Here is a 57,671-nt window from a genome sequence, read left to right as displayed (position 1 = left end):
GATAAACGTTACAATCACAATTTAAGTAAGCTTGTAAAGAGTCCGTGAGGGAAGTTTGGTGTTTCTTATCGTACAATCGTAATCTTTCAATGTACTTATTCTGCCTATGACTTGCTTTTCGAATCTCAAAAAGTTCCTCTATAAATTGGTAAACTCCGAGGTCCTCAAATAAAAAGGTGTCTTCTAGATTCTCAGGGTATTTTTCTTTTAGATTTAATACGTTTAATGCTTGTTTATAGCTTTCATTTATTTGCTTTGCTGAATCATAGAAAGAGCCGGCTGATCCACTTACGTTTTTTAGTGCAAGCTGGTTACTGATTTTTTCTATAATTTGCTTGATAAATTCAGCTAATAAATATGCTGGATCATCCTTTTTATGATGACGAATAAGCATAATGAATTCCTTACCATCAAATAGACGAAGAAGTGATTTCACCTGTAGTTGTGTTTCTGCTAAATAGTACGCATGCTTTTCTATTTGCTCGGTTATTTCGTCTGCAAACCGTATAACAACGATAGCAAGGTCGCCTTCAAGTTGAATATTAAGCTGTTTAGCCTGTTTGGTTAATTTATCTGTGTCTTTAATGTCTCCAGTGAGCAGTTGCCAGAAAAAGTCGTTATAACTTTCTTCCGATTTACGATTCCGTTTCGGGTGCTTCAAGAAGAATTTGCGAACTTGTTTAGCGACTTCTTGAAGTAGCTCGAGTTCATCCTCACTCAGTTTTTTATCGCCAGTATGTGCCCATATAAAACCTAGAATTTCATTTTTTTCGCGAATCGAAATGGCTACACGATTTCCAAGTCCAATTTCTTCAATTTGTGGAATAACGACAGGTTCATCACGATCGATAAGTTTAGGCATAACCCCTTTTTTCCAGAGACCATTAATAACTTTATCTGGAACTTTGCGATTCATAATCGTTCCTATACGCGCTTCATCAATATTTTCTTTGTGTTTACTGTAGGATACAACGTGGTGGTTAGAATCTTCTATTGTAATAGGACACTCAAAAATATCACCGATCCAATCAGCTAATTGATCCGGTGATTGGAATACTTCATTCAATCTGTTTTTTAAAAACTCTAGGTGGTTAGGTTTATTGCGCATGAAATACCTTCCTCATTTTAAATTTGGATTGTCTTGGTTTTTATGGAAAAAAATACTGGGAAAATAAACAAGATTTGAGTAGATACACGAACTAGCTACTTTACATTTTAGTATATACACAAATAGATTTCATCTATTAGCTGTTATAATTTATGAGGGACAACCAAAGGGGGAGACACGATGAAAAATACGTTAAAAATTGGAAGCGCTTTTATCGGTGTGATTGTTGGAGCAGGATTTGCATCTGGACAAGAAGTGCTACAGTACTTTACAAGCTTTGGGGTAATGGGTATTGTTGGTGCAATTATTGCAAGCGCTTTATTTGCTTATGTCGGGATGGTGCTTGTTTGGTTGGGCAGCCGGAAGCAAACAACATCTCATAAAGAGGTTATTTATGAAATAAGTGGACGATATCTTGGAAAAGTAATTGACTATATTCTTATTTTTACTTTGTTTGGGGTAGGGGTAGTGATGATAGCGGGAGCGGGATCGAACTTGAACCAGCAATTTGGCATGCCGTATGTTTTTGGAACAACCTTGATGTTGTTGCTTGTAATCTTAACAGGCATGTTAAAAGTTGATCGGATTGTTTCCATTATCGGGAGTATTACACCTTTTCTAGTACTGTTTGTCTTAATCATTTCAGTTTATAGTTTTCTAACATTAGATGGCTCGTTTGCAGCTCTCGATAGTCTTGCGAGGGAACAGCCAACTTCATTACCGAACTGGTTTATCTCGGGAATTAATTATGTTTCCTTTAATACGGCAGTGGGAGCATCAATGGCAATTGTTATGGGTGGTGCTGAAGCAAATAGAAAAACAGCTGCGATTGGTGGACTAGTTGGTGGGCTTGGTCTAGGAGTTTTAATTTTACTTAGCCACTTTGCTATTTTCGCTAAGATAGAAGAGGTTGGTAGCTTAGATATGCCAATGCTTGGTATCGTAAATGGTTTATCACCATTACTTGGTGTAATGATGTCAATTGTCATATTTGGAATGATTTATAATACAGCGGTAAGCATGTTCTTCTCATTTGTAGTACGATTTGCAGAGGTTGGAACAAAACGTTATAAGCCATTCCTAATAGGAACGATGATTGTTGCATATATTGCAAGCTTTGCAGGATTTACAGACTTAGTTAGTTATTTTTATCCGCTAATCGGCTATCTCGGCCTTGTGCTTATTGCAGTACTAATCATTGCGCCATTTAAAATGAAAAAAATTGATGAAGAAAGCCATCTAAAAATGAAACAGGAGCAACAGAGGGAGTTAGGATAACACAGTATTACGTGTATAAATTCAAGAAGTTGTTGTAAATTGTAAAATATGAGCATTTGTGCAATCGCAAAATAACAAAACCCTACAGGACAAAATTCCTGTAGGGTTTTGTTAACTTAGTTTTCTTCGATTTCTTTACGGTTTTTCTTAAATAGCTTAGATAGTAATTCATAAACAAGCGGTACAACAAGCAATGTTAATAATGTTGAGCTTGCTAGACCTCCGATTACTGTAATACCAAGACCCTTCGAGATTAAACCGCCACCGCCATTACCAAATGCTAATGGAAGTAATGCGCCCATTGTTGCAAGAGCTGTCATTAAGATTGGGCGAAGACGTGTTGCTCCAGCTTCGAGAATAGCTTCTCGTAATCCCATTCCATCTCGCTCCATGTGGATGATTCGATCGACAAGGACGATTGCATTTGTTACAACAATACCGATTAACATGAGGAGACCCATCATAACGGAAACCGAAATGGTTTCTCCAGCAATAAGTAATCCGACAAATGAACCGATGATCGCGAACGGAAGGGAGAAGAGAATTGCAAATGGTGCAAGTCCTTCACCAAACGTGACAACTAAAATAAAGTAAACGATCGCGATTGCAGCAAGCATTGCAATACCCAGTTGGGTAAATGTTTCTTCCATATCTGCTGCAACACCAGCGACACCCATTGTTACGCCTTTTGGTAAGTCAAGCTCTTCAATTGCTGCATCGACGTCAGCTGTTGCTTTTGAAATATCATCTTCTGTAATCGTTCCGGTAACAGTAGCGTAGTACTCATTGTTACTGCGTGATAGTGTATTCATCGTTGTTCCTTCTTCAACCGTTACAAGCTCGGAAAGTTGGATCGTTGTTCCAGGCTCCATTTGTAATGGTACTGGAATATCCAGCATTTCCTCCATTGACTGCGGATCGAAAGTCTGCTCTTGTTGTACGATAACATCAAGTGTTTCACCATCTTTTTCAACTGTTGTGATAACATCTTTTGTTGACGATGTATTTAGCATCATAACGATTTGACCAGTCGTTAAACCGTATTGCAGTAGGTCTTGCTGATCTACTTTTAATACATGTTCAACATATGCATCCTCTGCACTTGAAGAAACATCATCAATTCCATCGATTTTACCTACTTCTTCTTCGACCATGTGAACAGCTTCGTTTAGATTATCTAAATCCTCACTATAGAAAGTATAGCTTACTTCATTCGTTGTCATTCCCATAGAAGAGAAGTCTTGGCTCTTCCACTCACCTGATTGATCAATGTTTGTGACATATTCTAAGATTTCGTCACGTGCCTGTGGAAAATCTTCCATGTCTGGGTCGAAGATCAAGTACATTAATGCACCGCCAGCTCCGCCACCCATCATAGCTGCATTTGGATCTGCAGTTTCTGAATCATTTACAGAAAGTTGAACAATATCAATGTCTTCATGTGTTAATAATTCGTCTTCAACCGCTGCGATGTTTTCTAATGTTTCATCCATTAATTCGCCAGCTTCAGGAGTATATGTTAGGTACATCACTTTCTCTTCTTCACTGCCTAAGAAGCTGAAGCCAATTAAAGGTGTTAGCATCAAGCTACCAACTAACAATAGAATGGATACAATTGATGTAATTATTTTATGATTTAGCGTCCAATCAAGAACTTTTCTATATCCTTTTGCAAGCTTTCCTTGTTCTTTATGCTGGCTTTCAGCTTTCTCGCCATATAATTTTTTCTTAAATAAGAAATGCGAAAGCGCAGGTACGATTGTAATCGCAACGATTAGGGAAGCAAGGAGTGCGAATGTCATCGTTAATGCAAATGGCATAAATAATTCGCCAACCATGCCACCAACAAAAATAAGTGGTGCGAATACAGCAACTGTTACGATGGTTGAGGATAGAATTGGTTTAAACATTTCTATCGTTGCCGCGCGTACGAGTGCTCTTCCGGAAAGTTTTTCTTCTTTCAAATGGATTCGACGATAAATGTTTTCTACTACAACGATGGAGTCATCAATTACCCGGCCAATTGCCACGGTAATTGCACCGAGCGTCATAATATTGAGTGTGATATCCATCCAGTTTAGCAGGAGTAATGCCATAAAGACGGAAACTGGAATCGAGATAATAGAAATAATTGTTGATTTAAAATCACGTAAGAAAAGTAAGATAATCAAGACAGCGATTAATCCACCGAACAATGCTTTTTCAATCATCGTATTGACGGAATCTTGAATTGGCTGACCTTGGTCGAGGGATACATCAATGATTAATCCATCAATAGAGGCTACTTCTTCTTCAACTAAGTCCTTCACTTCATTTACAACGTCGACTGTATTATCCTGTTGTCCTTTGACGATTTGAATTGCGATCGCATCTTCGCCGTTTGTACGGGAAACAGATTGTACTTTACCTACAGTTTCGATTGTTGCAATATCCCCGAGTTCCACAAATGGAGCAGGGTTTGATTCTGTTGGTGTAACAGGTATGAGCATTCCGCTAAGTTCGTCTTCTGTCATGAACTTTCCATCTACCGCTACGGCCTGTTCACCTTCTTCAAATTCATAAAGCCCTAAAGAGACGGCCATATCACTTGCTTGAATCATTTCTTTAACCGTATCTTCTGTGATATCAAGCTCTGCCATCAATTCCTGATCATATGATAGCTCTACTTCCTCAATGTGTTGCCCTGTGATGGTCGCAGATGCAACTCCATCGAGCTTTTCGATTTTTGGTAGTAAGATGTCGTTAACAGTTGATGTTAACTCCACAATATCTTCTGTTGAACTACTAACACTTAATGCTACGACTGGCATCATGTTCATGCTAATCGATGTGATGATTGGTTCCTGTGCATCATCTGGTAATGTAACATTCTCTAGTGCTGATTGCAGCTCACGTTTTTTCTCATCCATATCAATTCCATAATCATATTCAACTTGGATATTTGCGATATTAGATGATGAATTGGAATAAACGGCCTTAATGTCCTCAAGTCCGTTAATTGCTTTTTCAATTGGTATGGAAACGTCCTCCATAACCTGTTCTGGAGTTGCACCTGGATACACATCCATTACCATGAGATAAGGAATATTAATATCCGGAATCATCTCCGTTTTCATACGTGTCCCTGAGTAAATACCTGAAGCAGTAATAATGATAGTCAATAACCATACTGCCAGTTTATTTTTCAGGACAAAATTTACAATACCTTTCACCTTTACACCTGCCCTTATTTGACTTTTAATACTACGTTACTTATAATAATGACTACTCGGTCAATTGTCAATGTTAGTTGCGGGAAAGGGAGTGCGAAATGTGACAAAAAAACAACTAATTATGGATAAGGCACTAGAGCTTTTTGCAAAGCAAGGATTTAGTGCAACTTCGATTCAGCAAATAACAGATCATTGCGGTATTTCTAAAGGAGCTTTTTACTTATCGTTTAAGTCAAAGGATGCACTGATTCTAGCTCTAATTGACCACTTTATGATGAAGTATGTATCAAGCATTGACTACTTGGTCAGAAGTGAAGATGATAAGGATAGACTCCTATATGAATTTTACCATTTATGTTTTGATTCGTACTATGAACATTCTGAGTTCGCGAAAATTTTTATTCAAGAGCAAGCCCATACATTGAATGATGAATTGATTGTAAAAATGCGTTATTATAGTCAGCTGATTGAGGAGTCCGTTTTATATATGGTAGAGAAAATCTACGGTTATGAAGTGGAGCAGATGAAATATGATCTCGTATACTGTATTCAAGGATTCATGAAAACGTATTCGGAACTCTTTTTCTTCCTTAATTTACAAGTTGATTTAGATACACTTTGCAAATCGCTTGTTGAAAAAACGAACTTATTAGCAACTTATACAACAATTCCATTCTTGACTTCAGACTTCGTTCAATTGATGAAGAAGCCATTACATGAAGAAATAACAATAGAAGAAATAATCATGCTGATGGATCATGCGTTAGGAGAGATTGAAGGGGAGATTGAAAAAGAATCACTCATTTTATTGAAAGAAGAGATTCAAAAACCGAAATTAAGTAGAGTGCTGGTAAGTGGGTTATTGGAAAATATTCGACATCACGCTGAATGTAAAGCGATTTATTTTAAACTGCGAAAGCACTTTAATTTCGAATAATGGTAGATAGTGAAACTACTTACGTGGATGCGATAAGTAGTTTTTTCTATGCTGGTAGAAAAATAAAAACAGATAACCTCCGTTCTATGGTAAAATAATAGTTTGACTTGAATTTTTACAGCTAGGAGACAACACAAATGAAGATGGACAATTATTACTATCAATTTTTGGAACAGATGAATAAAGAGCTGGCATATGTTGCTAGGGAACTTGAAAATAGTATTTTTACGAGCCCAAGGACAATGTTGACACATGCAAGAGTTTTTGTGGAAACAATCTTACAGTTGGTAATGAAAGAGGAAGAGCTGCCCTCTAGAACATCGATGAAGCTAATGGAACGAATCGATATCCTAAATGATAATGGATACATAACGATAGAGCTGCGTGATGCTTTGCATACCGTACGAATGTTGGGGAATCAGGCTGCACATGATACAAGGAAATTCCGGTATTCAGAGGCATTACAGTCATGGGAAGCTGTCTATGTGATTGTTCGATGGTATGTGGAGACATATGGTCCACTTGAATTTGAATTTCCAGAATATCAGGATCCAACAACGCAGGGAAAAGAAGACTATGATATCTCCGAGATAGAAATTCGCTTAGGGGCTTTAGAGCAATTGTTACATGCTTCGGTTAAAGAGAGAGAGGATAAGCTTGAAAGTGAGGATGGAGGGGAGTTTGTCGCAGAAAAACCTTCACAACCACTACCTCCAGGATTTACTACGATTCGAAAACTTGTATATAAAGATAGAGAATTGGAAATCCCTTATTTCTTAAGGGATGCATTTCTATTACCGCAGCGTTTTGAACGTTCGGAGATGTTCTTAATTCGACTGGGAGCAGAGCAGCAGGCGCGAATCATGAGTGAACTTCCAAATAATTTAGAAGGGTTATCAACAAATGTAAAACGCTACAAAGCTAAAAATGAAGAAATACTTTTTGAAGAATTGGAAGTTTTTATCGAAGAAGAGAAACAACGAAGAAAAATTATGTTAGATCGTCCTGGAGAATTATTTTTCTTTTTTAAAGCAGAGTATCTCATTGTAACAGAGGAGTTGGCTATGGTGCCACTACATGAGGACATGTTTTCGGGATTCCCAAGTTTATTGAAGCAGCTACGTGAGGATCAAATGGAAACAGTTGAGCAGCTACCGAAAGAACTCGTTATTCTAGCTAAGTATGACAACGTGGGTATTGGTACGATTAAAAGCTTATTTGAACAAATGAAACAAATCCAAACAGACAGCACTACCGTTAGTATTAATTGAAGCAGGGGAGTAACAGTCATAATAACCGGGAGGTAATGCTCTCGGTTTATTTTTTTGAATACATTCATATGCTAAAAATAGGCGCCTGCGGAACTTTGTCAATACCTAATTTTAAAGTTCACAAATTAGAAATAAATGTTTGACAAAAGTGTGAACGTGGTAAATAATAGTAAGTAAGGGAGGTCGTTTCAAATGAAAGCACATGCAACTATATTAAACGCAGTAAAATATATTTGTGGTACGTTGGTTTTCCTTGGAATTGCCATTTTTTCTTGTGGAGTTTATGTAAGCGATTACCAAGGGCTAGTTGGTATTGGTGTAGGTGCGGTTATGAGTGCTGCATTTATTTGGATAATGGGTGTGTTTCTTGTTGCAACAGAAGAAATGATCAACAAGGAACATGAGGCGAAGAGAAGTACATTATAATTATTTAAATTACGAAAAAAAGCGAGCGTCACATGCTGGACGCTCGCTTTGTTGTTGATTTTTTTACATATCCCATACCATTGCAAGTAATGAACCAAATATAGTTACTAAAGCAATTAAGGCACTGTAGTATAAGGTTGTGTAGATTGTTCGTTTATCATCGGTCTCACCGGCATGCATAAACAAGACAAACTGTACAATTGCTTGAATAAAAGCTGTCACAAGCAAAATAGTCATACCTAAGCTAAATGACATATCCATGAAGTAAACGCTCAGCGCAACAACAGTAAGGAGCAATGAGAAAACAAAGCCATTGACTTGCTTTAATGGAAATAATTCCTTCATGTTACATCATTCCTTTCAAGTAGATGAAGCTGAAAATGAAAATCCACATTACATCTAGAAAATGCCAATATAATGAGTAATTAAATGATTTATTAGCTGTTTCTGGTGTTAAGCCATGTTTTTTAATTTGCAAGAAGATAGCTATTCCCCAGAACAAACCAAATGTTACGTGAGCTCCATGTGTTCCGAGTGTTGTTAATAAAATACCAGTAAATGCACTCGTTTGTAATGTTGCTCCAACATGGTAGTAGTGAACAAATTCATAAATTTCAACGCTAAGGAACGTTGCGCCAAGGATTAGTGTTATACCTAAGAACCATAGCATTGCTTTTGGTCGGTTCAAACGCATGGCGTTAATTGCAAGTCCGATTGTAAAACTACTTGTTAAAAGTACAACCGTCTCGATTAAAACAGGTGTTATTTCAAAGATTTCTGCACCACTAGGTCCATTTCCAACCCGGTTTTCATAGATGAAATAGGATGTGAATAGTGTTGCAAAAAGCATAATTTCAGCGCCTAGGAAAATCCAGAAGCCTAATATATTCATCTCGTTCTTATGCGTGCTGTATTCAAGAGGTTGCGAGTGATCTATCTTCATTTCTTAGCACCTCCAAATTTCTCTTCTGTTTCTTTCACTTCTTCAGCAGAAATATAGCGACCATGATCGTTCTCAAACGAGCTATATAACATACAGGAGAAGAATGCAATGGCAGCAATGATTACAGCTGGCCAAATACTAAAGACGAACGAGAATCCAAATACAAATAAAATACCAGCCATGATAATAGGAATTCCGCTATTATTAGGCATATGGATTTTATCGATTTTACCTTTGAATAATGTATGGGATTTTTTCTTGTGATCCCATAGTGCTTGGCTAGAATTTACTTCAGGCGTAATCGCAAAGTTGTATTCTGGTACTGGATTATGCGTTGCCCATTCTAATGAACGCGCATTCCATGGATCGTCTCCAACATTTCTAGGTGAGTTTTTAATACTATAGAAAATATTGTAGGCGATTAGGATAAATGCTATTGCCATTAAACCTGCTCCAGCAAACGAAAGCATATTCAATGGACCAAACCCAGTTGATTCTGAGTAAGTGTACATACGACGAGCTTGCCCATCTAATCCAGTGATGTACATCGGGAAGAAAGCCAAGACAAAGCCGACAACATTAAACCAGAAAGCCCATTTTCCAATTCGTTCGTTCAGGATAAAGCCGAACATTTTTGGCCACCAATACGTAAGACCAGCAAGCATTGCGTATACAACACCAGGAATAATCGTATTGTGGAAGTGAGCGACTAGGAACATCGTATTGTGATATTGATAGTCAGCGCTTGCCATTGCAAGCATTACTCCAGTTACTCCACCGACTGTGAAAAGTGGGATGAAGGCTACGGAGTAAAGCATCGGAACGGTAAACCTGATCTTACCTTTCCACATCGTTAAGAGCCAGTTAAATATCTTAATCCCGGTTGGTATGGCGATTGCCATCGTTGTAATCGAGAAGATACTATTTGTTAATGCACCCTGTCCCATTGTAAAGAAATGGTGAACCCATACAAAGAATGAGAGTAGGGAAATTAGTACCATGGATGCAACCATTGATTTATAACCATATAAATTACGTTCTGAGAAGGTCGAAATAATCTCACTGTAAATACCGAATGCTGGAAGGATCAGAATGTAAACCTCTGGATGTCCCCAAACCCAGAATAGGTTTGCCCAGTACATATCCATTCCACCATTACCTGTTGCAAAGAACGATGTTCCAAATTGACGGTCGAATGTTCCCATTAAAAGGGCAACCGTTAATACAGGGAATGCAAATACAATAATGACATTCGTGATTAGAGCTGACCATGTAAATAGTGGCATTTTCATTAATTTCATGCCAGGAGCTCTCATTCTGAAAATCGTCACGATAAAGTTAATACCTGTCATCAATGTTCCAATCCCAGAAATCTGAAGTGCCCACATGTAATAGTTTACACCGACAGATTGGCTAAACTCATTACTTGCTAGTGGAAAGTAATTGGTCCAACCAGCGTCAGGGGAGCCACCGATAACAAACGAAATGTTAAAGAGCATTGCTCCGGCAAAGAATAACCAGAAGCTAAGTGCGTTCAGTCGCGGGAAAGCAACGTCGCGTGCACCGATTTGCAATGGCACAATATAGTTCATTAATCCGATAACGAACGGCATCGCCATAAAGAAGATCATGACAACTCCGTGCGTTGTGAAAACCTCGTTATAATGTTGTGCGTTTAAAAATTCCATTTCAGGGCTGGAAAGCTGTACGCGCATCATGACAGCATCTGCGCCACCACGGAATAGCATTATTAAAGCAGAAATTAAATACATAATTCCGATTCGTTTATGGTCAGTCGTTGTTAACCATTCGTCCCATAAATAGCCCCATTTTTTAAAGTAAGTTAATCCAGCAACGATTGCAATGGAAACAAGTACGATTGCTACCATGGATGCATAAATCATTGGATCTGGATGGGGGATAGCGAACCTTTCAAAAAATTCCATGTTTGTTACTCCTTTCAAGAAGTTCAACTACATTTAGATTAGTAATCTAGCTGTTGTGTTCGTAGTCTTCTAATTAATGATGATCGTGTTCTGACTCATCGTGGTCATCATCCTCGGAGTTTTCCGTATCATCTGATGATCCATGATTATGTCCACCATGCTCACCCTCAGGTGCTGGTGAAAATTCTAAATGTGTTCCAGTGAAAGCGAGTTGCCCTAGATGACCAGGCTCTAATAATTCATCGAAAACATCTTCTGTTAATGGGTCGGCAGTAGCGTGAATATCTTCTACCCAACTATCGAACTCATCTTGTGGCATTGCGATAACGTTAAATGTGTTTTCAGCAAAACCTTCACCACTAAAGTTTGCATTTCTACCCATAAATTCTCCAGCGGATTCAGCCGCTAAGTTAATCGTCGTTACCATGTCAGCCATCGCATATTTTTGTCCGGCTAGCTGTGGTATCCAAAAACTTGTAATTGGACCATGTGAGTACAGTTTGAACTCGACGGCACGATCTGTTGGGATAAATACATAATTGACTGTTTCAATATCTTCTTCTGGGTAACTGAAATGCCATTTCCAGTTAGATGAAGAAGCATAAATTACCAACGGTTCCTGATCCTCATATCCTTCTGGTACTGTTTCAACTTGATATGTTGATACAACAGACACGATAGATAAGAAGATAACAATTAAAATTGGTATACCAACAATAATTCCTTCGACAATAGGATTTCCCTCAATATGTGGTGGTTCATAATCATCATCTTGTTTAGATGCGCGATATTTTACAAGGATAATGATAAGTAATACGAGTACGGTAATAACAATGAACGCCATGGTGTAGATGGATATCCAAATAACATCAGCAGTCGTTTGGGCCTGTGGTCCCTTTGGATCTAACACAAGTAAAGGTTCACAACCTGTTAACACTGTGGCTATAGTGAAAATGAATGTTAGTAAGGTCCATTTAAGTTTCATGTATATACCCCTTTCTGTTAAATTATCTGTTTTTTTGCGCCAATATTAAGGTAAACACGAATATCGTTCTATATAATAGTACGCAAAAAGAAAAAATACAAGAGTATGAGAAATGCTTCACAAAATGTTCATGAAGATTTGTAGATTTAGTGGAGATAGACAAATTTTGGACACAAAGGTAAAAGAATTAGTTGCTTTTTTAAGAAATATGTGTGTGCTATTTTATCGATACGTTAAAAAGCTTTGACCATATAATTAGGATACGATTTTCTTAAATTGCTATTTATTTATGCTAGACTTGTAGTCTATTAAAAATATTATGCATTTCTAGATGGTTCCCAAAGCATGATAAAGACAATGAAAATTTTATTTGTATTATCTGGACTAAAGGTATATGATAGGATTTATGTCAGTAGAAATTTTCGAATGATAAATGATTAGTTTAGTGTAAGGGAGAAAAGATTTAATGGAACCATCTGTCAATCAAAATGTCCGGCCAAAGTATGGTATTTTAGCGATACTTATGGTCGGTGCATTTATTTCATTTTTAAATAATACGCTGTTAAATATTGCGTTGCCATCTATCATGGATGACCTTGATGTGAGTACATCTGTCGTCCAATGGTTAACAACAGGATATATGCTAATTAATGGCATATTGATTCCAACAACAGCATTTTTAATTCAAAAATATTCTGTGCGGCGCTTGTTTTTAGTAGCGATGGGTTTATTTTTATGTGGAACTTTTATCGCTGGTATCGCTCATGCATTTCCGGTCTTGCTAACTGCACGAATGGTGCAGGCATCTGGGTCCGCAATTATGATGCCACTATTAATGAATGTTATGTTAATAAGCTTTCCAATTGCTAAACGAGGAACAGCGATGGGAATCTTTGGTCTAATTTTAATGTTTGCTCCAGCAATTGGGCCAACGCTTTCTGGGTGGATTGTTGAGCATTATGATTGGAGAATGCTATTTCATTTTATTACACCAATTGCAGCAGTTGTATTTTTGCTTGGCTTTTTCCTATTAAAAGATAAGAAAGAAAAAGTGACGATTAAGTTAGATATACTTTCTCTAATTTTGTCCAGTATCGGATTTGGTGGATTGCTTTATGGATTTAGTTCAGCGGGATCGAAGGGCTGGGATAGTTTACAAGTATATGGAACTATTACGATTGGGGTTTTAGCACTTATATGGTTTATCCTTCGTCAATCGAAGCTAGAGGAGCCAATGCTAAACTTTAATGTGTTTAAATATCCAATGTTCTCGTTGGCATCCGTCATTTCGGTGGTTGTTAATATTGCAATGTTCTCTGGTTTTCTATTGTTGCCGATCTATGCACAAACGATACGCGGGATTTCGCCAATGGATACAGGGTTAATGCTATTACCAGGAGCTCTTCTAAATGCATTTATGTCGCCAATTACGGGGAGACTGTTTGATAGATATGGCGGACGAGTGCTAGCGATTGTTGGCTTATCGATTATGACAATAACAACGTACTGCTTTAGTAACTTAACGTTTGAGACAGGTTACTTTACGTTAATGGTACTCCATGGAATGCGTATGTTAGGTCTATCCATGGTTATGATGCCAGTATCGACCAACGGCTTAAATCAGTTGCCTGCTGAATATTACCCACATGGAACAGCGATGAATAATACGTTGAATCAGGTCTCTGGAGCGATTGGAACTGCATTGTTAATAACGATTATGTCGATTCGCGAGAGTGTGTATGCAAACCGTTTAACGGAGGCTGTTGCAGGTGGTCCGACAGCGGAGCTGCAGCAGCAAATAGCTTTGGAAGCAATGCTTGGTGGAATTAATGATGCATTTTTCATCTCAACTTTTATTATTGCAATAGCTGTTATCCTTGCGTTCTTTATCAAACGAGCGAAGCAAGGAGATATAAAATTGATGTAAATAGATAATAACCCTGATACGATTCATATCAGGGTTATTTATATTTGTAAGGGAATGAAGCGCAATTTTTTAATAACATGTACAAATCTAGAAACTAAATCAGTGAAAAATAAATCTTTAATAAAATTAATTATCGCAGCTATTTTCTTTTCCCAATTTAAAAAACAAGAGAGTGATAGATTCGAAATTCAAAAATCAAAGAATACAACTGGTAGAAATATGTATAATGACGAGGTTTCATAACATTGATACAATGAAAGAAGCACAGTATACTACTCATAATAGATTTAGAAGTTCTTACTTCATCCATTTTACCAATTCAACTATAAATCTCACTATTAGCTGTATACGAAAGGAGAGGCACGATGAAGATATTTCATACTGCAGATTGGCACTTAGGAAAACTTGTACAGGGAATCTATATGACGGAAGATCAACGTCATGTATTAGAGCAGTTTATACGAGCGGTTGAAGAAGAAAAACCAGATGTGGTCATCATTGCGGGTGATTTATATGATCGAGCTGTTCCACCGATTGAAGCAGTTCATTTATTGGATAATGTGTTAGAAACGATTGTTCAAAAATTAAAAACGCCTGTAATTGCTATCGCGGGAAACCATGACAGCCCGAGCAGATTAAACTTTGGAAGCAGCTTGATGAAGCATCATGGTTTTCACATTGTCGGTAATCTATCGAAAGAAATGAAGCCGGTTATTTTAGAAGATGAGTTCGGGGAGGTTCATTTTCATCTCATTCCGTACTGTGATCCAAGTGTTGTAAGGAATGTTTTGGAAGATGAAGAAATCCGTTCACATGATGACGCAACGAAAAAGATAATTGAACAAATATCACGACAGCTCGATGGAAACGCTCGACATGTCGCTGTTGGTCATGCATTTGTGACCCCTCATGCGAAAGAAGAAGAAAATACAAGTGATTCGGAGCGCCCGCTTTCCATAGGTGGTGCAGAATATGTTGCTGGTGAACACTATATGCCATTTCATTATACAGCATTAGGGCATTTGCATCAGGCGCACTATGTATTGGATGAAAAAATTCGTTATGCTGGATCGATTTTAAAATACTCTTTATCCGAGGAACATCATAAAAAAGGGTTCCATATTGTGGAGATGGATGCTCTAGGGAATATTACGGTTGAAAAGCGCCTGCTAATACCGCGGAGAGACATACGCACCGTTGAAGCTTACGTAGAGGATTTATTAAATCGTCCAATAAATGAAGACTATGTCTTTGTTCGGTTATTGGATGAGACTCCAGTTCTGTCACCGATGGAGAAGGTGCGGTCTGTCTATCCAAACGCGATGCATGTAGAACGTAAAAACCATTCTGTCATACCTATGTTATTGACAGAAGATCAAGCGATTAATCGAAGTAAGATGAGTGATTTAGACCTCTTTAAAGCATTCTATAATGAAGTAAAAGGAGATAAAGCAACAGAGGAAATCGAAGCTATTTTTAAAGAGACATTAGACGACCTTCTAAAGGATGAGAATGAAACAAGAGAAATACCAAAACAGAAAGCGTCTATCTCGAATTAAATGTTGTTGCGGGAGAAAGGAGTGCAAACCAGTTGAAGCCACTGAAATTAACAATGACGGCGTTTGGTCCGTATAAAAATACAGAAACGATTGACTTTAGAGAGCTGAATAAGACGAATTTATTTGTCATATCTGGGAATACAGGTGCTGGTAAAACGACAATTTTTGATGGTATTGCTTTTGCATTATACGGCAGTGCAAGTGGATCGGATCGGGAAGATACAAAGGCTTTGCGCAGTGATTTCGCAGATGATAATACCCATACCGCAGTAGAATTAGAATTTTCCTTGAGCGGCCGTATATATCGCATACTTCGGCAAATAGGTCATGTGAAAAAAGGAAATAAATCGAAAACTGGTGAACGTTATGAGTTCTTTGAAAAGGTAGAGGGCAGAGAAGTTCCTTGTGTCGACAGGCAAATCGTTTCTGAAATCAATAAAAAAGTAGAATCGTTTATCGGCTTAACACAAGACCAGTTTAAACAAATTGTTATGCTGCCCCAAGGTGAATTTCGTAAACTACTAACTTCGGACACGGAGAATAAAGAAGCGATTTTAAGAAGGCTTTTTAAAACAGAGCATTATAAGCATCTTAGTGAGTTGCTGAAAAATAAGAAAAACACAGTTGAACAGCAATATAACCAAGTGAAACAGACACTCGATCACTATATAACTACAATTTATTCCGTATTGCCTAAACGAGAGGACTCGCTTTTAGCGAATGTTTTAGCAGCGGATCATTACCACACACAGCAAATTGTTGTGGGACTAGAAGCTGAGGCTGATTTTTATAGGGAGCAAATTGAGATCGATGAAAAAGCTTATGAAGCAGCATATCGCAAACATGACGAGGAACAAACTGCTTTCCATGAGGCACGTGCACTGAATGAGCGTTTTGAAGATTTGGATGTGAAAGGGAAGCGATTGAAGCAACTGAAAGAACAAGCCCCTTTGTTTACTGCGAAAGAGAAACGATTAGAAGCAGCAGGGCGAGCAAGTACGATTGAAATTTATGAAAAGCAGGTTTTGGATTGGCAAAAGGAAGAGGCTGAGAAAATCCGTGCATTAGAAAATGCAGAAGCATCTCAGAAACTCGCTGATGCTAAATTGGAGCAAGCGACATCCTATTATAAGCAAGAGGAAAATAAAAAAGATATAAGAGAAGAAATGGGAAAAAAGCTAGACCGATTAACCGAATATTTACCTGTTGTAAAAGATATCGATCAGCAAAAGAGTAAATTAGAAACACTTGTAAGAGAGGGAAAGTCGACTAGGGCTGAATTGGAAAAACTTAAGAAAGAGCTTGGAAACAAAAATGAAGCGGCTGAAAAATGCCAGGCCCAAATTAAGCAGCTTGATGAGGCTGTTAACCAATACCATGATAAGAGGCAGCAATTACTCGAAATGAGAGAACGTGCCAAGTTGCTACGCGTTTATATTGATTTATCCCAGCAAAAAAATAAGCTAGAAAAGGCTGTTTCGCTAAAAAAGGAGCATTTTTTCAAGGCGAAGGAACTGTATCGATGCCAGGAGGAAGCGTGGCTAGCTAATCAAGCAATTGTTTTGGCAAATCATTTGCATGATGGAGAAGCATGTCCAGTTTGTGGAAGCATCGAACATCCGAATAAGGCAATGATGGAGAAGGATGCCATTACGAAAGAACAGCTGGAAGCATTGAAAAAAGATTTAGACGTAAAAGATGATTTGTACCGTAATGCTGCAGCTGAGTTGAAGGCGAAAAAAGCTCAGATCGAAGAGAAGGAAACAGATATAAAGGAGCACGCGATTCCACTTGAAGCTGTTTCGTCCATTTTTGAACAATTAGTAGAAAAGGGGAAAAGGCTAGCAGATGAAGTGGCGGAATTAGAAAAGAAACAGACAAAGTTAAAAGAGCAAAAGAAAATGCAAGAAAACATAGCTGTTGAAATAAAACAACTAGAGCCAAAAAGAGAGCAGCTTGAAAAAGCATATCGGGATTTAGTGACATCATATGAATCGAAGAAAGCAGTTTATCAGGAACGTTTACGGAACATACCAGATGAAGTAAAGGTACTAGAGGAACTAGAGAAGCAACTAAACGAAACAAGCGAATTAAAATTAAAGCTAGAGAAACAATGGGAGGATGCACAATCTGGATTGCAAAAAGCAAAGGAAGAACAGGCAAGTGTTACTTCAAATCGGACACATTCGAAAACACAACTCAATGAAACGAGCGAGAAGCGTAAGGCTATAGAGAAGCAATTTAATGAAGCGATGCTAAACGCAGGGTTCGGGTCGGTTGAAGTGTATCGGGAAGCGAAAATGTCTACGCAAGAGCAACAGGCGTTAAAGAATGAGATAGAACGATTTAATCAAAGTTTATCGACGTTAACAGAACAGGTTGCTGACTTAAAAGAAGTGTTAAAAGAGAAATCACGAATTGATTTAACGGTATTAAAGCAGCAGCTAGATAAGCTTAAACAGGCATACGAACTGGCGCTTAATAAATGGAATCGTTCAAAAGAGAGCTACCAAGAAGCGGTTGATTTGAAAGTTCACATTATGGAATCGGATAGCAAGGTGAAAGAACAGGAAAAACGGTTGGCTACAATTGCTGATTTATATGATGTTCTGAGAGGGCAAAACAATCGGAAAATTTCCTTTGAACGTTATTTACAAATTGAATATTTAGAACAAATCATTGATGCTGCAAACTTAAGATTAAGGGAGCTCTCAAATGGTCAATATTATTTAACGAGAAGTGACCGGCAGGAATCACATGGTAAGCAAAGTGGATTAGCGCTTGATGTATATGACGCATATACTGGGCAATCCCGCGACGTTAAAACATTATCAGGTGGAGAAAAATTCAATGCATCACTTTCGCTTGCACTTGGAATGTCTGATGTGATTCAAAGCTTTCAAGGCAATATATCTATTGATACGATGTTTATCGATGAAGGCTTTGGATCATTAGATGAAGAGTCGTTGAGTAAAGCGATTGACACATTGATTGCATTACAGCAATCGGGTAGAATGATTGGCGTTATTTCCCATGTGCAGGAGCTAAAAAGCATGTTTCCAGCAATGCTAGAGGTTAAGAAAATGAAAGAAGGCTATAGCAGGACGCGGTTTGTAATGCAATAGTAAAACAGAGGGTGTTTTTTTAACATTAGATGCAGCTGAAAAGTCGGCAAAAATACGAAACAAAAGCCCATAACCGTAATGATTATGGGCTTTTGATTTAATTTGTTTGACTAGAATATCCTCGAGTATGAATCGCTTGTAGATTATTTTTGATAAGCCAATTGATCCTTGCGAATTTCTTCTGCAGCATGGATCATCGCTTTTAATGCACCAACTGTTTCAGCCTCACTTCTTGTTTTTAACCCACAATCCGGGTTAATCCAAAATTGCTCCGTAGGAATCGTTTTTAATGCTCGGCTAATATTTTGTTTGATTTCATTTTTATCTGGAACACGTGGACTATGGATATCATAAACGCCAAGTCCAATTTCCTTCTCATACGTATTTTCCTCAAAGGTAGATATAATTTCACCATGACTACGTGATGTTTCAATGGAAATAACATCTGCATCAAGACCGTCAATCGCATCATAGATTTTTTGGAATTCAGAATAGCACATATGTGTATGAATTTGTGTCTGATCTTGAACAGAAGCGGTCGCCAAGCGAAATGCGTATACCGCTGCATCTAAATACGCTTTCTGTTTTTTCTCATCAAGTGGGAGCCCTTCGCGTAATGCTGGTTCATCAACTTGAACGATTTTAATTCCATTTGCCTCAAGTGCCTCAATTTCTTTTCGTAGTGCGAGAGCAATTTGATTTTGTACCGTTTCTCTTGGAACATCGTCATGGACAAATGACCAGTTTAAAATAGTTACTGGACCAGTGAGCATTCCTTTTACAGGCTTGTCTGTTAAGGATTGTGCGAAAACACTTTCCTTTACGGTCATCGCTGTGTCAAACGAAACATCACCAAAAATCAATGGCGGTTTTACGCACCGTGAACCGTACGATTGGACCCAGCCGAATTCCGTAACACCGAAGCCATTTAACTTTTCTCCGAAATACTCGACCATATCTGTGCGTTCGAATTCACCATGTACAAGTACATCTAGCCCAATTTCCTCTTGGATATGAATCCATTTTTCAATGTTATCCTTAATGAATTGTTCATATTCAGCATCTGTAATCGTTCCCTGACGCCACTTTGTCCTTGTTTTTCTAACTTCCTGTGTTTGCGGTAAACTGCCAATTGTTGTCGTTGGAAGTAATGGTAATTGTAAGAGCTCGTGTTGTTTCTGAATCCGTTTAGCGAATGGTAGGGAGCGTTGTGCATCTGAAATTCCTAGTGCTTCGACTTCCTTTCGAACGATTTCATTATTTCTGTGTGTTGATCGATTAAACTGTTCAAGTTCCTGTTTATTTACTTTTAGTGCGTTCGAGATGGATTGTTTCCCGGATTGTAATCCCTTTGTAAGTGTTACGATTTCATCAAGCTTTTCATTCGCAAAGGAAAGACCATCTTTCACATCAGAATCAAGTTGTACTTCAGATTCCTTCGTGACTGGAACATGTAATAAAGAGGAGGATGGCTGGATAATAAGTTGCTTATTTTTAACAGCTTGATAGATTGTTTCGAGCTGGTCTATTTTAGCTTCCAAGTCAGCCTTCCAAACATTGCGCCCATTGATAACTCCAGCTGCGAGTGCTTTATCTTCTGGGAATCCGTATTGCTTGATAAGCTCTAGCGAATCTCCGTGGACAAAGTCAAGTCCGATTGCTTGAACAGGAAATTCGATAATTTCTTCATAGTGAATAATATGCTCGAAATAGGTTTGTAAAATAAGTTTTAAGTTTGGTGCTGCATCATGAAATTGCTCATAAACTTGTTTCGCTTCTTGGATAACCTCTTTTGGGAGATTTGTACCGAAAATCGGTTCATCAATTTGTACCCAAGATGCGCCAGCTTCCTCTAACTCTTTTAATAGTTGGACATATAATGGGATAAAGCGTTGTAAGACGTTAGAAAAATCCTTTTCTTCGTACCCTTTTGATAGTTTTAGGTATGTAATCGGGCCTAAAATGACAGGCTTCCCATCGATTCCTAACTTATCTTTTGCTTCTTTATAGAATTTCAGTGGAAGATTTTCTGTTAACGTTGGTGTCACGTTTTCAAGTTCTGGAACGATATAATGATAGTTTGTATTAAACCATTTCGTAAGCTCGGATGCGACCGCATTTTCCGTACCGCGGGCAATAGCAAAATAGGTTTCCAGGTTTACCTTTCCGCCATCATAGTTAAAGCGATCTGGTACAACTCCGAACATAGCGGAAGTATCTAGGACGTGATCGTATAGTGTGAAATCGCCAACTGGTATAAGATCAATCCCAATTTCTTTTTGTTTTTTTAAGTTTGCTAATCTAATGGCATCTGTTTTCTCGATGAGTTCCTTTTCAGATAGTTGCTTATTCCAGTATCCTTCCAAAGCACGCTTCCATTCTCTTTTCTCCCCAATTCTTGGATAACCTAAGTTTGAGCTAATCACATTTGTCATCTCATTTCCTCCTCATTTTTTTTAATCGTTTTTCCTTAATATTTTTTATCGGCTGTGTTGGGTCGCTGACAACACCTCCTCTAAGTTGCTTGCTGGAACTTTTTCCTGGATATATTCAACAAGACGAATAATCATGTCATAACGTGTAAAAGGTGTAATCAAATAAACACCATGGAAGTATTGTAGGGATACATCAATAAGTTCCTTCGCGATTGAAATCCCTTGTTCAATCGATTGGTCTCGATTGTTCGAGACGAAGCGCATTTTTTCTCTAACATCGTCATTTAGCTTAATTCCTGGTACTTCATTGTGGAGAAACTCTGCATTTCTCGTTGAGGTCAGCGGCATGATTCCTATATATATCGGTGTTTGGATATGCGCTGTTGCTTCATGCAGCTGGATGATTTGCTCCTTATTAAAGATTGGTTGTGTTAGAAAATAATCGGCACCATAGCTAATTTTCTTTTCCATTCGTTTGACTGCCTTATCAAGATGAGCAACATTTGGATTAAAAGCTGCACCAACTTTGAAAGAAGTTTTTCGCCGTAAGGAATTACCAGAAAAGGAAAGTCCTTCGTTAAATTGCTTGATTAATTTAATTAAATCGAACGATGTTACATCAAAAACAGAAGTGGCACCTGGAAAGTCGCCGATTTTCGTTGGGTCCCCCGTAATTGCCAAAATTTCATGCATCCCTAAAGTGTCCAGTCCCATTAAATGCGATTGCAACCCAATTAAATTTCGATCCCGGCAAGTTAAGTGGACGAGAGGTCTTAGCCCAACCTCTTGTTTTATTTTTTCAGCGATCGCAATATTACTAATTCTTGGTGATGCTAACGAGTTGTCAGCTAATGTAATTGCGTCAACACCAGCCTTCTTTAATGCCTTCACGCCTTCCATATATGCGTCTGTTTGCAGATGTTTCGGCGCATCTAGCTCAACGATGATGGAATGTCTTTTCTTTACGATATCCACTAAAGGAATCTCTTTGTTCGTCTCATCAATCGTCACTTCAATAGGGGAGGGTTTTCGAACGATTCTTTTTTCGGCTAATGGTTTTAAACTACGAACCCCTTTTGCTAATGCCTTGATATGTTCGGGGGTTGTTCCACAGCAACCGCCAAGCAAACGAACCCCTTCATTGCGAAAATCCTCAGCGCATCGAGTGAAATAGTCGGGTTTATTTTCGTAAACAAGCTTGCCCTCGTGATAAGCTGGCAAACTAGCGTTTGGGTATGCTGCTAAGAATGTCTTATCTGACAATGGAACACCTTTTAATGATTGCAGCATATGAAATGGTCCTAAATGACAATTGACGCCAACAATGTTACTACCCGTATCTTCTAGACGTTGAAAAGCATCATTTAACTGGATACCATTTTCAAGAATGCCTGGTACATGCATGGAGACATTTGTAATAATTGGTATCGTTGTTTCTTCTCGGGCAATTTCTAATACGGTTAATAGTTCATCAAGATTGTAATAGGTTTCTAAAATAAGACCATCTACACCTTCTAACAGTAAGCAATATAGCTGTTCTCGAAAGCTTCGTTTGATTTCTTCTTTTGTCTCGTTTAATGCTTGTGCGCCATGTATCCCTCCGATAGTTCCGAGAACAAAAGTGTCTTTTTTAGCAGCTTTTCTAGCAAGTTCCACTGCTTTCGTATTGATTTTCTTTACTTGATCTTCTAAGCCATAGCGAGCAAGCTTAATATAATTTGCGCCGTACGTATTGGTTTGGATTAAATCGGATCCTGCGTCAATATATGATTGATGAATACGGGTAATTTGTTCCTCGTGTGTTAGATTCAATTCTTCAAAGCAACGGTCGACACCGTAAGAATACAGCAACGTACCCATTGCACCGTCGCCAATGAGGAGTCTATCTTCAAGTGCATTCAATAAACTCATATTCTGGCCTCCTTTATTTTCGTTTAAAAGTAGCTATTATCTTATTTGATTTTCTTCACTACTTGTTTTTATCACTCCTTTGAAGTTGGGATTGGTGAAAAATGTATCCCTGGAGACAAGAAGGTATGGAAAAACATAAAAATGACCCCTTCTGAAAAGAAGAGGTCATGTATGTATCATTCACTTTACTCTTCTTATCTTCCAAGCATTATTGCTTGTTGGAATTAGCACAGTACTTAAAAAGCCTGTTGCCGAGGTTTCGTAGGGCCAAATCCCTCCACCTCTCTGGATAAGAAAATATACGAATATTCAGTTGTTAAACCTATTTTGCATAAAAGTTATTGTTTTGTCAATTGTTTTATTAAATTAATTTTTGTTATTATTAAAATATCTTTTAATGCTTCTAATGTATGTGTATTTTTAGGACACTATATAAAATAATAATTAACGAAAGGTTCATGCATTAAATGTGTTTATTCAGATATTATGCCATTTATTTTGTTTTACATACAAGTAAGAGGGGGTTTTATCTTGCAAGTGAGAATGGAATTAACGTATCGTACAAAAAAGGGATTAGAGACGATATTCAGCTCAGATATGATGCAAGCTGGACAAGCCATCGTCATTGCTGAAGACATGGAGAAAACTGGACGCATTAAGCAGTTAACATTTATTGATAGCAACGAGGGAAGCTGGACCTATAAGCAATTAAAGAAATACATGGAGGAAATTAAAACGGAGCCCCATGATATAATCGTTTATTTTGATGGTGGGTTTGACCTGAAGACAAATAAAGCAGGACTTGGCTGTGTCATTTACTATGAGCAAAATGAAAAGGCCTATCGGATAAGAAAAAATGCTTTAGTGGAAGGCCTTGTAAGCAACAACGAAGCAGAGTATGCAGCGCTTCACTTAGGATTAACGGAATTAGAGCTATTAGGTGCGCACCATTTACCAGTTACACTTGTTGGAGATTCAAAGGTTGTCATTCATCAACTAGATGGGGAATGGCCATGCTACGAAAAGGAGTTAGCAGCATGGATTGATCGCATTGAGCGAAAATTAGAACAGCTTGGAATTACTCCAACCTATAAAAATGTGTCTCGAAAAATGAACCGTGAGGCTGATCAATTAGCAACGCAGGCTTTACAAGAAATAGAAATTACGAGTCATCGTGAGCGCTGATAGGTAATAAAAATGGGTGGGGGCGGTGTGGTTTAAAACATACAGGCAGATTAGCTAATCTAGTAGCTTGGAAAACCCTTCCAACCAACTTTATATGAGTTGTTTTTCGTAATACTTTATATTATCATTTAACTATTGGTTAATTTAGAGGTTGATAGTTGTGCACTATTTCACGAATAAGTACAATATAAAATTTGGGTAGTTGTAAAGGAGCAGGGCATTGAATATAGGAATTGATAAGATAGGTTTTTATACACCGCATTTATATGTAGACATGAACAAATTAGCAGTAGCAAGAGACATAGAGCCTGAAAAGTTTACCATTGGAATTGGGCAGGAAAAAATGGCGATAGCGCCAATTACACAGGACCCGGTTACGTTGGCGGCGAACGCTGCACTTGGAATTTTAACCGAGGCAGATAAGGAGAAAATTGATTTTGTTATTTTTGGTACGGAATCAGGAATTGATAACTCTAAATCCGCTGGGGTCTATGTACATAATTTGCTTGGGATAAACCCCCATGCACGGACAGTTGAAATGAAGCAGGCATGTTACGGAGCAACTGCTGGAATTCAGTTGGCAAAAGGACATATTGCATTAAATCCGGAAAGCAAAGTATTGGTATTAGGTTCTGATATCGCTAGGTACGGTCTCAATACAGCTGGTGAATCTACGCAAGGTGCTGGAGCAGTTGCGATGGTAATTAGCGCCAATCCAAAAATCATGGTACTTGAAGAGCATAGTGCTTATCTAACAAACGATATTATGGATTTCTGGCGGCCGGTATATTCAGACAAAGCATTTGTAGATGGAAAGTTTTCCAATGAGCAATACATATTATTCTTTTCAAAGGTTTGGGAGCAATATAAAGCAAAATCAAGTCTAGAGTTGAAAGATTTTGAGGCAATTTGTTACCATTTGCCATATACAAAGATGGGGTTAAAAGCGTTACGTACGATTTTGGATGAAGGTACAGAGGTAGACAAAGAAAGATTAGTAGCGAATTATCAAGTAAGTACGCAATATAACCGAAACGTTGGAAACATTTACACGGGATCACTATACTTAAGTCTGCTTTCGCTTCTTGAGCTTAATGAAGACTTAGAAGCAGGGTCAAGAGTTGGTTTATATAGCTATGGTTCAGGTGCTGTAGGAGAGTTCTTTACTGGAATTTTACAGCCAGATTATCGTGAGCATCTCCACGTTAACCACCATACGCATTTATTCGAGTCAAGAACCGAAGTAACTGTTTCCGAGTACGAAAAATTATTTGAGGAAACGTTACCGGTAGACGGTTCGACGTTAGAGCTTGATATTACAAAGGATCCTGCTGCAATTTGCTTAAGTGGGATAGAAGACAATAAGCGTTTGTATGTGAAAAAGTAGGAAATTCGGTTATACAACTTATTTAGGTGAAAGCTTTAATAAAAATTTGATATAAGTTTAAATTTGTGTTATACTTTTCTAATCGTCCATTTTAAATAATAATAATTATCCTTAAGGAATATACTAGTAGAACAATCTAATAGCAGATGAGGCTGTCTCGGAAGATCGTGCTTTTTTTGATCTTCCGGGCGGTCTTTTTTAATGCGGATGTTGCATTCTTTCATATAATTTGAAATGCGTTTATCACACATTAACGGACTGTAATACCTCTACTGAATGACGTTTAACTAGATAGAGAAGATAACTCTAATTAGCATGCACCATTATTAAATTGGTTGAAATTTATTTTGGCAGATAGCGAAGTATAAACTATCAATCTGCATAAGTGCAACTAAGGCATTCGCCTAAAGGCTTGCACTTCATTGTATAAGGGCTCTTACAAAGCAAAGAACGCTTTCGTAAAAATCCCTTTAACGAATGCCAAGGTTTTCTAATGACTGAAATTTAGCGTGAAGGAGAAATGAGCAAAATTGAGTGTTGAAAAAAATAAATACCAGGATCAGTCACTGTTTAATCTCACATGGCCACTATTTATTGAAATATCCCTTCATATGAGCGTGGGTATTATTGCTACATTAATTTTGAGTGGGTACTCTGATAATGCTGTTGCGGGTGTTGGTGTTGCCAACCAGATAATGAATATATTTATTTTAGTATTTAACGTAACTGCGATTGGAGCAACTATTCTAATCGGTCAAAATTTAGGTGCTAACCGTATTAAAGAGGCTCGCAGCATTGCGAGATCGGCTTTCGGACTTAACTTCTGGATTGGCATTGGTATGACGATTGTTGTAGCTATTTTTGGGGGAATCCTTTTAAACTTTTATGGTCTAAGCGGAGATGTCTATAGTTATGCTCATACTTATTTAGTTGTTACGGGCTTTTCGCTTTGTTTAGAAGCAGTTGCATTAGCTTTAAGTGCAGTGTTACGTAGTTATGGACATACAAGAGAAACAATGTTCGTTACGATCGTGATGAATCTAATTAGTATCATTGGTTTCCTGATAGCAATTAATGGTTTGTTTGGAATTCCGGTGACAGGAGTAGTTGGGGTTTCTATTTCGATAATTGTTGCAAGGGTATTTTTGGTATTTGCGCTATTATTTTACGTTTATAAACGCCTTGCGATTCGCTACAGAATCACTGATATTTTAAAGATCGATAAGACGAACACAAAAAAATTAATGGGTATTGGAATTCCATCAGCCGGAGAGCAGCTATCTTATCAATTGTCGCAAGTCGTAATCACAAGCTTTGTAGCAATTGTTGGGGACGCGGCTTTAGCAGCTAGAGTATATATTCTAAATATCTCGATGTTTTGTTTCATGTTTACGATGGCAATTTCACAAGGGACACAAATATTAGTCGCTCGTTATGTAGGAGCAAAGCAATATGAAAAAACATTAAAACGAGGATTAAAAACACTTCGGATTGCCTTTCTTGTTTCGGTAGTAATCTCCTTTACGATTGCATTTACTGGAGAAAGTCTACTCGGGTTATTTACTGAGCATCCTATGATTATTGCTGTTGCGCTTCCTGTATTATGGGCAATCGTATTTATTGAACCAGGCCGTGCTGTGAATATGGTTTTAATGGGTTCACTAAAATCGGTAGGGGATGTTCGATTCCCTGTAGTGATCGGGATTATTTCCATGTGGGGGATTGCGGTGGTGCTAAGCTATGTGTTTGGAATTTCTCTTGGGCTAGGCCTGCTTGGAGTCTGGTTAGCACAAGGTGTAGATGAATGGGTACGTGGAATATTTGCCTATAGACGTTGGAAATCTCAGCCTTGGCTACGGAAAAAAGTCATGAAAGATCCAGCTTAAGTGTTTTGAAATAGAAAAGCCGTTGCTTTTTAAAGCATCGGCTTTTTCATATTTTTCACGCATTAACGGGCTGTAATTCCTCTACTTCTATACATGAGAAAATCAAAACATGTGAAAGTGAGGACAACAGCCCATAAATTCCTGAGTCTGTTTAAGGGCCTGCGTGTCTCCCTTGTGGTGCTAACATTCAGTGGGGAAGGAAGGGATTCCCACCGTATGAAGTTTCACTTTATATTTTAATCGCAGCGCGTTTGGTTAACAGACGAATAAGCATAATTGTTAGGAGTATTGTAACGACGACGATCGGCCATGCCAAACCATTTGGTACAATATCCAATGCTGAGAAATTTTCAAATAGGGCTATATCAAGCACTAATCGTATCATGGAATCCTTAACAGCAATGATTGCAATTGCCACAGCAATAAATAATATACCGAAAAGAACATTTATGCGATAAAATGCAGCACTAATCAGCCAGCCTACAAGATAAAATACGAATAGATGTAGGCTGAATAAGCCAAGTGAAAGAAAAATATTAGATTCAGGATTAATAAATGGTGTTAGCAGGAACGATAAAAGAACCTCACCAATAATATTCCCGTCAATATCGATAACAATATCCTCTAACGTACGGTCTGCTAATGCAATCTGAGAAAAATTATGAACGATTAATTTTTCTATTAAGCTAATTAGATAGGTGAGAATCGGAATAACGATAGATAAGCCAAAACTTGCAATCACATTTCCAAGAAAATAATCTTTACGTGTTATGCCATGTTCTACATAATAGGGTAGAAAATTTATGGCAATAATACCGATGACGAGCATATAAATATTACCTGCTACATAGCTGGCGCTGTAGAACGTATCCACATGATCGCTGAGGAAAATTTTACCTATATTAATGACGAGATGAATACCGAGTGCCCAAAACGTCCAAGTGAGTTGTACCCAAAATAGATCCAAGGAAACTTTGGGGAATAGACTAGGTCTATGCATGTTCATCCTCCTCCTTTGTAAGCTGGATAAATAGATCTTGGAGTGATACGGGACCAATTGTAAGCCCTAATTCTGAAGCAGCTAATCGATCTGCTTCACTCATTTCACCGTAAATTGTTACAGACCTTGTGTCTCCTAATTGCTCTTCGTTAAGTATTTCTTTGTCTGCAGCAAATCTGTCCACAGAATCCTTGCTTCCGACTACAGTTACACCACGAGAAACGATAGCATCGTAGGGTTCTTGGAGAAGTATTCTTCCTTCATGAATAATCATTACCTCATCAAATAAATAATCCATTTCAGAGACAAGATGGGTAGATAGAATGATGATTCGTGGGTGCAATTCTTGATCCTTTAATAGTTCTTTATAAAATAAATCGCGAGCTGGTGCATCCATTCCAAGATATACCTCATCAAATATCGTAATCGGTGATCGACTCGCTAATCCAACAACGACATTAAATGCAGATTGCTTCCCTTTTGATAGTTTGGCTACTGATTTTTTACCTGCTAATTTGAATTTCTTTATTAGTTCCATCGCGTATTCTAAATCAAAATGTGGACGGTAGCGACCAAGATATTTGACGATACTTGATGGGGAATCTGTTTCACCAGTAAAATCCTTATTGTACATAAATGTTACCTCTTGCATAATCTGAGCATTTTCAAATGGGGCGACACCATTAATTCGTAAATCGCCAGAAGTAGCTTCGCGGAATGAACCAATAATGGAGAGGAGCGATGTTTTACCTGCACCATTTCTTCCAAGCAGTCCATAGATTTTTGGTTCGATTATTTCAAAATTCATGTCGTGTAGTACCGAGTCACGTCCATAAGCAAGATGAAGATTGGTAGCTTTAATATGCATTACTTTCCACTTCCTTTCACTTTTTTTATATAGGTGAGGATGTCCTCTGTCGTAATTTCTAATTTATTGGCTTCTTGAACAAGTGTGACGATATAGTCCTCCATAAATGACTTACGTCGTTTTTCAAGCAGTTTTTCTCTTGCTCCTTCAGCTACAAACATACCGATACCTCTTTTCTTAAATAGTATTTCTTCTTCTACAAGCTGGTTTATTCCTTTAGAAACTGTCGCATGGTTGATTTTATAGTAATTAACGAGCTGATTTGTAGAAGGTGCCTGGTCATTCGCTTTCAACTGCTGATTGATAATCTGATCTTCAATTTGTTCTCGTACTTGTATATAAATTGGTTTATCCTCATCAAAATTACGTTTCATTGGCTACCCTCCTTTTGGTTATCCTCTCTTATGGTTATATACTCATGTGTATAACCATAGCAGGTGGAATATATACTGTCAATAAATTTTTGAAAAAATGGGCGAAAGGTTATAATGAGATGGGAGTCTTACTTTGTAATGGAGAAGGGAAAGCAGAAATATACATAGGAGGTAATGGAAATGGTGAACAAGATTTCGTTAATGGATGCTTACATAATTGAAACACTACGAAAAAGTGGTGTGTCTAATCAGGAAATTATGCAACATATAGAAAGAAAAAATGTGGAAGTCTTTCGTACTATTCATGCAAGCTTTGATTTTAATGAATTGATTCAGCTTGAAGAAAGGCTAGGCAAAGCGGAATTTCAAAAGGTTTTGAGTGAAGGGTATTCCATAAAATTCGTCACATTCAATGGTCTAAAAAATTTATTACGGTTGAAATTTGATATAATCGAAGATCGTGATTATGAGCTAAAAGAAAATGGTTTCAGTCAGTTGAGAATAAGTGAGGATCAGGGGGAGCAGCTTGAAAAAATGCTTTCAGCAAATTGGATGATCGAGCTTGTGGGAAAAGAAAATAATTGTGTATGCATGAACATATATCTCACTAATAATCTAATTGGAAATCTGTAAAGAGAAAAGAGGGACGAACCTTCTATCGTCCCTCGGCATCCATTTAGGAAGCAATTTCTTTCTGTGTAGCGGTAATCAATTTCGCTTGAATTAATCGTTGTCTTACTATGATTCCAATCCAACTCGCTAAGTATGCCTTGATAAATCCAACGACTAGAAATGGATAAACCCCGGCAGTTAAAGCTGCATTCCATCCCAAATCCAATACGATTTTTAGTTGGATTGTTCCAAATAGTAATGTAACAAACATTCCTGCAATATTAGCGATGAGAGCCATACGGATTGTAAACCTTGTTTTTTCTAAAATTAATCCGGTGATATAGGCGGCTGCAATGAAGCCGAAAATGTAACCCCCTGATGGACCTACTAATACTTGTGGTCCGCCACTAAAGCCTGCAAAAACAGGAAGTCCGACTGCCCCAATAGCTGCATAGCATACCATTGCTAAAGCGCCCTGACGACTGCCTAAAACGGTAGCGGCAATCCCGACAGCTAGAGTTTGTCCGCTTATCGGAATTAGCGGCAGCGGGATTTCGACCTGCGCTAAAATTGCTGTTATCGCTGCAAAGATTGAACAATTGAGTAGAATTCGAAGTCTCTTGCTTTTTTCATTCATGATACAAAGCTCCTTATAAAATTGTAATGATAGCTGCTAAGTTTCTTATTATTTGGATTATACGATGATTCAAGTTTTAATGTCAACCTATAATTAAAATTGGTTTACAAATATGATTTGTCTATAGGCTTCTCCAAGGATAAAACAATTATAATTATTCTTTCTCTTGTGAAGAGAATGGAAGGTATGCGTTAATAAAGGTGTCGGACCGATAGACTCTTGTGAAAGGAGGCTGATTATATTGATCACAAATACTGAGGTGATTTCCGCGTAGCGGGAATCACTACCCGGGGCCGTATGATGCGGCCCCATTTATTTGGGTTATTCATTCAGAAAATTAGCATCTTTCCATATTCGGAAAGATCGTTTATACTTTTCAGTAGGCAGTAAGTCATTAAAATTTTAAATTTAAGGAAAGGAGTAGGTGTAAGATGAGCAATTTAACGTTTGACTTTGATATAGATGTACATGTTAACAAGGAGGACGTAAATCGTGCAATACAAAAATGCAAAAGAGGTCCTTCCCCCTAGTTTGCTAGCAGAGATGCAGAAATATATTCAGGGTGATTTAATTTATATCCCAAAAGTAAAAAGTAAGCGGGCAGGCTGGGGAGAAGTGAGTGGATCGAGAGCGTTAATCGCTGAACGGAATGAGGAAATTTTCCAATTATACAATAGCGGAAAATCATTGGAAGAATTGGAGCGGAAGTTTCATTTGTCAATTGATAGCATTCGAAAAATCATTTATAAAATGCGTAATAAACATGATTAAGTGTTTTCATATATGTTATAAAAGCGTGAAGCTACTAAACGGAGCCTCACGCTTTTTCATGTTGAAAAATAACGTATCGAAAGCGTTGTACAAAACGATTATAATCATTCTTTCACTTGTTAGTACCGCTGTTTTCATGCGTTAATAAGTATGTAGCAATTGATTTTAAGAAAGGAGGTAACAGAGATGTTGACTAAATTGAATGAGGTGGCTCTCGTATAATCGGGGGCCCAGTACCTGTAAAAGTTCCTACTGCCAAGTAAATACAGAACATGTTATCAGACCTAAGGTGCAGCTGTTCTGAATCTAAGGTAGGAAATAATTGTTACCGAATTTCAGGCCCTAAGCCGACGACCAGAAGTCTTCCCAGTTGTATGATGAATGATATAGACAACATAAGGGAGGAAGGAATCGTGCATATGGATATTGCTATTTACAAAAGTATTGCGTATGATCGGATCGAAGAAATTAAAAATGAAACCTATGGAAAACGAACGTTTAATAAAAACGATCAAACAATGAATTGGAAAATGACTGTTAGTATGTTTTTAAATGCATTTGTATAAAGTGGGAAGCCTGGTTTAACAGTGAACGGAAGGGAAATTCGATATTGGAGAAATGTAACACTCCTTGATAATGTATAAAATGCCACAGAAAGTGTATGCGAACACGCTGTGGCATTTTTTGATTTTACAAATAGATAGCCGAGCAAAAATCAAATCTGTTTTATATATCTTCAAGCGTGTTACATATACGAACTTCACAATCATTCAAATCCCATATTTTTTAATTTTATTATAAAGCGTCATCCTGGAGATACCTAATTGCTTAGCGGTAAGTGATTTGTTTCCATTCGTTTGCTGAAGCATTTCTTCAATGCGTTGCTTTTCCATCGCTGCTTTTTCCTGTGGCAACAAATTATTCGTCACTATTTCTTTGCGGTTTCGTTGTAATGTAGGATTAGGAAAGTAATGTAATACATCCTGCTTCGTAATAAATGGCTTTTCCGAAAGAATCACAATTCGTTCCATGAAGTTTCTTAGTTCTCGTACATTTCCTGGCCAGTCGTAATCGAGTAACACGTGAAGTGCATCCTGTTCGATTTCAGGAGTTGGGACTTGGTGTTGGATAGCGAATTGTTTCAGAAATAATTGGGTCAGCTGAGGAATATCATCAACCCGCTCGCGGAGCGGCGGCATGGTTAGCTGAATGACATTTAACCGGTAAAATAAATCCGATCTGAATTCCTTTTCTTGCATCAGTTGTCCTAGGTTTTGGTTCGTTGCTGCGACAAATCGTACATCTACTTTTCTGCCGGCAGAATCGCCAATTCGATAAATCCGGTTTTCCTGTAGTACTCGAAGCAGCTTTACTTGCATCTCTAAAGGAAGCTCGCCAACCTCATCGAGAAACAACGTCCCACCATCTGCCATTTCAATTTTTCCTGCTTTTCCGTTCTTCTCTGCCCCAGTAAATGATCCACCTTCATAGCCTAATAGTTCACTTTCAAATAATGCACTCGGGATAGCTCCGCAGTTTACTGGAACAAATGGGCCACTCTTTCGATCGCTTGCTTCGTGAATGGCTCGGGCACATATTTCTTTTCCGGTTCCACTTTCGCCAAGAATAAGGGTTGTTGCATTTGTTTTAGCGGCCTTTCTAGCAATTTGAATGGTCTGTTGAAGTGGGAAGCTCTTTCCTTCTAATTTTGAAAATGGCGTTTCCTCATGGTTCATATTCACTCGTTGCCTCAGTTCATTCAGTTCAGCAGCAGTTGTTTCAAGGTTGTTATTCAGCTTGACGATTTGCGTGATATCTCTTTCAATGGACGCAGCACCGACAAGCTCCTGCTTTTCATTGTATACTGGAGCAGCATTAATTACGACATGCTTATCCTTTCGTGGCTGATGGTAGGTATTTTTTACAGGTTCCTTGGATGCGAGTACTTGTAAGACGATTAAGTCATCACTATGAAAATAGTTAGTAATAGATTGATGGAGGATAGTTGATTGTTCAATATTATACGTTTGGACAGCTGCATCATTCCAAAAAAGGACTTGTTGATTGGTATCAATAATTGTAATTGCATCATCTTCCAATGATAGTATTGTATCAAGATAAAACTTTTCATGAAACATCGGATTACCCCATATCCTTTCTAGTGTAAAGAATATTGTATATATTTTTTACACTTATGTAAACAGAGTGTACAATAATGCTCATCGTTTTTTATACACGTTTCAACAAAAAGAAAAAAATAAACCCTTCTTATGTAAGCGATTACGTTTTGAAGCTTTAAAAAAATAAAAAGTTGGCATGATATTTGCTAGTTATAAGTGAAGCGTAGAGTTATGAAAGAAATAACGCTACTATTCTAGCTGAATACTACTTATTTTCAAGGAGGTTAATTCAATGGTTTTGCCATTTAAACATGAGCCATTTACAGATTTTAAGGATGAGAGGAATCGTCAGGAATTTGAAGTAGCATTAGAGCAGGTTAAGGGTGAGTTAGGGAAAGATTACCCACTGGTAATTAATGGGGAGAAAATTTTTACGGACGATAAGCTTATTTCCATAAACCCCGGTAACAAAGAACAGGTGATAGGAAAAGTGTCGAAAGCGACGAAGGGTCACGTTGATCAGGCGATGGATAGTGCGAATCATGCTTTTAAAACATGGAAAACGTGGACAGCTGAGGAACGAGCAGATTTATTATTCCGGGCTGCAGCAATTGTACGCCGACGTAAGCATGAATTCTCCGCATGGCTTGTACTCGATGCTGGAAAGCCTTGGGATCAGGCAGATGGAGATACTGCAGAAGGAATCGACTTCTTGGAATATTATGGTCGCCAAATGATTGAGCTAGGGAAAGGAAAGCCCTTAGCAGATCGTCCAAATGAGCATAACGCGTATTTCTATCAACCTATGGGACCTGGAGTTGTTATCCCACCATGGAACTTTGCTTTTGCAATTGTTTGTGGAACCGTTGCAGCACCGATTGTAGCTGGAAATCCAGTGCTGCTAAAACCATCTGAAAACACTCCTGTCATTGCTTATAAACTAGTAGAAGTATTAGAGGAAGCTGGCTTACCGAAGGGCGTCTTAAACTTTATACCAGGTGATCCAGCAGAAATCGGTGACTATCTTGTAGACCATAAAGAAACACATTTTATAAACTTTACCGGTTCTCGTCAAACAGGAACACGAATTTACGAACGTGCTGCCAAAGTACAGGATGGGCAACAATTTCTAAAACGTGTTATTGCCGAGATGGGCGGAAAAGACACGATTATTGTGGATAAAGACGCAGACTTAGAGTTAGCTGCAGATGCAATTGTTAATTCCGCTTTTGGATTCTCAGGTCAAAAATGTTCTGCTTGTTCGAGAGCCGTTATTCATCAGGATGTATATGATGCAGTACTTGAAAAATCGATTGAGTTGACCAAGAAACTAACCGTTGGCAACCCATCTGAAGAAAATGTATATATGGGTCCCGTTGTGAATCAAAAACAGTTTGATAAGATTAAAGATTACATTGAAATCGGAAAGGCGGAGGGTGAGCTTGCTTACGGTGGTGGAACCGATGATTCGCAAGGGTTCTTTATTCATCCAACTATTTTCAAGGATGTGGGTCCAAAAGCTAGAATCATGCAGGAAGAAATTTTCGGACCTGTTGTTGCCTTTACAAGAGCAGCAGATTTTGATGAAATGCTTGAAATTGCGAACAACACTGAATACGGCTTAACTGGTGCTGTTATATCAAATAATCGTGAACATTTGAATCGAGCACGTTATGAATTCCATGTTGGTAATCTTTATTTCAATCGTGGATGTACGGCAGCAATTGTTGGGTATCAGCCGTTTGGTGGATTCAAAATGTCTGGAACGGATTCCAAAGCAGGCGGGCCAGACTACTTGCAGCATTTCCTTGAGGCTAAAATTGTATCAGAAACATTTTAATAGATCGGTGCGGCAGGCTAACAGCTTGCCGCAAGTTTTTGACTGAGTTGAAATGTTAAAGACGGCAATTAGCCGATTCGAGCAAGGTAAGTATACAATTTATTTAAAAAAGGGGTTACAGCTATGGGAAACCTAACAAGAGATTTTTTCATTGGTTTATCAAATAATAAGGTTTTAAATGCAAATGCGAAAAAATGGGGATTTCGGCTTGGAGCAGAAAAGTTCGTTGCTGGTATTGATATCGATAGTGTTGTTGAAACGGTTAAAGAACAGAATGGACGGGGTCTCTCCTGTACATTAGATAATTTAGGGGAATTCATATCTGATCGAGGAGAGGCACTTGTTGCCAAAAACGAAATTATTCAAATGCTGGATAAAATTCATGAGGAGCGTTTGGATTGTCATGTTTCATTGAAGCTGACCCAACTAGGACTTGATATTGACCAAGGTTTTTGTATTGAAAATATGACTGAGATCTTGGAGAAAGCAGCTGCTTACGATATTTTTATTAATATTGATATGGAAAAATATAAACATTATGAAAAATCACTTGATATTCTAAAGGTATTACGAAAACGATTTAAAAACATTGGAACAGTTATTCAAACGTATTTATATCGAGCAGAGGAAGACCTTAAAGACCTGAAGGATGTCCGTATTCGAATGGTAAAAGGTGCATACAAAGAAAGTGATGAGGTAGCTTTTCAATCAAAGGAAGATATTGACGCAAATTTTATCAAACTTACGAAGGAGCGCTTACTAGGAGATGCTTTTACCTCGATTGCTACGCATGATCATCGAATCATCAACGAAATGAAAGCGTTTGTAAAAGAGAATAATATAAGTAAGGATACGTTTGAATTTCAAATGCTTTACGGATTTCGGACAGAAATGCATGATGATCTCAGGCAGGAAGGATATAAGTTTTGTACGTATATTCCCTTTGGGACGGATTGGTTCGGCTATTTCATGCGCCGATTAGCAGAGCGACCGCAAAATATGAATCTCGTTATGAAGGATGTTTTTTATACGAAGAATAATAAATTGAAAAAATCACCAATTATTACTGGGGCAGCAGCCTTCTCTTTGCTTGTGTTATGGAGAAAGCGCAAAAATAAAAAGGTTGCGTAAACAAGAGGATCTTTTTCAAAATAAGTAGAAAAAGATGGATTTTTTTTCTGCTTTATTCATGAAGGGATGAGGAAATTTCGTATGAATAAGCATGGTTTTATCCACATTTTTATGCGATAATTCTAAAAAACGCAAAGAAGTCTGCGAAATTGCGTTATAATACCATTAAAATGAATGATACTCAATCAAAGGGGGAATTACATGACTGATTATACATATCAGTTACTTGCAATTATACTTTATTTAGTTGTAATGATAGCAATTGGAGTTTATGCATACCGTAGAACAACGAACTTAGATGATTACATGCTTGGGGGAAGGAATCTGAATGCCACGGTGTCGGCACTAAGTGCTGGGGCTTCGGATATGTCACAATGGCTATTGATGGGACTTCCTGGTGCTATTTATCTTTCAGGGCTAGTGGAAGGTTGGATAGCGATTGGTTTACTTCTTGGTGCTTGGTTAAACTGGATTTTTGTTGCACCACGGCTTCGTGTGTATACGCAGGTTTCAAATAATTCGATTACCATTCCAAGCTTTTTTGATAATCGCTTGAAAGACAATTCAAAGATATTACGAATTGTGTCTGGTATTATTATTTTAGTTTATTTTACATTTTACGTTTCGTCAGGGATGGTTGCAGGTGGAGTTTTCTTTGAAAGCTCATTTGGTTATAACTATCATATGGGTCTACTCGTTGTTGCAGGTGTAACCATTGCCTATACATTTATTGGTGGTTTTCTTGCGGTAAGCTTTACGGATGTAGTACAGGGAACGATGATGTTTCTTGCACTTGTCCTTGTCCCGATTTTCGGTGTTTTTCTAACTGGTGGAATTGGTGATACGATAAGTACAATTCAGGAATTTGATCCAACGCTGCTTAGCTTCTTTGCTACCGCAACAGCTACTGGTGTTATCTCGTCCTTAGCATGGGGATTAGGTTATTTTGGACAGCCGCATATCATTGTACGGTTTATGGCAATCCAATCCGTAAAAGAAACGAAAAAAGCAAGACGCATTGGAATTGGCTGGATGTTTCTTTCCTTAGCTGGCGCAGCTGCTACTGCTTTAGTAGGGGTCGCATACTTTCAGCAAAATCCTGACATTACATTAGCGAACCCTGAAGCAGTTTTTATCCAATTAGGTCAAATTATCTTCCATCCGTTTATTGCCGGAATCATGCTTGCAGCCGTATTAGCAGCGATTATGAGTACGGTGTCTTCGCAATTACTCGTAACCTCTTCGGCATTAGTTGAGGATATTTATAAGGCTGTATTTAAATCAGATGCAAGTGAAAAGCAGCTTGTTAATCTTGGGAGGTTAGCTGTATTACTTGTTTCAGGTATTGCGATGATCTTTGCTTGGCAGCAAAATGATACGATTCTTGGTCTTGTATCCTTTGCCTGGGCAGGTTTTGGGGCTTCCTTCGGTCCGATTATTCTGCTAGCCCTATACTGGAGAAAAATAACAGGAACAGGTGCGATGTGGGGTATGATTGTGGGGGCAGTTACTGTATTTATTTGGGGAACCTCTGATCTTTCCAAATATCTTTATGAAATTGTTCCAGGCTTCTTATTATGTTTGGTTGTTGCTGTTGTTGTTAGTTTACTAACTTATAAGCCGAATAAAGAGGTTGAACGTGAATTCGATGAAACACTTGAAATTATTAAGAGAGAAAAATAGGATTGGTAAAGAACGGGTCTTGCAACTATCGCAAGGCCCGTTTTAGATGTCTCCTTTAGATAGGCATAGACTTGATTCCTAGTAAAATGTTTCATAGATTTAAAAGTAGGTAATAGTATTAAATAGAGGATAATTAATATGTAGGAGGAATGCAAGATGTCAGAAACAAAAGCTATGATTGATGTTGTTAATCCTGCAAACGGTGAAAAGATTGAATCCGTTCCACGTGCTGGAAAGGAAGAGGCAGTTGCTACTGTAGACCGTGCTTATCAAGCGTTCCAGGAATGGTCTGAGAGAACGGCAGATGAGCGCAGTGAGCTGTTAATGAAATGGCATCACTTGATTCAGGAAGAAGTGGACGATATTGCAAAAACGATGACGATGGAGCAAGGAAAGCCGCTTGCAGAAGCAAAAGGTGAAGTTACCTATGCCAATAACTTTATTTCCTGGTATGCGGAGGAAGGAAAGCGCGTTTATGGAGAAACGATTCCAGCTTCGGCGCGTAATAAACGGATCATGGTACATAAGCAGCCTGTAGGAGTGATTGCTGCCATTACACCATGGAATTTCCCTGCGGCAATGATAACAAGAAAAGTAGCGCCGGCTCTAGCTGCAGGTTGTACAGCTGTAGTAAAGCCTGCAAGTGCAACCCCGCTAACGGCAATGAAACTTGGGAAATTAGCGCTAAAAGCTGGCATTCCAGAGGGAGTTCTTGAAATTCTGCCTGGGGATTCAGGTGAAATAAGTGATGCTTGGATGGAGGACACGCGCGTACGAAAGGTTTCGTTTACTGGATCTACAGAGGTTGGAAAGGTTCTGATGCGTAAATCAGCTGACACCGTGAAGAAGATATCCTTGGAATTAGGTGGACATGCACCACTAATTGTGATGAATGATGCGGATCTTGACAAAGCGGTAGAAGGGGCTGTACGTTCCAAATTCCGCAATGCAGGTCAGACTTGTGTTTGTAGTAATCGGATTTACGTGCATGAAGATGTTGTTGACGCATTTACTGTGAAATTCAAGCAAAAAGTAAGCGAGTTGACGGTTGGCAATGGACTGGATGAAGGCGTAGATATTGGTCCATTAATTGATAAAGATGCTTATGAAAAAGTCAATCAGCATGTAAAGGATGCACTTGACCAAGGTGCTGAACTCATTTATGGAGGGGAATCTTACCAAGAATCAGAAGGATATTTTGTTGAACCAACTGTTCTAAAAGGTGTAACAGAAGAGATGTTATGTATGAATGAGGAAACATTCGGTCCGTTAGCACCAATTTCAACCTTTACGACCGAATCGGAAGTGATTGAGCGAGCAAACAACACGCCATACGGACTAGCTGCTTATCTGTTTACAGAGAGTATTTCAAAAGCAGTTCGTGTAGGTGAAAAGCTTGAATATGGAATCGTTGGAATTAACGATGGTTTGCCATCAACTGTACAAGCTCCATTTGGAGGCTTTAAAGAAAGCGGCCTTGGTCGCGAAGGTGGTCATCATGGAATCGATGAATATTTAGAAGTGAAGTATTTCTCAATAGGCATTTAGTTTTGAAAAGTAGACCTGCAAGAGGAGGTATTCTCCCAGCAGGTCTTTTACATGGTTAAATTTTGATAAAATGGTTTACAGAAACAACAGCTCGGATAAGCCGTCTATTATTGTAATTGAAAATGAATGCGCTTTATTTACAATTAACAGAAAAATAGCTATCTTTCTACTTGAAATTGTGATAAAATTTTCAATCAAACGTATAATAATCGTTTTAAAAGTTAATATACGTTCACTACTTATTGGAACATAGGAGGATCATCTAGATGAAGACATTAGGAAGAATCAGTAATTTTGCAACGAATACATTCGCGCTTTGGGTTATAATTTTCGCAATATTTAGTTTTATATACCCTTCTGGATTTGCGTGGATTGCTCCACATATTCCACTCCTCCTAGGAATTATTATGTTTGGAATGGGGTTAACATTATCGGTTAATGATTTTAGAGGCATTTTTAAACAACCGAAAAGCGTACTAATTGGAGTGGTGGCACAATATACAGTTATGCCGTTATTAGCTTTTGGCTTAGCGCATCTTTTTCAGTTACCGCCTGAAGTTGCAGTTGGAGTTATTTTAGTAGGATGTTGTCCTGGAGGGACAGCATCAAATGTTATGACATTTATGGCGAAAGGTAATACGGCATTATCGGTTACGGTTACCTCTGTTTCTACGTTGCTTGCACCGATTATGACACCTGCACTGACATTCCTGCTTGCAAGTCAATGGCTTCCAGTATCGTTTGGTGATATGTTCATGTCCATTGTACAAGTTGTATTAGTACCGATTGCATTAGGAGTTATTGTTCGTCTCTTATTTAGCAAACAAGTAGATAAAAGTGTTGCGGTGCTGCCATTAGTTTCTGTTATTGGAATTGTAGCAGTGGCAGCTGCGGTTGTTGCGGTAAACAAAGGCTCCATTGCTACAACAGGACTATTAATTTTTGCTGTTGTTGTCTTGCATAATTGTTTAGGATTACTTTTAGGGTATATCCTTGCCAAACTGTTTAAGCTAGATTTCAAAGATCAAAAAGCTGTCTCCATTGAAGTCGGTATGCAAAATTCAGGACTTGGTGCCGCATTAGCGCTAGCCCATTTTGCCCCAATTGCTGCTGTACCAAGTGCCATTTTTAGTGTGTGGCACAACATTTCAGGTCCGATTCTAGCAACGTGGTGGGGGAAACGAAGTACTGAGGAATCAACTAATTCGAAATCAACGAAGGAAGCTGGTTAATTTCTTGAACGAAAAAAAAGCCTGTGTTACAGAACAAAAAGTACCTTATAGAGTAGACACGAAAAAGTCTACCTATAGGGTACTTTTTTTGATTGCAGTAAGATATGTATAAAAACGCTCCTATCTGCATAAGTACAACTAGGATGTTAGAATAAAGGGTTTCTAAGAAGCCAACGGACCTTTCGTTAGAGTCCTTTAACGAATGCCAAAATTTCTAATAAAAATGTAATAAAATTGCCGAAAAGCAACTAGTGACAGTTGCACATTAAAAGGGTATACTACTGCTTAGAGAGGTGCAAAGAATGGAATTTAATATTGGGCCACGTATGGTAAAAACCGGTCTGGCGGTGGCTTTGACGTTACTCGTTACCGGTTTATTTGGATTAGAGTTGGAGCTTGTAGCTGCTATTGCGGCTGTGCTAGCGATGCAGCCATCCATTATGCGTTCGTTTAAATATATTAAAGAAGTAATTATTTCAAACAGTGTTGGAGTGGCATTTGCTTTAGGAGGTTTGTTACTGCTCGGTAATCATCCAATCTCTGTGGCAGCTGTAGTCATCATTTCGATTGCGATTAATATTCGGCTCGGCTTGAATAAAACGGTTAGTTTAACGGTGTTAACGATTGTAACGATTATGCTAGTAAGTGATGGTGGAATTAACTTCATTTACATTGTCGAACGTTTATCACTTGTTGCGATTGGCGTACTATCCGCATTTATTGTTAATGTACTTGTGTACCCGCCAGACCATCAGAAAATCTTGTTTTCAATGATTAAAAATGCAAGTGAAAAAACGAATTTCCTTCTCCGTGTCATTCCGAACCAAACAATGAGTGTTCCGCAAATGAAGGATGAGGATAAAGAACTAGAAAAGATGATTCAGCGTACACGAGATTATTATGAAATTATTTCCGATGAACGAAATAGCTTGTTTATAAAGAAACGTCCAGATTTTTTACGGACAATTATCCTTTATAAGCATATGATAAGAGTTTTACGAAAAAAGCATACATTGATTCAGCAGCTAGAGAATAATTTTAAAAATATCGAAAATATATCAAGTGGTAAATTTCATCTAATCAAAAAACTAGTTATTGAAATTAATGCATACAGCGAAAATGTTTTATTGATGTATGAAGATAAAATTATTTTAGATAAAGACCTGCAAAGAGAAACGAAAGTAGCGATGCAGGTTACGATAAATAATATCATTGATGCATTGCAGGGCTCTGACTTTGAAAAGTGGACGTACGTTTTCCCGATTTCAAATAGTATTATTGAGTTATTTTATGAGCTTGATAAATTAGAGCGCCTCGTTCGAATCAATGAGCAAAGACGGAATAAGAGCTAGAATTTTATGTATACTTGTTCGGAAATGAAGTTGAATGAAATACGAAAAGACTGTGACCGATAATAAATCGGGTCATAGTCTTTTTTCGTATGAAATTAATCTCCACCTATTTTAATCTGAATAGAACAAAGTACAGCATTTTCCTACAACTTTTTATTTGTTTACCGATACTAAAATGGGCGTAATATTTTAATGAAGTTGAAAGGGAGCATAGAATGAGGAAGTTATTTAGAATGGACAGTTTAAAAAAGAAGCTATTGACGATATTTCTGGTATTAACAATCGTACCAATGATGATAACCATTACTGTCGTTTGGATGACAACGAACAGTGGATTTAATAATTTGATTAAAGACCAGCAGGAAACAATGGAGCATATTATTCAATCGGAATTTGATAATGTTGCTGAAGAACTAAAAATGATAACGGAAATTTATTCACAAGACCTGGAATTCGTTCAAGCTTTCAATGAACAGGATCGTGAAGCGTTAGTTGATCTAGTAAATGGGATTTACTCACGTCTGTTTTCAGAGCATGGAATCGATGTGATTGAGTATGGGGATAGGATACAGATGGAATAGTTTTTTTGCGAGGACATGACCCGACCCAGTATGGGGATGACAAAGGCGATATGGAAGCAATTCAATATGCACTAGATGGTCAGTCAATTTCTGGATTTGAATTTGGGACATCTGGGCTTTCTGTGCGATCCTTTGTGCCAATCTATTTCCAACAAGAAATAATCGGAACCATGCAGATGGGTGTTGACGATCACTTTTTAGAAGCTTTACATGAAAAGCTCAAAGGCGTTACGATTGATTTGTACAATGAAGACGGCATGATTGTAGAATCCTCTGATACAGAGAACATTGGAAAAACGATGAACGATGCTACAGTTCTATCTGCAGTTATCAATGGCCAAAAAGTATCACACCATGATGACTTAACACTGGATTCTTACTTACCAATGCTAAGTCCAACAGGAAATGAAATAATTGGTGTTATTGGTATCACGCAAGATATAGCTACAATTGGTGCAACCAATAATCAGATTTCCTGGATTAGTTTGTTCATGGTTACTGCTTTTATTATCATCGCTCTATTTGTATCGATACGATTTAGCAAATCAATTGCAAATCCGATACGGCGAATCTCAGAGCTCATGCTGGAGTTATCGAAGGGGAATTTGCGAATTGCGATTAAAGATAGTAAGCAAAAAGATGAGGTTGGACAGTTAACACGTGCGATGCAAATTATGCGCGACAATTTGCATAATACATTATCCAAGGTAGCTGAAGCATCTGAAAATGTTTCGGCTAAGAGTGAAGAAATGGCCCAATCATCACTGGAAGTAAGAACTGGATCTGAGCAAATTGCAATTACCATGCAGGAAATTGCTGAAGGTACAGAAAAACAAGCAAATAGCGCAAGTGAGCTTGCAAGTGCGATGGGAAGCTTTGCTTCTAGTATTCAAGAAACGAATCAACAAGGAGAACAAATTCGAGTTGTTTCCCTTGGTATATTAGACATGACAGAGGAAGGGAAACAATTGATGGCATCGTCAGATTCTCAAATGGTAAAAATCGATGCAATTGTCCAAGAAGCAGCCACCAAAATGGCTATATTGGATAAAGAGTCACAAGAAATCACAAAGCTTGTCGAAGTGATTCAAGATATTGCCAACCAGACAAATTTACTTGCTCTAAATGCTGCGATTGAAGCGGCAAGAGCAGGGGAGTCAGGAAAAGGATTTGCCGTTGTAGCTGATGAGGTGAGAAAGCTGGCTGAGCAAGTATCAGAGTCAGTATCCGATATCACCGGATTTGCTACGAACATTCAACACGAATCAAGCAATGTTGCCAAGGCGTTAACGACTGGATATGCAGAGGTTGAAGCTGGAACAGCTCAAATTAAGTCAACAGGAGAGACATTTCATAAAATCAGTGCTTCTGTAACGGAAATGGCTGGAAGTATTCAAGCAACAGCAGAAAACTTATCTGCTGTTGTTGCAAGTAGTCAGGAAATGAATATTTCGATCGAGGAGATTGCATCTGTTTCGGAAGAAGCTGCTGCAGGAGTTGAGGAAGCTGCGGCAACCTCCGAGCAATCAAGCAGTTCGATGGATGAAATTGCAGCTGGATCCTCTCAGCTTGCAAAGCTAGCAGAAGAATTGAATGAGCTTGTACAGAAATTTCGATTATAGATCTGTGGTTTAAGGGATCTGATTTGAGATGTAATTATAAAAATTACTACTCAAATGAAGTGTAAATTGACCCATAATTTAACAAATAAAAGCCGTCTAACTTAGACGGCTTTTATTTGTTAAAATGTTAAAGATAAGTTAACTTTTTTAAAATTGCAACTATATGTTAAGATGATTTTGTGAAATACAGTCCTACAGATAGCGTGAGTTTAGTGAAAGAAGCAAAATAGGTCTTCATAAAGGAGAGGTTATGTGGATTTAAATATAGTAGTAGCATCAGAAATAGGACATATCTATGAACAAAACCCAAAAGTTGAAGCCGTTTTATTAGGAGGTTCCGTATCACGAAATTGGCATGATGAACATTCGGATATTGAACTATTTATTTTTTGGAAAGGGGCTCCTACGGACGAGGAGAAAATAGAAATCTTGTAAAGGGGAGTGGATGGATATTATAAAAGCGGTTGTATTTGATTTAGATGGAACTTTGTTAAACCGAGAGGCGTCCGTAAAGATTTTTATTGACAAGCAGTACGAAAGACTAAATAAATGGTTAAATCATATTCCAAAGAATAAATACATAACAAGGTTTATTGAACTTGATAATAGGGGTTATGTTTGGAAAGATAAAGTTTATCAACAGTTAGTGGATGAATTTGACATTACAGATTTGACGTGGGATGAATTACTTCAAGACTATATCAGCCAATTTAAAGATAGCTGTGTTCCTTTTCCTAACCTCATTAGTACGTTAGAAGAATTAAAGAATAATAATATTGTTCTAGGAATGATAACGAATGGAAAAGGACAGTTCCAAATGGATAATATTAAGGCTTTAGGCATTGAAAAATACTTTAAAACGATTCTTATATCTGAATGGGAAGGGAATCAAAAACCTGAACCTCTAATATTCCAAATTGCCCTAGACAAACTTGAGGTGTTACCGTCCAAATGTATATTTGTTGGTGACCATCCAGAAAAAGATGTAAAAGCTGCTCAACATGTAGGTATGAAAGGTGTATGGAAAAGAGATGATCAATGGGATAACGTTAAAGCATATTTCATTGTGGAAGATTTGCAGGAAATACTTTTAATTTTAAATAAATGGAGCCATCATATTATAAAATCTTGATAAGTGAACAAATGCAATAGCGAAAGAAGGAAATGTAGTTTTTTCATAGAAATATGCAGTTTGGAAATTACTGAATTGATCTTCAAAATTTAAGACCAGGGGTGAGGCTGTGAGCAAAACACTGATAAATCAGATTCCTTTAATAAGTAATTGTAAAGAAGTAATTGAAATTAAAAAGGGATTTTCCTCAGATGAAAAATACCTAATACATATGCAAGAGGGTAACAATAAGTTACTGCTTCGGATGTTTAATTTAAAAGAGTTGGAATTAAAGAAGGAAGAATACTCTATTTTGAAAAGGATGCAGGATTATAACATTACTTGTTCACAACCTATTTCAATTGGTGAGGTAGGAAATCGGGGGTATATGGTCACATCATATATAGAAGGAAAGGATGCTGAGGATGAAATCCCAAAATACTCTGAAGAAGAACAATATAATATTGGTATTGAGGCGGGAAAAGAGTTAAGAAAAATGCATCAGCTTGCTGCTCCAAAGCATATCTCTTCGTGGTATTCAAGGAAAGTTGAAAAGCATAAAAAATATCTAGACGCTTACTTAGCATGTGAGGTAAAAGTTAAAAATGACCACCAAATAATGAATTTTATTGATGAGAATATTCAACTCATGAAACAACGCCCGAATTTATTTCAACATGATGATTTTCACCTTGGAAATATCATTGTGAATAATAAAAAATTCGCTGGAGTAATAGACTTTAACAGATATGATTGGGGAGACCCTATTCATGAATTTCTAAAGATAGGAATTTTTAGCCGAGAAGTAAGCATTCCTTTTTCAATAGGTCAAATTAGAGGTTATTTTAATAATAAAGAACCTGATGAAGATTTTTGGAGGTTATATTCGCTTTACCTAGCAATGTGCGTTTTCTCTACTGTAATCTGGACTTTAAACACCATTCCAAATAACATGAATGAGATGTTGGATAAAGTTTACATGTATTTAGAAGATCATGAGTACTTCAGCAGATTAAAACCTAAATGGTATCAATAGAATTTATATATGTGAAAAGTTGTACTTAAAGTAACTTGTGCAAGAGTTAAGATCGATCAGCAGCTATTTCTTTATTGTACGAAAGGGCAGGATTGTTTAATAAGAAACTTTAGTAAAAGGGTGTGATCCAGAAATGAAGGAAAACCACCCATATTTGACGAATGTATAAAACAAATACAGGACTCCAAAAGAAACAGATCTGTCTTATGAAAAACATTTATGTAAATGGATTGATTATTGATGAGTCTTGATAAGAAGAATCATCGAAAGGAGAGATGTAGATGGTGAGCTATGCCCCATTGCACTTACGAGTGACAACTCCACAAATTGAGCTTGTAGGAGCCACGGACCACTTACTTGAAAAGCTTGAACCGATTGTTCGCACAGGTAAAGCCAGTGCTGAACCTGCTCCTTATGATGACCCTATGTCTTTGTACGAAGAAGACCCGGAGATTCGCGTGGTAAAATGGTTGCAATCCGTGTGGCGAGGACGTGGAATAGTCACAGCCGACTTCTGGCGACTGAATCTGATTGTTATGCTAAATAACAAGCCAGTAGGGATGCAGGATGTCATCGGCGATCACTTCAATACCTATGGCACAGTTGGCACCTTTTCTTGGCTATCCTCAGATGTACGTCAAAGGGGGATTGGTTCGGAGATACGTCAAGCAGCACTGCATCTGGCTTTCGACGGCCTCGACGCCAGGGAGGCGACCTCAGAGGCATTCATTGACAATTTAGGATCAAACGGCGTATCACGTCGTCTTGGCTACAAGGAGAACGGTGTTACCTGGGCTTCCCGGCATGGAGAACCTGCACTAATGCAACGGTGGCGGCTGACCCGCGAGGACTGGCTTCCCCATCGCCGCAGCGATATCGAGATGTATGGTGTGGCAAGTACCCGTAAAGTGCTGCGGAAGTGATTGAGCAGTTGATCTGAGGCTATCGTGCCACGGAACGGATTAACCTTAGGAAAAGCAGTCTGGTCATTTGAGGAGGGAAATAAGAAATTAAAGGAGTTAGTCCCAAAAATAAATTTTATTATAAATTATACTTTTCAAAAAATAGAATAGAGATATTTTTTGAAGAGATACATTTATCAGTAACATAAAAAATACAAACTTTTCCGATCCTTTTCAAATAACAATCGATATTGTATATTGAAAACCCGGTGTCATTGGTACTTAAAAATTACTGTCAATGAAAGGATTGGATATAAGGGATTTCGTTGGTACTGTATTGCATTGGTCAAATGTTATAGAAGTACTCGACCAAGAGGAGTATGTGGAGAAGTATCGGCCAACCAAAGCTTAAAAGCTAGAACCTGTACGTGAATGGGCAGTTTCCTAAGGGGAGCTTGAGAATTATGATAAGATGATTGTATACAAAATCGTTAAAGAAGGTCACAACTCAATGAAGAAAAAAAAGATACAAAAAACGAATGCCATTCGCTTGTTGGATAAAGAAAAAATTGACTATACCATCCATGAATATCCATGGAATGAGGAGCAATTGGATGCCCGAACTGCTGCGGGAAAAGTAGGTATGCAGCTTGATAAAATATATAAAACCTTAGTGACAGTTGGTGATAAGACTGGTATGACAATAGCTTGTATCCCGGCTGAAAATGAACTCGATTTAAAAGCATTAGCCAAAGTAAGTGGCAACAAAAAAATGGAAATGCTACCGATGAAGGATTTAGAAAAAACAACAGGCTATATACGTGGCGGCTGTTCACCGATTGGAATGAAAAAAAGTTTTCCAACGTATCTTGCTGCTGAAGCTAAAGCGATGGAAAAAATCGTAGTCTCAGCTGGAAAACGGGGGATGCAAATCGAATTAGCACCCTTTGATTTGATAACTGTAACAAAAGCAGCCTATGCAGAAATTGCTTCAAGAAATAGTTAAATAAGTAAGTGTACTGTACCTTAGGAATCAATTCACCTTATAAGTGGATTGATTTTTTCCTATTACCTAGTTATCTCCTTTAACTTCTCAAAAGAAAAAACATTCCATCTAGCATCATACACCTTTCAACACAACCTAGAAAATATTCGTAATGAGACAACCTTGCACTTTCATACACTATAGTTGGAGGTTTTTTTCGTGATTCACCAGTATGATTCACCATGCTTAAGGAAAGAATAATTTAATATACACAAAGAGAGGAAAATGAGTTATGAATCAGTATTTAACACATACGGAATTAGAGAACTTACATTATATGATAGGCGAACACCAAAAAATTGCCGATCAATTAGAAGTGCTTGCACAAACTTCAGCAAACCCGAAAACCAAATCGAACCTGAAAATAGCTGCAGAATCTGCGAAAGTAGCACACAATCAATTGTTATCATCTTTTCGTTAATGAGCCTGAGTATAAACTACTCGGGTTTCTTTATTTACCGATTCCAATCAGGGTATGATGTTATCATTAAAAAAACCTGTCTCACTAATCCGTGAGACAGGTTTTCCGTATTAACGATTGTTGTTATTATTGTTATTGTTTCTATTACGGTTATTATTATTATTGTTGTTATTGTTATTGTTGTTATCTAAATCATCAAGAAACTCGTTAGCAAACTCAACGTTGTTAACTTCCTGGTTATTATTGTTGTTATTATTGTTATTATTGTTATTGTTTCTGTTACGGTTGTTATTTCTGTTATTCATGATTGTCCTCCTAAAATTTGTTTTGCAAAAACAATTCTTTGAATCAAAGAGCGGCTTTTACAAATCATATTGTGTGCCATTTTATAAAAAATACTATTTTTTATCTTGGTTTGTTGGATCATCTGGTTTATCCAGCTCGGAACTAAACTCTGTTTGAAAGTATCGTTTTGGAAGGTAAACAACCTTGTTCTCCGTATTTCTTACATTACTTAACACTTCTCGTCTCATATAGCGGTGAAAAAAAACTTCTCCAACGATAACAGCGGCTGCTGTTAAAAATGCTGCTGAACCAATTTGAACGGATGGGTTAAAGAGCATACTCCCTATAAAAAGGACAACTACCCATGCAAGGATAAAATCACCGATTAATGCCGTGCTTTTTTCAATTAATGGTATAGCAAACACATCACCAAGAAAAGCAAGCCCAGTAAGAAGCACACTTGTCGTTATAACTCCTGCAAAAGACACATTGAAAAAGAGTCCAAGCACAATGCTTACAATGATCGTTGTTAAAATAAATTTGATGACCAATGGGCCAATATATTTCATAGAATCCGCTTCCTCTCTATAATGAACATACTTGTCATAGGTTATCCCATTTTAAAAGATGTCATTCATTGGAAACTGAACTGTTCGTTGAAATATGTTAGCCTAAAAAAAGATCCCTTCAAAATTGAAGAGATCCACCTGCCTAGCTTTCTTTTTTTAATGCCTGGCGAATATAGGAAAGAAATTCATTTGCTTTTGCTTCGGGAGCTTTTGTTAGTAAACTAACTCCAATAAAAAGAATCGTTGAAATTCCAATTCCCCAAAGTCCTGAGGCAAGTCCGAGTGGTTTCACTTGGAAAAACTCGAGAAGAATAACGATAATCCCAGCAATTAAAACACTGGAAAGAACACCTGCTGCAGTTCCTCTTTTCCAAAAAAAGGTTCCAATGATTGCTGGCACAACTACAATTAATCCAGCAGAGGAAGCTACGGAAAGTACTGCAATTAAATTCAGTTGCATTTCAGCAAAGAGATAGGCAAGGAGAGCGATGATTGGAATAACAATTTTACCAACTCGAAGCTGTAACCTGTCACTCGTATTCTTTTTGATATTTCCATAAACATCCTTAGCAAAAAGGGATGATAACGTTAATAAAATCGAATCGATTGTTGAGATTGCTGCTGCCATGATCCCAACCATGACGATAACACCAAGAACAGGAGGTACTAAGTCTGAAGAAAGCACCAATGGTGTTGCAAGATCAGCGTTTTCTAAGTTAGGAAACATGATTGCAGCAGAGTAGCCCCAGATAATAGCTACAAGCGTATAAATAAAACCAAATACAAGAAAGCCCATCAACATATTTTTTAAACTTTTTAATGATGCTGGCATGTACAACCGTTGACTTACTTGTGGATTGGAAAGGCTAAAGAAGAACCAAGGAATCGTTAATCCTAAGAATGTAAGAAAACTAAAAAATCCGTTACCTGGAACCGTTAATAATTCAGGCTGCGTCGTTTCAATCGTTTTAAAGAATGTAGTAAACCCACCTAATCCGTTCACAAGAATAAGTACAACTACTGTAGAGCTAACAATCATAAACAATGCTTGAAGAGAGTCTGTCCATGCCACAGAACGAATACCGGCAATGTATGTAAAAACAATCGCAAGTAGTGTAGCAATAAGGACACCTGTCGTATAAGGAATAGCATCATTCGTAACACCTTGCAATAAGTAACCGACACCAGAAAGCTGAACAGCACTATATGGGATGAGAAACAAACAGTTTGTAATCGCAACAACAATTGCAACATATTTACTTTTATAGCGATCTCCAAGCATTTCAGATGGAGTCACATACCCATACTTTTTCCCAACAACCCAAAAACGGGGGCCAAAGAAGGCAACCAGAGAAACTCCCATCAAATAAATTAATTCAAATCCGAGAGCGCCAACACCACCATTATAGGTTAGCCCAGCTAAACCAACGAGCATGAATGCACTGTATGTGGTGGCACTGTAGCTAAGTGCTGAGACAAATCCACCCATTTTTCGGTCACCGAGAAAATAGCTTTCCATATTATGCTGTTTACCGGTTCTTGATAAAAATGCAATAACGAGGGCAATCAAAACGTAAATCGAAATGGCCCACCAAACAAGAGAAGTTGTCATTATTTTTTACCCCAATTCTTTGTCAAGAAATAATTCATGATAATTGTTATAAGTGCTAAAACAATCCATAATAAGAAGCTTCCGTACCATTTTGTAACATTCGTAAGTAAGGTGTAAGGTAGGATAAATGCTAGTAAGACAATAAACAAGATAAGCAATGCCCATGTTAACTCATTCGTTTTCATCAAATACCTCCATAACATATGTAATCAATAACCTATTTTGCCACTAAAAGAGAAGGTCATCCATAAATCGTTTACAATTTGTCGTTGTCTAAATAAAGCGTGAATACGATTTAATGTGAAAAAATTCACATTAAAGGGACTACATAATAAATTTTGAACGAACCTCCTATATTATCATTTAAAATATATAAGAATTATCATAGCAAATAGATTTAATTTTTGCCATATTTTATTTGAATTTTTAATAGGATTTTTATTAAGTGAAGATCGGAGTTGGAGGGAGGATCTTGAAATAATTATACAATAGCAGGTTTTGAGGAAATTAAAAAAGCAGGTATCGTTAACGGATGCCTACTTATTAAATCATTCTTTCCATTGCTGTTCAATTTGTGAAATAGCTATCTGCAATACTTCTTCATCACTTGTATCATGTGTTGTAATTACATTCGTGTTGTAGAGTTTTCCGTCATAGTCGACGGTAAGATTAATTTGAATCATTCATGTGTCCTCCTGTCAAAAAAGTGAATTTAATGTCGAATTAACTAAATATTTTATTAATTACATTTTATTATACGATAAGTTCACCTGTTTGTATAGGTAATTGCCTGCAATTTTACAAAAACTTAGTGCGGAATTAATGAGAGCGTTTGCTAGCGAATGAATTATCGTTACACGGGGGCTAGTTAAGGTAGGGGAGTTGATGCTATGGCTACGTGCGGTAAAGATAACTGGAAGACAATAAAAGCTACCTTAAAAGTAGTTACCTTCTAAAGTAGCTTTTGTTGCCTTCTTATACAGTTTGTTTTGTGTCGATAATCCCACCAGTTTCTACATCTACATAAAATTCATATTGCTTATTTTCACCATCGATATTGCGGGTGATGCCGCCGCGATAGGCATTATAAAGCAGGCCGTTTCGTTCGACTTCCTCCGGTTTCATATAAATCCAGGATCCACTAATTGGTCCTTTACGTTTAAACATTTCTTTTGCATGATTTAAAGCTTTTTCTGGAGTTACTTTTTGATAGTGGTTGACTTGTTCCCTTGCCAAGTATCCGATTGCAAAACCGAGTGCAGCGGCAAGAATCACTTTTCTTCTGCTCAATACGTTCACCTCTTGAAAAAGATTAGTAGACTGTATATGAAGTGCGTTTTGAACACCTCTATTACGTGCAAGTATACAGGATTATCGCATAAAATGAAAACGATAGTGCGTGATAAGTGGAAAGTTTTCGACGGTTTCAGTTATACTAAAATTGGATGTTCTAAATCGTTTATACCTATTTGGAGGGAAATAAGATGAAACAGGAAACACTTGAGCTATTTAAAAATCTGACAGAGCTGCAAGGTGCGCCGGGGAATGAGCATCTTGTCCGTTCTTTTATGAAAAAAGAATTAGAAAAGTATGCAGATGAAATTATCCAGGATAACCTTGGTGGCGTTTTTGGTGTAAAGCATGGAGAAGGACCGCGCGTTATGGTGGCAGGCCATATGGATGAAGTCGGCTTTATGGTGACGCAAATAACAGACAATGGTATGCTTCGCTTTCAACCACTTGGGGGCTGGTGGAATCAAGTAATGCTTGCACAGCGTGTCCAAGTAATGACGGAAAATGGTCCTGTTATTGGTGTGATTGGTTCAATCCCGCCACATCTTTTAACAGAGGCACAACGTAAGAAGCCGATGGAAATTAAAAATATGCTCATTGATATCGGTGCGGATGACCGAAAGGATGTAGAGAAAATCGGCGTACGTCCAGGAGATTCCATCGTTCCAATCACACCATTTGAGCCGATGGCAAACAATAAAAAAATTCTTGCTAAAGCTTGGGACAACCGTTACGGCTGTGGACTTGCCATCGAATTAATGAAAGAATTACAACATGATACATTGCCAAACCAATTGTATTCTGGTGCAACCGTACAAGAAGAGGTTGGGTTACGCGGCGCACAAGTAGCAGCGAATATGATCGGACCAGATATCTATTATGCACTCGATGCTTCACCAGCAAATGATGCATCAGGCGATAAGAAAGCGTTCGGCCAATTAGGCAAAGGCGCATTGCTTCGTATTTTTGACCGGACGATGATTACACATCGCGGTATTCGTGAATTTGTGCTTGATACTGCAGAATCGAATAATATCCCATACCAATATTTCATCTCACAAGGTGGAACAGATGCTGGGCGTGTACATCTATCCGGTGATGGTGTGCCGTCAGCAGTTATCGGAATCTGTTCTCGCTACATCCATACGTCTGCATCCATCATTCATGTAGATGATTATGCAGCAGCGAAAGAATTGTTAGTGAAGCTAGTTAAAACGACAGATCAAAACATGCTTGACGAAATAAGAAAGGCGTAAAGGAGTTTCGTGATTGTTGCACATACAAGCATGAGGTGAATGAAGATGAATATTAAAATTGGTTCAAAAAATCCAACGAAAATTAACGCAGTTACCGAAGTTTTTCCAGATGCTTCGGTAACTGCTTTCAATGCAAGTTCTCGTGTATCCGCACAGCCATTTTCAGACGAAGAAACAATGCTTGGGGCTGTAAATAGAGCAACGCAATGTGCCGAAGCTGAAGACCGAGCAATTGGCATCGGACTAGAGGGCGGTGTCATGTATGTCGCTGAGCAATTATATTTATGTAATTGGGGCGCACTTGTTACACCGGAGGGTCAGAAATTTACGGCTAGTGGTGCTAGAGTTGCTTTGCCAGAAGAACTAGAAGCCAGATTGCGTGATGGTGCAGAGCTAGGCGATCTAATGGATCGCTATGCAGAAAAGCAAGCAGTGCGGACCAAAGAAGGGGCGATTGGAATTTTCACGAATGATGTGGTGTCGCGACAAGAAATGTTCGCGCATGTTGTGAAGCTACTACGCGGTCAATGGGAATACTGGAGTGAAAAAAATAACCGAAAGTAAGGAGCCCCCCTTGCTTTCGGTTTTTTCGTTCTTATTCATAAATATATGCTAATACTTCTAAAGCTTGATCAACCGTTTCTACAGTAACATTCGCTTTATTGGAAAGCTCTTTCAACGGGTGAATTAAAGATTCTGGCCGAATAATAATCGTTGGTTTATTCATTGCAATGGCAGCACTTGCGTCCATTGCAGTGTTCCATTGCTTATATTGCTCACCAAATAAGGCAATGACAACATCCGATTTCTGCATTAATACTTGTGTACGGAAATTATTTACACTAGAGGCGGCATCGTCTTTATACACCTTTCCAGGTTGCTCGCCTAGAATATCTTCTCCAATATCATCCGAACGGTCATGATTTGTTTGTGGTGCAACAAATTTTAATGGAAGGTTTTTTTCCTTCGCTTTTTGCTGTACTTCATCACGCCAGTCTGTATGAATTTGTCCTGCTAAATATACAGTTAGTTCCATTTGTATTCCCTCCAATAGATTGATTCTATTATTAATAGTAACGAATTTTAGATTGATTGCAAAGAAATCGATGTTCATAATTTAATATTCCAGGTTTTGCAAGTAATCTCCGAGTTGACTAAACCATTACGTGGTTCCCGCAATGCCCAAACCTTGGTCAACAGTTCCGGCAATAAAAATTCTTGGAAATCTGAAATCAAGAACTGCTTCCGGGAAAGAAATTTCACTCCATGCTGTTATGCCTAGTACGATGTTATTAACGGTATCTTCCTCGAAGTGAATAAATACCCTTTTTCATTTATCTTCATGGAACAAATTCTTCGCTCCTAATATTGATAACGAAAAAAGTTAACAACAAAATATGTATTCTACGCAAATTTCAGGCAGTCTTCGAAAATAAGCCCTAAATTACTAAAAAAAATGTCATTCATGCCTTAAGGCTTATTTTGTATTTACCTACGTAATCATTTTTTCTTATCTGGTAATAAAAGACCTTTATAGTATTCGAAAAAATAAAGCATTACTTTAGCAATAGGAACAGAAGAGCAAATAACGAAAACGATGAAAAAACACTTGATTTTTAAATTTTGCAGGCATATCATATACCCTTAGTTGATACTGATAATCATTTTCAGTTGAGTTTATCTAATTATCTTACAACCTCTTGTATAACTTTTAACAAGTCGGATTTTGTTGGAAAAGTTCATTATTTTACGTTTTTAAAAGGCGATGAACAAACAAAAACGATGTATTTTTACTTAAGAAATACAGGTGTAGTCCGAAATTACCAAATGATAAAAAATTAAAAAAAATAGTTGATTTTCTTATGTATAGCGTCTATGATGGGTTACAACGATTGATAATGAAAATCATTCTCAATTAAGTTTTTATACCATAACCAATTCTTGGAAAGGACTGGTGCAATGAACGTGAGTGAAATCAAAGGGAAAATTGCTGTCGTTACTGGGGCGGCAGGAGGCATGGGACAAATCATTTCCGAGAAGCTTGCTGAGAATGGTGCAGTAATTGTGGCAATCGATACAAATAGTCAAGTACTGAAAAAGTGCGTAAAAGAATTGCAGAATAAAGGCTATCAGGCTACAGATTTTTCAATAGATATCAGCAATTTAGATGCTGTTGAGGAAGTGGTTGCTTTGATTGAATCTGATATCGGATCTATCGAGATCCTAGTAAATGCGGCTGGTATGCTGCGATTAGGAGAGATCGATGTGTTAGATAAAGAAGATTGGGATGCAAGCTTTGCTGTCAACGCTACCGGCGTGTTTCATGTATCGAGTTCCGTTTCTAGGCGCATGATCCCTCGTAAAAGTGGAGCCATCATTACGGTAAGCTCTAATGCGGCTCATATGCCAAGAATGGCAATGGCTGCATATGGAGCTTCTAAAGCGGCCGCAACGATGTTTACTAAATGTATGGGGCTAGAGCTCGCACAGTATAACATTCGCTGTAATGTTATTTCTCCCGGTTCTACGGAAACAAGTATGCTGAAAAAACTTTGGAAAGATGAACACGGTGCCCAAAAAACGATAGAAGGCCAATCTGAGGCATACCGAGTTGGAATTCCTCTGGGTAAGCTAGGCAAACCAAAGGATATTGCTGAAACGGTACTATTTTTAGTTTCTGATCATGCATCCCATATAACCATGCACGATATGGTTATCGATGGAGGAGCGACTTTAGGCATATAACATGGAGGAGGTAATCAGAAAGTGAGTAAAACAAGTGTTGCAAAACATAAATCGATGCTAGATGAGTATGTAGCAGGAGATTTCTTCCTAGCATCGCCAAATCAAACGATGGTAGGGAAAGGTATATATTCAGTTATTGAGAAGCCAAAGGAAACTGAAAATCAATTATTTAGCCTACCATCACGTGTAGAGGCTGCCCTCAATCAAGCGAAGCAGGCTGGACACCCTTATCCTGTTGCTGTGGGAGCAGTACCTTTTGATTACTCGGAAGATTCGGAAATAATCATTCCTGAGAAAGTGGATGTTTCTGAGCCTTTAAATATAGACGAAGAACAGCAGGAATCTTTATCTGACATGTATCCATATGAAATGCAGCCTATACCAGAACCAGAGGAATATATGAATGGTGTTAACCAGGGGTTGAAGAAGATTGCAACAGGACATATCGACAAGATTGTTGTTTCCAGGGCTTTGCATTTTAGCACAGGGGAGCAGGTCGATGTT

The 57,671-nt window shown here is 37.9% G+C and carries 50 protein-coding genes, 2 pseudogenes and 1 riboswitch (1 of these 53 cut by a window edge); of the genes and pseudogenes, 31 read left to right on the top strand and 21 right to left on the bottom strand.

All coding sequences use genetic code 11. The annotated features are described in order from the left end of the window. Positions 1-1,108 carry the 5' portion of a PucR family transcriptional regulator gene (locus F1560_RS16200; RefSeq protein ID WP_149475688.1) on the bottom strand. 149 nt of this gene lie to the left of the window's left edge, so the window shows 1,108 of its 1,257 coding nt (coding positions 1-1,108); the start codon lies at positions 1,106-1,108; the stop codon falls past the left edge of the window. Positions 1,109-1,288: 180 nt separating this feature from the next. On the opposite strand from F1560_RS16200, the gene F1560_RS16195 reads away from it, so the two are divergent. After that, on the top strand, positions 1,289-2,386 hold the full coding sequence (locus tag F1560_RS16195; protein ID WP_149475687.1) for a YkvI family membrane protein: 1,098 nt from the start codon (positions 1,289-1,291) through the stop codon (positions 2,384-2,386). 116 nt (positions 2,387-2,502) lie between these two features. Here the strand turns inward: F1560_RS16195 and F1560_RS16190 are convergent, their stop codons facing one another. After that, positions 2,503-5,598 carry an efflux RND transporter permease subunit gene (locus tag F1560_RS16190; protein WP_149475686.1) on the bottom strand — a complete coding sequence of 1,032 codons (3,096 nt, stop codon included), beginning with the start codon at positions 5,596-5,598 and terminating at the stop codon, positions 2,503-2,505. Positions 5,599-5,698: 100 nt separating this feature from the next. On the opposite strand from F1560_RS16190, the gene F1560_RS16185 reads away from it, so the two are divergent. The 3 genes from F1560_RS16185 (at position 5,699) to F1560_RS16175 (ending at position 8,232) form a co-directional block, all read left to right on the top strand. After that, entirely contained in the window at positions 5,699-6,535 is an 837-nt protein-coding gene (locus tag F1560_RS16185; protein ID WP_149475685.1) for a TetR/AcrR family transcriptional regulator, read from the top strand. Positions 6,536-6,672: 137 nt separating this feature from the next. Continuing rightward, positions 6,673-7,806: a DUF4145 domain-containing protein gene (locus F1560_RS16180; protein ID WP_149475684.1), complete on the top strand. Its 1,134-nt coding sequence runs from the start codon at positions 6,673-6,675 to the stop codon at positions 7,804-7,806. Between the two features lie 192 nt (positions 7,807-7,998). Then, positions 7,999-8,232: a hypothetical protein gene (locus F1560_RS16175; protein WP_149475683.1), complete on the top strand. Its 234-nt coding sequence runs from the start codon at positions 7,999-8,001 to the stop codon at positions 8,230-8,232. 63 nt (positions 8,233-8,295) lie between these two features. Here the strand turns inward: F1560_RS16175 and qoxD are convergent, their stop codons facing one another. The 4 genes from qoxD to qoxA all read right to left on the bottom strand — a co-directional run bounded on the left by qoxD (position 8,296) and on the right by qoxA (position 12,106). Beyond that, complete coding sequence (qoxD, locus tag F1560_RS16170; RefSeq protein ID WP_149475682.1) at positions 8,296-8,577, bottom strand: cytochrome aa3 quinol oxidase subunit IV; 282 nt, start codon at positions 8,575-8,577, stop codon at positions 8,296-8,298. A 1-nt stretch (position 8,578) separates the two neighbouring features. Beyond that, entirely contained in the window at positions 8,579-9,175 is a 597-nt protein-coding gene (locus tag F1560_RS16165) for a cytochrome (ubi)quinol oxidase subunit III (protein WP_149475681.1), read from the bottom strand. Continuing rightward, the gene (qoxB, locus tag F1560_RS16160) at positions 9,172-11,121 is read right to left on the bottom strand and encodes a cytochrome aa3 quinol oxidase subunit I (RefSeq protein WP_149475680.1); all 1,950 of its coding nucleotides are present in this window, start codon (positions 11,119-11,121) and stop codon (positions 9,172-9,174) included. The genes F1560_RS16165 and qoxB overlap by 4 nt, the downstream gene beginning before the upstream one ends. Before the next feature lie 73 nt (positions 11,122-11,194). Beyond that, positions 11,195-12,106 (bottom strand): cytochrome aa3 quinol oxidase subunit II, encoded by a 912-nt coding sequence (gene qoxA, locus F1560_RS16155; RefSeq protein WP_149475679.1) that lies wholly within the window; start codon positions 12,104-12,106, stop codon positions 11,195-11,197. Between the two features lie 466 nt (positions 12,107-12,572). Between qoxA and F1560_RS16150 the strand changes: the two genes are divergently transcribed. The 3 genes from F1560_RS16150 to F1560_RS16140 all read left to right on the top strand — a co-directional run bounded on the left by F1560_RS16150 (position 12,573) and on the right by F1560_RS16140 (position 18,717). Continuing rightward, complete coding sequence (locus F1560_RS16150; protein ID WP_149475678.1) at positions 12,573-14,033, top strand: DHA2 family efflux MFS transporter permease subunit; 1,461 nt, start codon at positions 12,573-12,575, stop codon at positions 14,031-14,033. Positions 14,034-14,398: 365 nt separating this feature from the next. Next, positions 14,399-15,592, top strand: a complete 1,194-nt coding sequence (locus F1560_RS16145) for an exonuclease SbcCD subunit D (protein ID WP_149475677.1) — start codon at positions 14,399-14,401, stop codon at positions 15,590-15,592. Positions 15,593-15,624: 32 nt separating this feature from the next. After that, a complete protein-coding gene (locus F1560_RS16140) occupies positions 15,625-18,717 on the top strand; it encodes an AAA family ATPase (RefSeq protein WP_149475676.1) in 3,093 nt (1,030 codons plus the stop codon). Between the two features lie 143 nt (positions 18,718-18,860). On the opposite strand, the gene metE is transcribed toward F1560_RS16140, so the two are convergent. Further along, entirely contained in the window at positions 18,861-21,152 is a 2,292-nt protein-coding gene (metE, locus tag F1560_RS16135) for a 5-methyltetrahydropteroyltriglutamate--homocysteine S-methyltransferase (protein WP_149475675.1), read from the bottom strand. Positions 21,153-21,197: 45 nt separating this feature from the next. Next, a complete protein-coding gene (locus F1560_RS16130; RefSeq protein ID WP_149475674.1) occupies positions 21,198-23,063 on the bottom strand; it encodes a bifunctional homocysteine S-methyltransferase/methylenetetrahydrofolate reductase in 1,866 nt (621 codons plus the stop codon). A 191-nt stretch (positions 23,064-23,254) separates the two neighbouring features. Further along, positions 23,255-23,359, bottom strand: a riboswitch (SAM riboswitch). A gap of 235 nt (positions 23,360-23,594) precedes the next feature. On the opposite strand from F1560_RS16130, the gene F1560_RS16125 reads away from it, so the two are divergent. From F1560_RS16125 to F1560_RS16115, 3 genes are all read left to right on the top strand, one after another. Further along, positions 23,595-24,248: a reverse transcriptase-like protein gene (locus F1560_RS16125; RefSeq protein WP_149475673.1), complete on the top strand. Its 654-nt coding sequence runs from the start codon at positions 23,595-23,597 to the stop codon at positions 24,246-24,248. 220 nt (positions 24,249-24,468) lie between these two features. Continuing rightward, on the top strand, positions 24,469-25,635 hold the full coding sequence (locus F1560_RS16120; RefSeq protein ID WP_149475672.1) for a hydroxymethylglutaryl-CoA synthase: 1,167 nt from the start codon (positions 24,469-24,471) through the stop codon (positions 25,633-25,635). Between the two features lie 530 nt (positions 25,636-26,165). Further along, entirely contained in the window at positions 26,166-27,521 is a 1,356-nt protein-coding gene (locus tag F1560_RS16115) for an MATE family efflux transporter (RefSeq protein ID WP_149475671.1), read from the top strand. A gap of 229 nt (positions 27,522-27,750) precedes the next feature. On the opposite strand, the gene F1560_RS16110 is transcribed toward F1560_RS16115, so the two are convergent. The 3 genes from F1560_RS16110 to F1560_RS16100 are packed head-to-tail and all read right to left on the bottom strand — an operon-like array spanning position 27,751 to position 29,763. Next, a complete protein-coding gene (locus tag F1560_RS16110; protein WP_149475670.1) occupies positions 27,751-28,521 on the bottom strand; it encodes a hypothetical protein in 771 nt (256 codons plus the stop codon). After that, positions 28,514-29,389, bottom strand: a complete 876-nt coding sequence (locus F1560_RS16105; RefSeq protein ID WP_149475669.1) for an ATP-binding cassette domain-containing protein — start codon at positions 29,387-29,389, stop codon at positions 28,514-28,516. Before F1560_RS16105 ends, F1560_RS16110 begins: the two co-directional genes overlap by 8 nt. Further along, complete coding sequence (locus F1560_RS16100; RefSeq protein WP_149475668.1) at positions 29,389-29,763, bottom strand: GntR family transcriptional regulator; 375 nt, start codon at positions 29,761-29,763, stop codon at positions 29,389-29,391. The genes F1560_RS16105 and F1560_RS16100 overlap by 1 nt, the downstream gene beginning before the upstream one ends. Before the next feature lie 180 nt (positions 29,764-29,943). Between F1560_RS16100 and F1560_RS16095 the strand changes: the two genes are divergently transcribed. Beyond that, positions 29,944-30,396, top strand: a complete 453-nt coding sequence (locus tag F1560_RS16095) for a hypothetical protein (protein ID WP_149475667.1) — start codon at positions 29,944-29,946, stop codon at positions 30,394-30,396. 43 nt (positions 30,397-30,439) lie between these two features. On the opposite strand, the gene F1560_RS16090 is transcribed toward F1560_RS16095, so the two are convergent. After that, the gene (locus tag F1560_RS16090; RefSeq protein WP_149475666.1) at positions 30,440-31,012 is read right to left on the bottom strand and encodes a biotin transporter BioY; all 573 of its coding nucleotides are present in this window, start codon (positions 31,010-31,012) and stop codon (positions 30,440-30,442) included. 492 nt (positions 31,013-31,504) lie between these two features. Between F1560_RS16090 and F1560_RS16085 the strand changes: the two genes are divergently transcribed. Beyond that, on the top strand, positions 31,505-31,783 hold the full coding sequence (locus F1560_RS16085; RefSeq protein WP_149475665.1) for a CD3324 family protein: 279 nt from the start codon (positions 31,505-31,507) through the stop codon (positions 31,781-31,783). Between the two features lie 413 nt (positions 31,784-32,196). Next, the gene (locus F1560_RS22200) at positions 32,197-32,349 is read left to right on the top strand and encodes a hypothetical protein (protein ID WP_187773751.1); all 153 of its coding nucleotides are present in this window, start codon (positions 32,197-32,199) and stop codon (positions 32,347-32,349) included. A 204-nt stretch (positions 32,350-32,553) separates the two neighbouring features. On the opposite strand, the gene F1560_RS16080 is transcribed toward F1560_RS22200, so the two are convergent. Beyond that, on the bottom strand, positions 32,554-33,921 hold the full coding sequence (locus F1560_RS16080; protein ID WP_149475664.1) for a sigma-54 interaction domain-containing protein: 1,368 nt from the start codon (positions 33,919-33,921) through the stop codon (positions 32,554-32,556). 274 nt (positions 33,922-34,195) lie between these two features. On the opposite strand from F1560_RS16080, the gene pruA reads away from it, so the two are divergent. From pruA to F1560_RS16010, 14 genes are all read left to right on the top strand, one after another. Further along, positions 34,196-35,743 (top strand): L-glutamate gamma-semialdehyde dehydrogenase, encoded by a 1,548-nt coding sequence (gene pruA, locus F1560_RS16075; protein WP_149475663.1) that lies wholly within the window; start codon positions 34,196-34,198, stop codon positions 35,741-35,743. A gap of 123 nt (positions 35,744-35,866) precedes the next feature. After that, the gene (locus tag F1560_RS16070; protein ID WP_149475662.1) at positions 35,867-36,874 is read left to right on the top strand and encodes a proline dehydrogenase family protein; all 1,008 of its coding nucleotides are present in this window, start codon (positions 35,867-35,869) and stop codon (positions 36,872-36,874) included. Positions 36,875-37,075: 201 nt separating this feature from the next. Continuing rightward, on the top strand, positions 37,076-38,557 hold the full coding sequence (putP, locus tag F1560_RS16065) for a sodium/proline symporter PutP (RefSeq protein ID WP_149475661.1): 1,482 nt from the start codon (positions 37,076-37,078) through the stop codon (positions 38,555-38,557). 156 nt (positions 38,558-38,713) lie between these two features. Then, on the top strand, positions 38,714-40,105 hold the full coding sequence (locus tag F1560_RS16060) for an NAD-dependent succinate-semialdehyde dehydrogenase (protein ID WP_149475660.1): 1,392 nt from the start codon (positions 38,714-38,716) through the stop codon (positions 40,103-40,105). Between the two features lie 266 nt (positions 40,106-40,371). Further along, positions 40,372-41,337: a bile acid:sodium symporter family protein gene (locus F1560_RS16055; RefSeq protein WP_149475659.1), complete on the top strand. Its 966-nt coding sequence runs from the start codon at positions 40,372-40,374 to the stop codon at positions 41,335-41,337. Positions 41,338-41,639: 302 nt separating this feature from the next. Next, positions 41,640-42,689, top strand: coding sequence for an FUSC family protein (locus F1560_RS16050; RefSeq protein WP_149475658.1), 1,050 nt, complete (start codon positions 41,640-41,642; stop codon positions 42,687-42,689). Positions 42,690-42,922: 233 nt separating this feature from the next. After that, on the top strand, positions 42,923-43,270 hold the full coding sequence (locus F1560_RS16045) for a hypothetical protein (protein WP_149475657.1): 348 nt from the start codon (positions 42,923-42,925) through the stop codon (positions 43,268-43,270). Between the two features lie 5 nt (positions 43,271-43,275). Further along, the gene (locus F1560_RS16040) at positions 43,276-44,892 is read left to right on the top strand and encodes a methyl-accepting chemotaxis protein (protein ID WP_149475656.1); all 1,617 of its coding nucleotides are present in this window, start codon (positions 43,276-43,278) and stop codon (positions 44,890-44,892) included. Between the two features lie 252 nt (positions 44,893-45,144). Further along, the gene (locus F1560_RS16035) at positions 45,145-45,327 is read left to right on the top strand and encodes a nucleotidyltransferase domain-containing protein (RefSeq protein WP_149475655.1); all 183 of its coding nucleotides are present in this window, start codon (positions 45,145-45,147) and stop codon (positions 45,325-45,327) included. 16 nt (positions 45,328-45,343) lie between these two features. Next, complete coding sequence (locus tag F1560_RS16030) at positions 45,344-46,024, top strand: HAD family hydrolase (RefSeq protein WP_149475722.1); 681 nt, start codon at positions 45,344-45,346, stop codon at positions 46,022-46,024. Between the two features lie 109 nt (positions 46,025-46,133). Further along, the gene (locus F1560_RS16025; protein ID WP_149475654.1) at positions 46,134-47,039 is read left to right on the top strand and encodes an aminoglycoside phosphotransferase family protein; all 906 of its coding nucleotides are present in this window, start codon (positions 46,134-46,136) and stop codon (positions 47,037-47,039) included. 281 nt (positions 47,040-47,320) lie between these two features. After that, positions 47,321-47,962 (top strand): GNAT family N-acetyltransferase, encoded by a 642-nt coding sequence (locus F1560_RS16020; RefSeq protein WP_149475653.1) that lies wholly within the window; start codon positions 47,321-47,323, stop codon positions 47,960-47,962. Between the two features lie 490 nt (positions 47,963-48,452). Next, positions 48,453-48,947: a Cys-tRNA(Pro) deacylase gene (gene ybaK / locus F1560_RS16015; RefSeq protein ID WP_149475652.1), complete on the top strand. Its 495-nt coding sequence runs from the start codon at positions 48,453-48,455 to the stop codon at positions 48,945-48,947. A 271-nt stretch (positions 48,948-49,218) separates the two neighbouring features. After that, a complete protein-coding gene (locus F1560_RS16010) occupies positions 49,219-49,407 on the top strand; it encodes a hypothetical protein (protein WP_149475651.1) in 189 nt (62 codons plus the stop codon). Between the two features lie 110 nt (positions 49,408-49,517). Here the strand turns inward: F1560_RS16010 and F1560_RS16005 are convergent, their stop codons facing one another. The 6 genes from F1560_RS16005 to F1560_RS15980 form a co-directional block, all read right to left on the bottom strand. Then, positions 49,518-49,712, bottom strand: coding sequence for a hypothetical protein (locus tag F1560_RS16005; protein ID WP_149475650.1), 195 nt, complete (start codon positions 49,710-49,712; stop codon positions 49,518-49,520). Between the two features lie 93 nt (positions 49,713-49,805). Continuing rightward, entirely contained in the window at positions 49,806-50,261 is a 456-nt protein-coding gene (locus F1560_RS16000; RefSeq protein ID WP_149475649.1) for a YndM family protein, read from the bottom strand. Positions 50,262-50,403: 142 nt separating this feature from the next. Further along, on the bottom strand, positions 50,404-51,873 hold the full coding sequence (locus F1560_RS15995; RefSeq protein ID WP_149475648.1) for a sodium:solute symporter family protein: 1,470 nt from the start codon (positions 51,871-51,873) through the stop codon (positions 50,404-50,406). Then, positions 51,873-52,058, bottom strand: coding sequence for a hypothetical protein (locus F1560_RS15990; RefSeq protein WP_149475647.1), 186 nt, complete (start codon positions 52,056-52,058; stop codon positions 51,873-51,875). The genes F1560_RS15995 and F1560_RS15990 overlap by 1 nt, the downstream gene beginning before the upstream one ends. Before the next feature lie 363 nt (positions 52,059-52,421). Then, positions 52,422-52,556, bottom strand: coding sequence for a BA3454 family stress response protein (locus tag F1560_RS15985; RefSeq protein ID WP_149475646.1), 135 nt, complete (start codon positions 52,554-52,556; stop codon positions 52,422-52,424). A 292-nt stretch (positions 52,557-52,848) separates the two neighbouring features. Next, entirely contained in the window at positions 52,849-53,163 is a 315-nt protein-coding gene (locus tag F1560_RS15980) for a PepSY domain-containing protein (RefSeq protein WP_149475645.1), read from the bottom strand. A gap of 194 nt (positions 53,164-53,357) precedes the next feature. Here F1560_RS15980 and F1560_RS15975 point away from each other — a divergent pair, with 194 nt between their 5' ends. Beyond that, positions 53,358-54,422: a M42 family metallopeptidase gene (locus tag F1560_RS15975; RefSeq protein WP_149475644.1), complete on the top strand. Its 1,065-nt coding sequence runs from the start codon at positions 53,358-53,360 to the stop codon at positions 54,420-54,422. A 45-nt stretch (positions 54,423-54,467) separates the two neighbouring features. Then, positions 54,468-54,986, top strand: a complete 519-nt coding sequence (locus F1560_RS15970; RefSeq protein ID WP_149475643.1) for a DUF84 family protein — start codon at positions 54,468-54,470, stop codon at positions 54,984-54,986. A gap of 31 nt (positions 54,987-55,017) precedes the next feature. Here the strand turns inward: F1560_RS15970 and F1560_RS15965 are convergent, their stop codons facing one another. Then, a complete protein-coding gene (locus F1560_RS15965) occupies positions 55,018-55,458 on the bottom strand; it encodes a YtoQ family protein (RefSeq protein WP_149475642.1) in 441 nt (146 codons plus the stop codon). A 923-nt stretch (positions 55,459-56,381) separates the two neighbouring features. Here F1560_RS15965 and F1560_RS15960 point away from each other — a divergent pair. Continuing rightward, positions 56,382-57,149: pseudogene (locus F1560_RS15960) on the top strand (2,3-dihydro-2,3-dihydroxybenzoate dehydrogenase); the annotation flags it as partial. On the opposite strand, the gene F1560_RS22830 reads toward F1560_RS15960, so the two are convergent. Continuing rightward, positions 57,136-57,201 (bottom strand): hypothetical protein, encoded by a 66-nt coding sequence (locus F1560_RS22830; RefSeq protein WP_477529365.1) that lies wholly within the window; start codon positions 57,199-57,201, stop codon positions 57,136-57,138. The pseudogene F1560_RS15960 and the gene F1560_RS22830 overlap by 14 nt on opposite strands. Here F1560_RS22830 and F1560_RS22195 point away from each other — a divergent pair. After that, positions 57,189-57,671 (top strand): annotated as a pseudogene (locus tag F1560_RS22195) (isochorismate synthase); the annotation flags it as partial. The gene F1560_RS22830 and the pseudogene F1560_RS22195 overlap by 13 nt on opposite strands.

Source organism: Oceanobacillus polygoni, assembly GCF_008304605.1.
Taxonomy (GTDB): domain Bacteria; phylum Bacillota; class Bacilli; order Bacillales; family Amphibacillaceae; genus Oceanobacillus; species Oceanobacillus polygoni.
The sequence above is the reverse complement of the archived record's forward strand: the minus strand, read 5'-3'. Positions and strand labels throughout refer to the sequence as shown.

Excerpts from the sequence above, each read along its gene's own strand:
- F1560_RS16060 (WP_149475660.1), top strand. The coding sequence starts at position 38,714 with ATGTCAGAAACAAAAGCTATGATTGATGTTGTTAATCCTGCAAACGGT.
- F1560_RS16165 (WP_149475681.1), bottom strand. The coding sequence starts at position 9,175 with ATGAAGATAGATCACTCGCAACCTCTTGAATACAGCACGCATAAGAAC.
- F1560_RS16175 (WP_149475683.1), top strand. The coding sequence starts at position 7,999 with ATGAAAGCACATGCAACTATATTAAACGCAGTAAAATATATTTGTGGT.
- F1560_RS15975 (WP_149475644.1), top strand. The coding sequence starts at position 53,358 with ATGAAACAGGAAACACTTGAGCTATTTAAAAATCTGACAGAGCTGCAA.
- pruA (WP_149475663.1), top strand. The coding sequence starts at position 34,196 with ATGGTTTTGCCATTTAAACATGAGCCATTTACAGATTTTAAGGATGAG.
- qoxA (WP_149475679.1), bottom strand. The coding sequence starts at position 12,106 with ATGAAACTTAAATGGACCTTACTAACATTCATTTTCACTATAGCCACA.
- F1560_RS16110 (WP_149475670.1), bottom strand. The coding sequence starts at position 28,521 with ATGCATAGACCTAGTCTATTCCCCAAAGTTTCCTTGGATCTATTTTGG.
- F1560_RS16105 (WP_149475669.1), bottom strand. The coding sequence starts at position 29,389 with ATGCATATTAAAGCTACCAATCTTCATCTTGCTTATGGACGTGACTCG.
- F1560_RS16005 (WP_149475650.1), bottom strand. The coding sequence starts at position 49,712 with ATGAATAACAGAAATAACAACCGTAACAGAAACAATAACAATAATAAC.
- F1560_RS16010 (WP_149475651.1), top strand. The coding sequence starts at position 49,219 with ATGAATCAGTATTTAACACATACGGAATTAGAGAACTTACATTATATG.
- F1560_RS16095 (WP_149475667.1), top strand. The coding sequence starts at position 29,944 with ATGGTGAACAAGATTTCGTTAATGGATGCTTACATAATTGAAACACTA.
- metE (WP_149475675.1), bottom strand. The coding sequence starts at position 21,152 with ATGACAAATGTGATTAGCTCAAACTTAGGTTATCCAAGAATTGGGGAG.
- F1560_RS16070 (WP_149475662.1), top strand. The coding sequence starts at position 35,867 with ATGGGAAACCTAACAAGAGATTTTTTCATTGGTTTATCAAATAATAAG.
- F1560_RS16000 (WP_149475649.1), bottom strand. The coding sequence starts at position 50,261 with ATGAAATATATTGGCCCATTGGTCATCAAATTTATTTTAACAACGATC.
- qoxB (WP_149475680.1), bottom strand. The coding sequence starts at position 11,121 with ATGGAATTTTTTGAAAGGTTCGCTATCCCCCATCCAGATCCAATGATT.
- F1560_RS15985 (WP_149475646.1), bottom strand. The coding sequence starts at position 52,556 with ATGATTCAAATTAATCTTACCGTCGACTATGACGGAAAACTCTACAAC.
- F1560_RS16145 (WP_149475677.1), top strand. The coding sequence starts at position 14,399 with ATGAAGATATTTCATACTGCAGATTGGCACTTAGGAAAACTTGTACAG.
- ybaK (WP_149475652.1), top strand. The coding sequence starts at position 48,453 with ATGAAGAAAAAAAAGATACAAAAAACGAATGCCATTCGCTTGTTGGAT.
- F1560_RS16150 (WP_149475678.1), top strand. The coding sequence starts at position 12,573 with ATGGAACCATCTGTCAATCAAAATGTCCGGCCAAAGTATGGTATTTTA.
- F1560_RS16195 (WP_149475687.1), top strand. The coding sequence starts at position 1,289 with ATGAAAAATACGTTAAAAATTGGAAGCGCTTTTATCGGTGTGATTGTT.
- F1560_RS15990 (WP_149475647.1), bottom strand. The coding sequence starts at position 52,058 with ATGAAAACGAATGAGTTAACATGGGCATTGCTTATCTTGTTTATTGTC.
- F1560_RS16050 (WP_149475658.1), top strand. The coding sequence starts at position 41,640 with ATGGAATTTAATATTGGGCCACGTATGGTAAAAACCGGTCTGGCGGTG.
- F1560_RS16100 (WP_149475668.1), bottom strand. The coding sequence starts at position 29,763 with ATGAAACGTAATTTTGATGAGGATAAACCAATTTATATACAAGTACGA.
- F1560_RS15995 (WP_149475648.1), bottom strand. The coding sequence starts at position 51,873 with ATGACAACTTCTCTTGTTTGGTGGGCCATTTCGATTTACGTTTTGATT.
- F1560_RS15965 (WP_149475642.1), bottom strand. The coding sequence starts at position 55,458 with ATGGAACTAACTGTATATTTAGCAGGACAAATTCATACAGACTGGCGT.
- qoxD (WP_149475682.1), bottom strand. The coding sequence starts at position 8,577 with ATGAAGGAATTATTTCCATTAAAGCAAGTCAATGGCTTTGTTTTCTCA.
- F1560_RS16130 (WP_149475674.1), bottom strand. The coding sequence starts at position 23,063 with ATGAGTTTATTGAATGCACTTGAAGATAGACTCCTCATTGGCGACGGT.
- F1560_RS16055 (WP_149475659.1), top strand. The coding sequence starts at position 40,372 with ATGAAGACATTAGGAAGAATCAGTAATTTTGCAACGAATACATTCGCG.
- F1560_RS16080 (WP_149475664.1), bottom strand. The coding sequence starts at position 33,921 with ATGTTTCATGAAAAGTTTTATCTTGATACAATACTATCATTGGAAGAT.
- putP (WP_149475661.1), top strand. The coding sequence starts at position 37,076 with ATGACTGATTATACATATCAGTTACTTGCAATTATACTTTATTTAGTT.
- F1560_RS16020 (WP_149475653.1), top strand. The coding sequence starts at position 47,321 with ATGGTGAGCTATGCCCCATTGCACTTACGAGTGACAACTCCACAAATT.
- F1560_RS16180 (WP_149475684.1), top strand. The coding sequence starts at position 6,673 with ATGAAGATGGACAATTATTACTATCAATTTTTGGAACAGATGAATAAA.
- F1560_RS16045 (WP_149475657.1), top strand. The coding sequence starts at position 42,923 with ATGGACAGTTTAAAAAAGAAGCTATTGACGATATTTCTGGTATTAACA.
- F1560_RS15970 (WP_149475643.1), top strand. The coding sequence starts at position 54,468 with ATGAATATTAAAATTGGTTCAAAAAATCCAACGAAAATTAACGCAGTT.
- F1560_RS16090 (WP_149475666.1), bottom strand. The coding sequence starts at position 31,012 with ATGAATGAAAAAAGCAAGAGACTTCGAATTCTACTCAATTGTTCAATC.